Here is a 55813-nt window from a genome sequence, read left to right as displayed (position 1 = left end):
GCCACCCGTCCGGCCCCCGATCCGCTCGGCTCCGCGCCCGGATCACGCCCGCCTGCGGCCCCGTCCCACGGTGTCGTGGCGGGGGTCCAGGACACCCGCGGCGATTCCGGCCAGGACCAGTCCGGCCGCCATCAGCAGCCCCTGCGGGAGCACGATCCCCACGAGGATCCAGGCGAGCGCCACCGCCAGCAGGAACCAGCCCAGCCGCCGCCGGTACTCGCGCGGCGCGCACGGGCGCCCGGTGCGCAACCCCTCGGCGAAGCGGGGGTCGGTGCGCCGGGTCTCGGCCTCGATGTCCTCGATGGCCTTGTGTCGGTACGGCATGGTGTCCTCCTCCCGGAGCCGGGTGGGCCCTGTCCCCTCCACCGTCGCCCGCGCCCGCCCGCGGAACCATCGGGGCCGGCACCCAATCCCGGGGCGCGGAAATGGGTGCCGGCCCCGATGGCGGCGGCCCCCCGGCCCGGCGCAGGCTGGAAGCGGGACCCGGGTACCCACCACCCACGGCACGATGAGCGCGGCCGGGCACGCGCAGGACGTCACGGCGATGGCGGCGGACAGTGGAGGAAAGCCCCCGAGGAAGGCGGGACCATGTCGCTGTACTGGCGGATCTTCCTGCTGAACGGCGCGGTGCTGGTCGTCGCCACGGTGCTCCTGCTCGGCCCCGTCACGGTCTCCACCCCCGTGCTGCTGGGCGAAGCGCTGGTGCTGGGCGTGGGACTGGTCGCCATGCTCGTCGCCAACGCCCTGCTGCTCCGGGTCGGGCTCGCACCGCTGCAGCGCCTGAGCCGGGCGATGAACTCCGCCGACCTGCTCCGTCCCGGGGGCCGCCCCGCCGTCACCGGATCGGGGGAGATGGCCGCCCTGATCACGACCTTCAACACCATGCTCGACCGCCTGGAGTCCGAGCGCGCCACCACCAGCGCCCGCGTGCTGTCCGCCCAGGAGGACGAACGGCAGCGCATCGCCCAGGAACTCCACGACGAGGTCGGCCAGACCCTCACCGCCGTCGTGCTGCAACTGGGACACAGCGCCGACCTGGCCCCCGATCCCCTCAAGGACGACCTGCGGCAGGTGCAGGAGACCACCCGCGCCGGACTCGACGAGATCCGCCGCATCGCGCGCCGCCTGCGCCCCGGCGTCCTGGAGGAACTCGGTCTGCACAGTGCCCTGCGCGCCCTGGCCGGCGAGTTCACCGCCCCCGGGCTCACGGTCGTGGACCGCTTCGGCCCCGCGCTCCCCGCGTTCGACCACGAGACCGAGCTGGTGCTCTACCGGGTCGCCCAGGAGGCGGTCACCAACGCGGCCCGCCACTCCGGCGCGGACCGGGTGGAGATCCACCTGGGCGCCGTCCCCGGAGGCGGGGCCGAGCTCCTGGTCAGGGACAACGGCAAAGGCATCGGCGAGGTCCCCGAGGGCGCCGGGATGCGCGGCATGCGCGAACGCGCCCTGCTCATCGGCGCCCGCCTGGCCGTCGGTGCCGCCCCCGGCGGCGGCACCGACGTCCGCCTCGACGTACCCGCTCCGGTGGCGGACGGCCCGCGATGACCGCCCCGCCGCCCACCCGGATCCTCCTCGCCGACGACCACGCGCTGGTGCGGCGGGGCGTCCGGCTGATCCTCGACGGCGAACCCGACCTGACCGTCGTCGCCGAGGCCGGCGACGGCGCCGAGGCCGTCGCCAAGGCCCGCGGGGAGCAGGTCGACCTGGCCGTCCTGGACATCGCGATGCCCCGCATGACCGGCCTGCAGGCCGCGCGGGAACTGAGCAGGCTCCGCCCCGACCTGCGCATCCTCATCCTGACCATGTACGACAACGAGCAGTACTTCTTCGAGGCGCTCAAAGCCGGGGCCAGCGGATACGTCCTGAAGTCCGTCGCCGACCGCGACCTGGTCGAGGCCTGCAGGGCCGCCGTGCGCGACGAGCCCTTCATCTACCCCGGCGCCGTCACCACCCTGATCCGCACCTACCTCGAACGTGCCCGCCAGGGCGAGCCCCTGCCCGCCCGCGCCATCACCGAACGCGAGGAGGAGATCCTCAAGCTCGTCGCCGAGGGCCACACGTCCCAGGAGATCGCCGGCCTGCTGTTCATCAGCGTCAAGACGGTCGAGCGCCACCGCGCCAACCTCCTGCAGAAGCTCGGCCTGCGCGACCGACTGGAACTCACGCGCTACGCGATCCGGGCCGGGCTCATCGAGCCCTGACCGCGACGGCGCTCAAGAGCTCGTCGACCTCGCACAGGAAGGCGTCCAGGTCCTCCGGGACGCGGCGCCCTCGGTGAGGATATGGCCGCCTCCCCGGGAGCGGGCCCGGGAAACCTGGGCGTCCGGGGGCCGCCGTAGGCATCCACGGGCAGGACTCACTCGCCGGAGCCGGGGTAGGCGGACGGACGGAAAGCGGAAGGGGTCGGCGAGGGGGCGGGCGAAGAGGGAGCCTGCGATGAGCGAAGCGCGGACACCGCTCGGGGCCGATCAGCTCGAGGCCAGGGCACTCGGCCCCAGCGGACTCATGGACCTCCTGGGAGTCGCCGCGGTGCTGCTCGAGTCGGACGGGCGCATCGACATGTGGAGCCCGCAGGCGGAACAACTGTTCGGCTACACCGCGGGCGAGGCCGTCGGCCGGTACGCCGCGCCGCTGCTCGTCCGGCCCGAGCACCGCGGCGACGCCATGAGGCTGTTCGCGGAGGTGCTGGAGACCGGCCGCAGCTGGTCGGGAGCGTTCCCCGTGCGCCACAAGGACGGCAGCACCCGGCTGGCGGAGTTCCGCAACGTCCGCCTCACGGACAGCCGCGGCCGCGTCTACGCCCTGGGGATCGCCACCGACCGGCCCGTACTGCAGCGCCTGGAACGCGGCCTGGCCCTCTCCCTCCAGCTGGTCTCCCAGTCCCCGATCGGGCTCGCCGTGCTCGACACCGACCTGCGCTACCTCTCCGTCAACCCCGCCCTCGCCGAGATGCACGGCCTCGCCGAGGGCGACCACATCGGGCGCCCCTTCCGCGAGGTGCTCCCCGGGGCCAGGTTCCGCATGGCGGAGGACGCGATCCGGCAGGTCCTGCGGACGGGCACACCGATCGTCGACCGGTACGTCGTCGGCCGTACGCCCGCGGACCCCGCCACCGACCGCGCCTGGTCGGTTTCGTACTTCCGGCTGGAGGACGGGAACGGGCACGTCCTGGGCATCGCCACCTCCGTGGTGGACGTCACCGACCGGCACCGTTCCGCCCAGGAGGCCGACCGCGCCCGGGCGCGCCTCGCCGTGATCGCCGACAGCTCCGCACGCATCGGCACGTCCCTGGACGTGGAGGACACCGCCCGGGAACTCGCCGACGTCGTCGTCCCCGAACTCGCCGACTTCGCCGCCGTCGACGTCCTCGACTCCGCGCTGCGCGACGACGGCGGCGGGCCCGGCCACGACCGTCCCCGCTTCCGCGCCCTCTCCTCCAAGTGCACCGAGGCCAGTGAGGCGGCCGGTGCCTTCGGCCGGCCCGGCCGCCTCGTCTCCTACGGCCCCGACCACCTGGCCGCCCGGTGCCTGGACACCGGCCGCCCCGGCCTGATCACCCACGCCGACGAGCGGAGCCTGGTGCGCATCGCCCGCGACCCCGACGCCGCCACGCTGCTGGCCCGGGCGGGCGTCCACACGGCCATGGCGGTACCGCTCATCGCCCGCGGCCGGATCCTCGGCGTCCTCGGCCTGGCCCGTGCCCGCACCCCGGAGCCCTTCGACGAGGACGACCAGACCCTCGCCTGCGAACTGGCCTCCCGCGCCGCCGTGTCCATCGACAACGCCCGCCTCCACCAGCAACTGCGCAGCACCGCCGAGACCCTGCAGCGCAGCCTCCTCCCGCGACTCCCGTCGGCCCACCCCCGCCTCGAACTCGCCGCCCGCTACTGCGCGGCGCAGGCCAGCAACGAGGTGGGCGGCGACTGGTACGACGTGATCCCCTTCGACGACGGCAGGGTCGCCCTCGTCATCGGCGACGTCATGGGCAGCGGCGTCCCCGCGGCGACCACCATGGGACGCCTGCGCACCGCGACCTCCACCCTCGCGGGCCTCGACCTCGACCCCGCCCAGGTCCTCGGCCACCTCGACCGGATCACCCACGGGCTTGACCCCTACATCGCGACCTGCGTCTACGCGGTCCACGACCCCGGTCGCGGAGTCTGCCACCTCGCCAACGCCGGCCACCTGCCCCCGGTCGTCGTCCGCGCCGGCAAGCGCCCGGAACTGCTCGAACTGCCCACCGGCACCCCCCTGGGCGTCGGCGGCGTACCCTTCGAGAGCACCACCGTCGACCTCGTCCCGGGCGACCGCCTCGTCCTCTACACCGACGGTCTGGTCGAGACCCGCGACCGCGCCATCGACGAGCGCCTCGACGACCTCCTCCGCCTCCTGGACGCCCCCGACGAACCGGTCGAGCAAACCTGCGACCGCCTCCTTGCCGCGCTGCGCCACCCCGCCGACCGCGACGACGTGGCCCTCCTCATCGCGCGCCCGAAGGATGCGTGACAGGCGCCTCGGTCAGCACCTACGCCGCGGCATGAACCAGCCGGACCGCGCCGACCGTCGTGCCGATCACGCCGAAGACCGCACCCGCGGCCCTCAGCACCACGGGAGCGAGGACGGCGCCGGCCCTCGGATGACGCGCCACACAGCGGTGAAGCCGGCCCGCCGCATCGCCCACGTTGAACGCCACCAACAGCAGGGCCACCCCCAACCCGAGGTCGTAGGCCGCCCTGAACCCAGCACTCATCGCGGATCCCCTCCTCCGGTTCGGCGGACGATCGGTCGGTCGCCGTGGAGCCGCCCACCCTAGCCATGACGGTGACGCCCCCGTTTCCCGGGGACTGGTCGCAGGAGGGATGCCGTGCCCATGACCGAGCACTGTTGTGGCACCATGACCACCTTCGTGAACTGGCACTGCGACCAGCACGCCGACGCGCGGTGGCGGCGGTGACGGTGTGGTCGGCCGGTCCGGGCAAGCCCGGGCTGCTCGAACCGATGGGCGTGGACCGGGAACACCGCGGCCACGGCCACGGCAAGGCGATCACCCTCGCCGCGGCCGCCGCACTCCAGGGGCTGGGCTCGTCGAGCGCGATCGTCTGCACCCCGAGCTCCAATGTCGCCGCCGTCGCCACCTACACGTCAGCCGGCTTCCGGCAACTCCCCGAGGTCCGGGACCGGCGCCGCGACGCCAGCCACACTTCGTGATCACGAGGATCCCGCGCCGTAGGTTGCCGGACTCCGGCAATGCGGCTGGATCTTCCGTCCTTGCATGATGGTGCCTTCCGGCGGAATCGGGGGAGGGTCCAGTGGAAGCAACCACGGCCGGCAGCGTGACCCGTGCACGCGTGGGGTCGGGACTGGCGGTGACGGTCTTTCTGCTGCCCTTCGGCGGCTACGGACTGGCCCGGTCGGGGGCGGTCCCTGAAGGCACACCGATCGTGCTCGGCCTGCTGTCGGTGATCGCCGGCTCCTTGCTCCTCCCCGCACTCTGCGAGGAACGGGCTCCGTTCCGCCACTCGTCGTCCCGCCTGACCGCGCGCACCCTGACCGGCGAAAGGTCCGTCGACCTCGACAGGATCAGCACGGTCCGGCTCCTGACGAACTTTTCGTACGGCAGGACATACCGCACCCTGATCGTGCGGGACACCCATGGTGTGCGCCTGGGAATCACGACCGAGAGGAGCCGCAAGAAGCTGCGCCGAGCGATCGAGAAGGCGGACGCGAACGCCGCACGGGGTGTCCCCGGGCCCCGGGTGAGCCGTGCGGCCCGGGCGCATCTGGGCCTTTCCCCGCGGCGAGGGCTCGTCGGCCACACGGTGGTCGCCTTTCTGCTTCTGACGGTGTCCCTGAACCTGTACATGGTTGTTCTGCTCCGCCTCGGCGGGCAGTGAGCCTTCCCCTGCAGCGGTTCAACTCCCCGGCTCGATGCCGCCTGCAAGCTCTCGCGGCGCTAATCTGGCCGCCATGTCGAGTCCCGTGCGTCTGCGTCCCATGGTCGAGCGCGACCTGGACCTGCTGGAACGTCTCTTCGAGGACCCGGACGAGGCGGCCGAGTCGGCCTTCTTCGGTCACCGCAACCCGGGGGCCCTTCGGCGGCAGTGGTCGGAGAAGGGCTTCCTCTCCCAGGAGGGCGGCCGGCTCGCCGTCGTCGGGAAGGACGACTGCTTCGTGGGTGAGGTGCAGTGGCACCAGGTCATGCTCGGCCCGGCTTCACCGTGCTGGAACATCGGCATCGCGCTGCTGGCGGCGGAGCGTGGCAAGGGATACGGCACGTGCGCCCAGCGTCAGCTGGCTGAGTACCTCTTCTCGCACACCAAGGTCAACCGGGTCGAGGCGAGCACCGACGTCGCCAACGTCGCGGAGCAACGGGCCCTGGAGTCGGCCGGTTTCACGCGCGAGGGTGTGCAGCGCGGGGCCTGCTTCCGTGCCGGAAAATGGCGCGACATGGTCGTGTACTCGGTTCTGCGATCCGAGGTCGTGCTCGCGGATTGAGGTGCGGCATGACTACCGGCACCCCCTGCCGCCCACGGTGTCCCCGGGCCGGGCCGGGCCGGAGCCGGAGGGGGACACCGCGGGCGGCGTTGGGGGTCAGGTGGTGCTGAAGGTGAACCAGTTGACGTTCACGAAGTCGGCCGGCTGGCCGCTGGTGAACGTCAGGTACACGTCGTGCTTGCCGGTGATGCCCGAGACGTTCGCGGGGATCGTCGTCCAGCTCTGCCAGCCGCCGGTGTTGGCAACGGAGAAGCTGCCGATCGGGGCGTTGCTCCGGCTGTCCAGCCGGACCTCGACCAGGCCGCTGACGCCGCCCGCGGCCCCGGAGGCAACCCGGGCCTTGAACTGCCGGGCCGTGGTCGTCCCGAAGTCGACGCCCGGGTAGAGCGCCCAGTCGCCGTTCGCGAGCGACGCGAGGTTCTGGCCGCCGCCGCTGTCCGTCGTCGTCTCGACGGTGGTGCCGGACTGCTGCGTGTACGACTCGGCCTGGAGGGTGCCGTAGGCGCTGCCCGTGCCCCCGGTCGGCGGGGGAGAGGTCGGGGGTTGCGTGCTGCCGCCACCGGAGCTGTAGACGGCGACGTAGTCGACCAGCATGGGTACGCCCGAGACCGTGGAGGCCGTCGGCGTCTTGTACCCCGCCACCGGGTCGGGGAAAGCCCCGCCCATCGCGACGTTCAGCAGGATGAAGTGGCCGTGGCCCGTGGCCGCGTTCCAGGTGGACGCGTCCATCTGGCTCGCGTTCACCGAGTGGAACTGGACCCCGTCGACGTACCAGCGCAGCTGCTGGGGGCTGACGCTGCGGTCCCACTCGAAGGCGAAGGTGTGGAAGTTGCCCTGGCAGGCGCTGCCGGGGCAGGCCCGGGTGGTGCCGAGGCCGCTCGTCTCGTTGCAGGGGCCGCCCGGGTTGGTGCCGCAGTGCAGGGTGCCCCAGACCTGGTTGACGCCGTTCACGTTCTCCATCAGGTCGAACTCGCCGATGGACGGCCAGTTCCAGTAGTTGCCCCGGTACGGCGCGCCCAGCGTCCAGAAGGCCGGCCAGTAGCCCGCCGCGGCCGCGCCGGTGACGTTCGGCATCTGGATGCGGGACTCGATGCGGAGCTTGCCCCCCGACGGGGGTTCGAAGTCGCTGCGGCGGGTCTCGACGCGCCCGGAGGTCCAGTTCCCCGCGGAGTCCCGGATCGGGGTGATACGCAGGTTGCCCGAGCCGTCCTGGCGGAGGTTGGCGGTGTTGGAGGTGTAGGTCTGCACCTCGCCGGTGCCCCAGTTGGCTGCGCCGCCGGGGTAGCTGGTGCCGGTGTCGATGATCCAGTTGTCGCCGGACGGGAGGGTGTTGGCGGCCCCGCTGAAGTCGTCGCTCCAGACGGTGGTCCAGCCGGAAGGTGCCGGCGGGACGGCGGCCCTGGCCGAGCCGAGCAGGCCCAGGCAGAGCGCGGTCACGGTGGCTGCAGCGGCCACCATCAGGGTGAGCGGTCTGGCGGCGTGGCGCCTGCCGGTGGTCGTACGCGCGGTCACGGGTGATGCCTCCTCGGGATCGGTGCCGGGGAAGGGTGCGGTTCCGGGTGGAGAGCGGCTGAGAGCGCTCTCATATGGCGGGAACACCTTCCCGCCAGGGCGAACCGCGGTCAATACATGGAACAAAAGAAGTCGCGCGCGGTTTCCTGCCTTCACTCCTTGGAGTCAGTGGCGTCGGCCGCGGGCGGCCCGGCTCGCGCTTCGGGCGGGAAATGACAGCCGAGGAGCGGGTGTTGAGGGCGGTTGGTGGTGCGGTCAGGGCGTCCTGCAGACCGTGTTCGCGCTGCTGAGAGCGCTCTCACCATGAGGGCGATGGTCCCGGCGGACACCACGCCGGCCGAATCCGGCGGTCATGAAACGCGAAGACCTGGGTAGCCGATCCGTGTACGAATGGGGGTGAATGCGATGCCGGCAGGTTCACGTCGGAGACGTGGACGGCAGGCGACGCCGACGGCCGGTCCCGGCTGAGCGAGGCCCGGCGTGACCGCGCACCGCGCGGTCACCGCCCCGGGGCTCGTACCCCCGGTGCCACCGGCCCGGCACAGGGCAACGGCGACCAGGGCCGCGCAAGGGAGTACAAAATGATCATCCTCGGTATCATCCTGCTCATCATCGGATTCCTCGCCGGAATCTCCATCCTGTGGACCCTGGGAGCCATCCTCGTGGTCATCGGCCTCGTGCTCTGGGTCCTGGGTGCCATGGGACACGCCGTCGCGGGGCGCCGCCACTACTACTGACGGCCGGTGAGCCCGAGCACGTGCCGCGCCCTGTGTCCCCGAGGGCGCGGCACCCTCATGGGCACGGGTCGCCCGGATGGGCTGCCTGCAGTGGTCACCTGCGCGCGCGGGGGATTGGTTGTGATATGTCCCCCCGACGCCCAGGTGCACTGGAGTATTCGCATGGAATCCGGTTCCTCCGCGCACAACTGCCCCTTCGACTTCGCCGAAGCCCTCGAGTTCGACCCGCAGCTGAAGCAGTTCATGGAGAACGAGCAGATCTCCCGCATCAAGCTGCCGCACGGCGAGGGTGAGGCCTGGCTCGTCACGCGGTACGAGGACGTGCGGACGGTGACGACCGACCGGCGTTTCAGCCGCGCCGCCGTCGTCGGCAAGGACTTCCCCCGCATGACGCCCGAGCCGATCGTCCAGGACGAGGCCATCAACGTGATGGACCCGCCGGACAGCAGCCGGCTGCGTTCGCTGGTCTCCAAGGGCTTCACGCCCCGGAACGTCGAGCACATGCGCCCCAGCATCGAGCGGGTCGTCGCCGAACTGCTCGACGGTATGGAGGAGAGCGGCTCCCCGGCCGACCTCGTGGAGCACCTGGCGGCGCCGCTCCCGCTGGCCGCCATCTGCGAGGTGCTCGACATCCCCGACGAGGACAGCTGGGAGCTGCGCGGCCACGCCCGCACCATGATGGACTTCAGCCCCGACAACCGGGACAACGCCGTCCACTCCAAGGCCTACCTGCGGGAGTACTTCACCAAGCTCACCGCCGAACGGCGCGCCCGCCCGGGCGACGACCTGGTCAGTGTGCTGGCCACCGCCCGTGACGGGGACGAGATCCTCAACGACAAGGAACTCGCCGTCATGGCCATGGTCCTGCTCATCACGGGCCAGGACACCACGTCGAACGAGATCGGCAACATCGCCTACACCCTGCTCACCCGCCCGCGCGAGCTGGCCATGCTGCGCGAGCAGCCGGACCGCATCCCGCAGGCCATCGAGGAGATGCTGCGGTACATCCCGTTCCGCAAGGGCGTCGGCATCCCGCGGATCGCCGTCGAAGACGTGGAGATGGGCGGCGTGCTGATCCGGGCCGGCGACGTCGTCCACGTCTCGTACCTGACCGCGAACCGCGACCCGGAGAAGTTCGACCGCCCCGACGAGCTGGACCTGGACCGCACCGGCACGCCCCACATGACCTTCGGCTGGGGCGGTCACCACTGCCTCGGCGCGCCGCTGGCGACCATGGAGCTCCAGGTGGCCTTCAGGGAGCTGCTGCGCCGCTTCCCGGACCTGAGGCTGGCCAAGCCCGCCGACGAGGTGCGCTGGAGCGCCACGTCGATCTGGCGCTACCCGGTGGCCCTGCACGTCGCCTGGTGACCTGTCCGCTGCGACCTCCCGCTCCGGCCTCCGTTCCGGCCCGTTCTCCCTCGTGACGGCGGGTGCGGGCCGCTCCGACATGCGGAATCCGCCCAAGTGACGTACGTTTTCCTGGTGGACGCAAATCTGAACAGGCCGTGAATCCACTTCGACAGCAGCCGGTCCCCCCTTGTGAACCGTCTTTTGCCGGGACCTCGTGAACGTCAGGCCTTCTGTGGGCGCGCACATGAATGCGCTCGTACCCCCTACCGCATTTTCGTGACAGGTACGGGCCTGCTCCGGAAATCCCGGAGCAGCGCGCCACATGGACCATAGCCCGCCGAGGGGCAGGAAATGGAGCCACGCATGGCTGTTCTGTGCAAGCCGGTGATCTCGGTTCCCGACAACGTTATCACCTGCGAACAAACGCTTGAGCTGGCACGACGGCTGCACAAGGACCACCCGCAACTCGGCCTGACCCTCAGGCTCATTGAGAACACGGGCGTTCAGAAGCGGCACCTGATCCAGCCGATCGAAGAGGTGCTCAAACATCCGGGTTTCGACGTACGCAGCCAGATCTACGAGGCGGAGTCGAAGGCGCGGGTACCGGCCGTCATACGACAAGCTCTGGACCAGGCCGAGTTGGAGCCCGACGAGATCGACATCATCGTGTACGTCTCGTGCACCGGCTTCATGATGCCGTCGCTGACGGCGTGGCTCATCAACAAGATGGGATTCCGCCACGACACCCGCCAGCTGCCGATCGCGCAGCTCGGTTGTGCGGCGGGAGGCGCGGCCATCAACCGCGCCCACGACTTCTGCACGGCGTACCCGGAGGCCAACGCCCTCATCGTGGCATGCGAGTTCTGCTCGCTGTGCTACCAGCCCACGGACCTCAGCGTCGGAACGCTGCTGTCCAACGGGCTGTTCGGCGACGGCATCGCCGCCGCCGTCGTGCGGGGCAGCGGCGGCACCGGGATGCGGCTGGAGCGCAACGCCTCCTACCTCATCCCGAACACCGAGGAGTGGATCTCCTACGCGGTGCGCCAGACGGGCTTCCACTTCCAGCTCGACAAGCGCGTACCCGGCACCATGGAGCCCCTGGCACCGGTGCTGCGCCAGGTCGCGGAGGACCACGCGTGGAACGCCGCCAAGCTGGACTACTACATCATCCATGCCGGCGGCCCCCGCATCCTGGACGACCTCTGCCGCTTCCTCGGGGTCCCGCCGGAGTCGTTCCGCTTCAGCCGGGCCACGCTGACCGAGTACGGCAACATCGCGAGCGCCGTCGTCCTCGACGCCCTGTACCGGATGTTCGAGGAGGGCTCCGCCCTCGACGGGCACCGTGGACTGCTGGCGGGCTTCGGCCCGGGCATCACCGCGGAGATGGTCCTGGGGACCTGGGTCACCAACGGGCTCGACGCCACGATGACGCCCCAGCACTCCTACGGGGAGTACGACGTCATCACCTGAGGCCGCGGCCCCGGTGACGGCCGGGGCCGGCGGTGGCCGGGACGCCATGGCGTCCCCCCATCCGCCGACCCGGCCCCACCGTCCGGGTGAGGCCCGTTCAGCCTTGCGACGCGACGGCCGCGCGGCCGTCGCGTCGCGCCCGTTTCTCCGGGCCCGTCACGCGGAGCCTGTCACGCGGAGCCCGTCACGCGGGGACCGCCCGCTCGCGGGCGGTCACGAAGCCCACCACGGCCTCCGCGAAGCGGCCGGGCTCCTCGATGTGGCCGAAGTGCCCGCTGTTCTCCAGGACCAGCAGCTCCGATTGGGGGATCAGTTCGTGCAGTTCACCGGCCCAGCGCATCCCGCAGACCACGTCGTACCGGCCCACCACGACCAGCGCCGGCACCGTGAGGGCCCCCAACCGCCCGCGGTCGTCGACGACATCGGGGACGAGGTCCTCGCCCAGCCCCGAGATGTGCGTGCCCGACACCGCGGCGCTCAGCGGCGCGAACTCCTCCTCCCGGCCCCAGTAATCCGCGAAGTAGGCGGGCAGCAGCCCCTTGAGGACCGCCGTCATACCCGCGTCGTCGGAGATGGCGGACACCTTCTGGAAGGCTTCCAGGACCTCCGGCAGACCGGGGTGACCGGCGTGCCGGGCGGCGAACTCCTCCACCATGCGCATCGCCTCGGCGCCGTGCTCGGGGCCGGTGACCGGCGCGCTGTCGTACAGGACGATCCCGGCGACACGCGCGGGCCGGTGCAGCGCGTGGTGCTGGACGACGAAGCCGCCGTGCGAGTGCCCCAGGAGGTGCACGCGAGGGGCTCCCAGGTGGTCGACGAGCGCGTCCAGGAACCGGCTGTAGCGCTCACGGGTGTAGCCGTGCGGGTGCGAGGGGAGACGGCCCGAGCCGCCGGTGCCGACCGGCTCCGGGTAGACGACCGTCAGGTGCCGTTCGACCTCGGGCATGCGCAGGTACTCCCAGAACACGCCCGGCCCGCCGGAGTGCGCGATGCACACCGGTCCGGTGCCGTGGACGTGGTAGCGCTGGGCCACCCCGTCCACCTCGAAGGTGTGGGTGCCGGGGGACAGGGGGTCGGTCAGGGGGCTGGGCATCGGTGCTCCGTATCCGGGAGGTGTCGAGGACACCGACAGGACGCGGGGCGGCGCGGGAAGTTCGATCGCCGGCGAGTGACGGTCGTCACAACCCGGCGGCGGCCCGGCCGCGTGTGCGCGCAGGGGCCGGTCGGCCCCGTCCTGCGGCGGAAATGATCCGTGTGGCCCCTGCTGCGGCAGTGCCGGCGCGTGCGACGGTCGTCGGACAGGGAAGGGAGCACGGCCATGAGCGGCAGGGCGGTGTTCTGGCGCTGGCGCCGCAATCCGCTGCGGCGACGGTCCGATGTCCTGGAGGCCTGGACGGGCGTGGCGGCGGCCCTGCTGATCGCCGCCGGGGCCCCGGCGGCCGGGGCGGCCACGGCGGCCGCGGTGGAGCAGTCCGAACTGCGGCGGAGCCAGGGCACCCACCTGGCGACGGCCGTCCTGACCGAGGACGCCGCGAAGGCCGTGGAGAACCCGTACACCGGCTCCATCGGAAAGGTCCTCACCACCGTCCGGTGGACCGCGTCCGACGGCTCCGCCCGAACCGGTCAGGCCCGCGTCGAACCGGGCAGCCCGGCGGGTTCCACCACGTCCGTCTGGCTGGACGCGGACGGCCGGCTGCAGCAGAACCGGCTCACCCCCGCGCAGGCCGAGGCCCAGGGCGTCGTCTTCGGCTCGGTCGCCGCCGCGGGCGCCTGCGCGCTGGTCCTCGCCGGGCGCTGGGTCGTCCGCCTGCGGATCGACCGCGGGCGCGCCGCGGCCTGGGGCCGCGAGTGGGAGGAAAGCGGCCCCTCATGGGGCCACCGCAGGGCCTGATCCCCGACGGCCCCCTTGACCGGCGCCGGGGGGAAGCCGGGGACGGGCGACGGGCAGGGTGGACGAGGAGGCGCGGTGAGCGGTCTGGTGGTCGTAGGAGCGGACGGCTCGGCCTCGAGCCTTGCCGCGGTGGAGACGGCGGCCCGGGAGGCCGCATGGCGCGGCGCCGGACTGCGGGTGGTGCACGCCTTCCTGTGGCCGGCCCTGCACGTGCCGCTGGGCCCCCCGGCCCTGGGCCCGTCCGAGGGCGGCCTGCGGAACGCCGCGCAGCGCGTGGTGGCGGAGGCCGTGGAACGCGCCGGGCGCGCGGCACCGGACGTGGACGTCACCCATGCCGTGGTGACCGGGGAACCCCTCACCGTGCTGGAGGCCCAGTCGCGCGCCGCGGAACTGGTCGTCGTGGGGTCCCGCGGCATGGGCGGCTTCGTCGGCCTGATGCTGGGCTCGACGGCGGTGCACCTCGCCGCGCACGGCCAGTGCCCGGTCCTGGTGGTCCGGGAGCAGCCGGCCGCCGGCGGTCCGGTCCTGCTGGGCGTCGACGGTTCCCCGGCCGGCGCGGACGCCGTCGACTTCGCCTTCGCCGAGGCCGCGTTGCGCGGCGCCGAACTCCTCGCCCTGCACGCGTGGACCCCGTGGCACACGCCCGTACCGCCGCCTCAGGACCCGGCGATGCCCTACGCGAGCGAGCCGGGGGAACTCGCCCGCACCGAGGAACGCCTGGTGGCCGAGACGATCACGGGACGGCGGGAGCGCTACCCCGGGGTCGCGGTCCGCACGAAAACGGTGCGAGGCGCGACCCGCGAGACCCTCATCGAGGAGAGCCGGACCGCGCAGCTGCTCGTCGTCGGCGCACGCGGACGCGGCGGCTTCTCCGGGCTGGTGCTCGGCTCCGTCAGCCAGGCGGTCCTGCACCACGCGCACTGCCCGGTCGCCGTGGTGCGCGGTTCCGCCACCGGACGGTGAGGGCGGTGCGCGCGCTCCATGTTGTGGCGCCCGGGGTGCCTTTGCCGGGACGGCCTGGCCGCCCGCACCGGGCGCGCTGCCCTGCGCCCGGCCGCGTAGCGCTGCACGTGCGTTCCGCGGGCGGTGGCCGGGGTGCGCGGGCGGTCGGCGGTGAGGAACGTCCTCAGCCGACCAGGATGCGGCGTCCGGTCACGCTTGCCGGGACGACGCGGATCCACAGGTCGCGGTCGCCGCCCGCCCAGGGGCCGGCGTACTCGCGCTCCGCCAGCCGGCGCACGGCCCCCGGGTCGGTGACGGTGGAGGCGACACCGCGGACGAGCACGCTCCAGCCCTGGCTGAGGGCCTCGTCGACCTGGTCGACCTCGAAGGCGCACCTGGTGTCCGCGGCCGCGGCGGGCGTGGCCCCGGGATGGGTGCGGAAGGCGATCACGCCCTCGCTGACCGTGTAGTTGACCGGCAGGATCGCCAGCCCGTCGGGCGTGTCCAGCCCGATCCTGCCGACCCCGTGCGTGGACAGCAACGCCCAGCACTCCCCGGGGCCGAGTTCCACCAGGGACGCCCGGCCCGCCGCGCGTCCCCGGCCGGGCGGCAGCTCCGCCTCGCCGCCGCTCAGCGCGGACACGCTCGTCCCCAGCGCCGTGGCCAGCCCGTGCAGGGTGGAGCTGCCCGGCGCCGCGGTCGGCTCCTGCTCCACGTACCGCAGATAGCCCGGGGCGATGCCGGCGCGTTTCGCCGTCTCCTCCAGGGACAGGCCCAGTTCCTCGCGGCGGCTCGCGATCCGGCGCCCGATGTCCCCGGCGGCGGCCGCGTCCTGCTGCGTCATGACCGGTCACGTCCTTCCGTACGTCGCGGATGCGTCCCCTCCAGGGTCCCGCGGCCGGCGCGGCGGTGCCGCCGGGACGGCGTCCGGGCCGGACCGGCGGCACAGGTGCGGCCGCCACCCCCCGCCACCGCGCCGGTGCACGCCCCGTACGCTTGATCACAGCGGTGGCCTGCTCCCACTGTCCCGGGCGGCGCATGCCGTCGCCCATGGGCCGGTCGGCCCCCGTACGGGCCCGGCGGGCCCCTGCCGGAGGCCCGTCGCCGGCGGGAAGCTGGGGGCGAACAGCCCCCGCCCTTCGTCCCGTTCGCCAGGAGGCACGTCATGTCCCGTACGGTCACCGCCGGTCTCGACGGATCGCCCGAGAGCCGGGCCGCCGCGGACTGGGCCGCCCGCGAGGCACTGCGCCGCGGACTGCCCCTCAGGCTCGTGCACGTCCACGACTGGCAGCCGTACACCTCCGCCTACGCCCCGCTGGCCGGGGCGGTGGCCGCGGTGGACCCCGACGCCCAGCGGCAGTGGGCCGAGTCCGTGCCGCGCGACGCCGCGGACGAACTCGCCGGGCGTCACCCGGACCTGGAGATCTCCGCCGGGGTCGTGAGCGGGCAGCCCGCGGCGGCACTCGCGGCCGCCGCCGAGGAGTCGGAGCTGCTGGTGCTCGGCTCCCGGGGCCTCGGCGCGCTCGCCGGTTTCCTCGTCGGCTCCGTGGCCTCCGCGACCGTCGCGCAGGCGGTCCGCCCGGTCGTCCTCGTACGGGCCGGTGAGACGGGCGAGGACGAGCACCGCCCTGACCTCGACGGCCTGGTCTCGGAGTACACGCCCTTCCGTGACGTGGTGCTCGGCATCGACCTGGCCCGTCCCCACGACGATCTGCTGGCCTTCGCCTTCGAGGCCGCCGTGCTGCGCGGGACGGGCCTGCGCGTCGTCCACGGCTGGAACCTGCCGGGTTCCTACGGCTACAACCCCGCGGCGATCGCCCTGGACCTGGAGCACGAGCTGACCGACGCCCAGGCGAAGGCGCTCACCCAGGCGCTGGCGCCGTGGCGGGCCAAGTACCCCGCCGTCGAGGTCGTCGAGCACTCCCTGGTCGGCGGGGCGGCGCACCATCTGGTCGAGGCGGCGGCCGACGCCTCACTGGTCGTCGTCGGCCGCCGTGTCCGGCACGCGGCCGCCGGCCTGCACGTCGGCCCGGTGACCCATGCGGTGCTGCACCACGCCAAGGCGCCCGTGGCGGTCGTCCCGCACGACTGACGGTCGCCGTCGCCACGCCCAAGGCCGTGCCGGTTCAGCGGGCGGGGCGGCCCACCGCGTCGATGAGCGCCGTCTCCTCGTCCGTCAGCCGCAGCGCGCCCGCCGCCAGGTTGTCGGCCAGGTGCTCCGGATCGCCGGTTCCCGGGATGGCGAGCACATGGTCGCCCTGTGCGAGCGTCCACGCAAGCCGCACCTGCGCGGGCGAGACACCATGGGCGGCCGCGACGGCGAGCACCGCGTCGCTCTCGGCGCCGCCGGCGCCGGGCCCCTGCTCGCGGCCCCCGCCGGCGATGGAGAAGAAGGGTACGAAGGCGATGCCCTGGGCACCGCACTCCCGCAGCAGGTCGTCGCTCTCGCGCGCGTCGACACCGTAGCGGTTCTGGACGCACACCACGGGGGCGATGGCCCGTGCCTCGGCCAGGTGCTCGGGGCGGACGTTGGAGAGTCCCAGGTGGCGGACGAGCCCGGCCTCGCGCAGCTCGGCCAGGGCGCCGAAGTGCTCGGCGACGGAAGTGCCGCCCATGAAGCGGAGGTTGACCAGGTCGAGGTGGTCGCGGCCGAGCTGCCGCAGGTTCTCCTCGACCTGGCCGCGCAGCTGGTCGGGGCGGGCGGCGGTGGCCCACTCGCCGGAGGCGTCCCGTGCGGGCCCCACCTTGGTGGCGATGACCAGGTCCTCCGGGTACGGCGCCAGGGCCGAGTTGATGAGCTCGTTGGCCGAACGCAGCCGTGAGAAGTAGAAGGCGGCGGTGTCGATGTGGTCGACGCCGAGTTCGACGGCGCGGCGCAGCACGCCGATCGCGCGGTCCCGGTCGCTGGGCGTGCCGAGGTGGAAGGCGGCGCTGCCGGTCAGCCGCATCGCGCCGAAGCCGATCCGGTTCACCTTCATGTCGCCGAGGAGCCAGGTGCCGACGGCGGCCGCGGAGATCCTGCCAGTGGTCATGGGTGACTGTTTCCTTTCGCCGGCCTGGAGTATCCCCCGGCGCTTTCCGTCGCCGGTGAGCGGCCGGGATGGCCACCGCACCCTCCACTACTTGAACGATTCAGTATGTGACGGGCAGGAAGATACGCGGCGGCGGCCACCGCGACAAGGCGCCAGGCGCCGGAAGCCGCCTTCCCACTCCCGGGGGACGGCTCGTCATCGCACTATCGTCCTTTGTGCAGGCATTTGTGACGGTCTGTCGGCGGTGCGGCCCGCACAGGCCATGGTTTGGGCTGCCGCTCTTGACGGTCTCCGCGGAGTCATCCTAGGTTGCCGCTGGCTCTAAAAACGATTCATTCGCTCTCAGGCCAGTGGCCGGGCATCGGGCTGCCCGGCAACCGCGTTCCACGGCCGCATGCCGCCGGACAACCGCCGACCGGTGGTACTCCTCCGCGCCCGGAAGGAGTTCCGAGAATGTCCGCACCACCCCCGTCCCAGCCGTCCCGCCGCAACGTGCTGACCGCCGGCGTCGCCGCGGCCGCGACCCTTGCGGCTGCCACGCAGGCCGTCCAGGCGACCCCGGCCGCCGCCGCGCCGAGCGCCCCCGAGCCGACGGGCGGCGTCCGGAGCGGGCCGGTGCCCGCGGCGCGTCCGAAGCTCGACCCGCTGCCGCTGTCCGCCGTGCGCCTGCTGGACAGCCCGTTCCTCGACAACATGCGGCGCACCTGCGCCTACCTGCGCTTCGTCGACGTCGACCGGCTCCTGCACACCTTCCGCCGCAACGTCGGGCTGCCCTCGTCCGCCGAGCCCTGCGGCGGCTGGGAGGCCCCGGACGTCCAGCTGCGTGGCCACACCACCGGGCACCTGCTGTCCGCGCTCGCCCAGGCCCACGCCAACACCAAGGACGAGACGTACGCCGACAAGGCCCGCGTCCTGGTCGCCGCGCTCGCCGAGTGCCAGGCGGCCGCGCCCGCCGCCGGGTTCCACGACGGCTACCTGTCGGCCTTCCCCGAGTCGGTCTTCGACAGCCTGGAGGCGGGCGGCAAGCCCTGGGCGCCGTACTACACCCTGCACAAGATCATGGCCGGGCTGCTCGACCAGTACACCCTCAGCGGCAACCGGCAGGGCATGACCGTGCTGCTGGGGATGGCCGCCTGGGCGGACGCGCGGACCGCGCCGCTGCCGTACGAGCGCATGCAGTCCGTGCTCAAGGTCGAGTTCGGCGGGATGAACGACGTCCTGACCCGCCTCCACCTCGTCAGCGGCGACCCGGCGCACCTGCGCACCGCCCGCCGCTTCGACCACGAGGAGCTCTACGCGCCGCTCGCCGCCGGACGCGACGAACTCGCCGGCCGTCACGCGAACACCGAGATCGCCAAGGTCGTCGGCGCGCCGTTCGGCTACGAGGCCACCGGGGAGCGCCGCTACCTCGACATCGCGCGCACCTTCTGGCGCACCGTCGTGGAGCACCACACGTACGCCATCGGCGGCAACTCCAACCTTGAGTTCTTCGGGCCCCCGGACGAGATCGTCAGCCGTCTGTCGGAGAACACCTGCGAGAACTGCAACAGCTACAACATGCTCAAGCTCGGCCGGCAGCTGTTCCTGCACGAGCCGTCCCGCACCGCCTACATGGACCACTACGAGTGGACCTTGTACAACCAGATGCTGGGCGAGCAGGACCCCGACTCCGAGCACGGCTTCGTCACGTACTACACCGGGCTGTGGGCCGGTTCCCACCGGCAGCCCAAGGGCGGGCTCGGCGCGGCGCCCGGCAGCTACAGCGGCGACTACGACAACTTCTCCTGCGACCACGGCACCGGTCTGGAGACCCACACCAAGTTCGCGGACAGCATCTACTTCCAGTCCCGCGACGCGCTCCACGTCAACCTCTTCATCCCCTCCGAGGCGGACTGGCGGCCCCACGGGGCGAAGGGCGGGGTGACGATCCGTCAGCACGCGGTCTCCGAGGACACCGTGCGGATCACCGTCGCCGAGGGCGGCGGCCGCTTCGCGCTCAAGGTCCGGATACCGGGCTGGCTGGCGGACGGCCGGGGGCAGGCCCGGGTACACGTGGCCGGACACCCCTACTCCGGCCACGTCGAGCCCGGCACCTACCTCACCCTCGACCGGCGCTGGCGGGCCGGGGACACCGTCGAACTCACCCTGCCCCGCGAACCCGTGTGGCGCCCCGCGCCCGACAACCCGCAGGTGCGCTCGGTGTCGTACGGTCCGCTCGTGCTGGCCGGCGCGTACGGCCCGACGGAACTGACCACGATCCCCGAGATCCGGCCGGAGTCCCTGCGGCCCGCGCGCGGCGGCGACGGCGCGTTCACCGCCGAGGCGGCCGGCGGCGCCGTCACCCTGAAGCCGTTCCACCAGGTCCACCACGAGAACTACACGGTCTACTGGGCGGTCGCCCCCCGCGCCGGCCGCGAGCGCGACGTCGCCCGCTACCCCCTCGACGAGGGCACCGGCACCAGCGCCGCCGACGCCACCCGGACCTTCGCCCCCGCGACGCTCACCGCGGGCGCCTCCTGGACCGCGCACGGGCCGGGCGGCCGGAGCGCCGTCGCCCTCGACGGCGCCGGTGGCCACGTCGCGCTGGCCCCCGCCCTGCCCGCCGGGCTGTCCGAACTGACCGTCAGCATGTGGGTACGGGTGGACGTCCTGGTCAACTCCGCGCGCGTCTTCGACCTCGGCTACCACAAGGACACCTATCTGTTCCTCACCCCGCGCACCGGCGCGGGACGCGCCCGGGCCGCCCTGAAGATCGCCGGCATGGAGGCCGAGGACGTCATCGACGCCGCCGCACCGCTGCCCACCGGCCGCTGGACCCACGTCGCGCTCACCCTCGGCGCCGGCGTCGGCATCCTCTACGTCGACGGCGCCGAAGCCGGCCGCAACGCGGCGATGGCCGCGAGCCCGCTGCTGCTCGGCACGACCACCCACAACTACCTCGGCCGCTCGCAGAACCCCACGCACCCCTACCTCACCGGTGCGGTCGCCGGCTTCCGACTGCACAACCGCGCCCTGGCGCCCGCCGACGTCGCCGCCCTCGCGACCCCCTGACACGACCGGCGCGAGCGCCACGGCCCGCCCACCCGCCTGCACCCGCCCTCACCTCACGGAGTACCGCCATGCCTGAACTCCCCCTGTCCAGACGCCGTTTCGTGGCCGCCGCAGGGATGACCGGAGCCGCGCTGGCGTCCGGCCTGCCCCTCCCGGCGTACGCCGCGCAGCAGCACCACGGCGCGACGGGGACGACCTGGTCGCCCGCCCGCTTCGCCGACCCCGCCAAGGACAGCCGCCCGACGGTCTACTGGTACTGGAACGGCCCCGTCACCCCGGAACTCGTCGACGCCCAGATGGCGGACCTGCGGGACAAGGGGATGTACGAGGTCGTCCTCTTCCCGTTCGACAACGCGGAGATGCAGCCGGTCTTCTTCACCGAGGAATGGTTCGCGATCGTCGGCCACGTCCTGCGGACCGCCGAGAAGACCGGCATGCGGGTGTGGATCTTCAACGACGACCACTTCCCCAGCGGCCGATCCGGCGAGTACATCGTCAAGGGCGGCCAGGTCGGCTCGCGCACCTACAAGCCCCGCCCCGACCTGCGGCTGAAGGCCCTGTGGCGGTCCAGCACCGTCGTCTCCGGACCCGCCACCGTCGACCTGCGCGCCACCACCGGCGTCGGCGTGGACACCACCTCGCTGGTCGCCGACGCCGCGGTCCTGGGCGGCGCGGCCGTGCTGCGCGGGGGAGAGGAGTGGCGCGACCACACCGTCACCGGCAGCGCCCGGGCCGACCAGGTGTCCGCCGGGCTCGTCGTACGCGCCGCCGCCGACGGCACCGCGGGCTACGCCGTCGAGTTCGACCAGACCGGCGTGGTCACCGTCTCCCTCCTCGCGAAGGACCGGGAACCCGTCGAGCTCGCCCGCTCCACCCGCACCGACGGGTTCAACAAGACCAAGTTCCACACCCTCGCCGTGACCGTCAGCGGCTCCACCCTGACCGTGACCCTCGACGGCAAGGCCAAGGGCACCGTCACCGACGCCACCCACCCCGCCGGCGGCGTCGGCGTCCGTGCCACCGGGACGCAGCGCGCCCTGTGGGCGAGCCTGGTCGTGACCGCTGCCGACGGCACCGCCCTCTACACCCGGACCGCCTTCGGCGACCCTGCCGCCGCGGGCGACTTCCCCGCCAGGATCCCGCCCGCCGGCGCCGCGACCCCCGCCGCGGCCGCCGCCCGCCCGGTCGGCGCCACCTCCAGCGACCAGGTCGTCGAACTCACCGGGGAACTCGGCGAAGGCCGCACCTGGCGCGTCCCCGAGGGCGACTGGCTGATCGACGTGTTCGGCGGCACCCCGCTGGTCGACGACTCCCAGGGCTACAGCCGCAGCTACGTCGACCTCCTCGACGACGAGCCGGTGGAGCTGTTCCTCGACATCGTGCCCGGCGAGTACCACCGCAGGTTCTCCCGCTACTTCGGCAACGTCATCCCCGGCTTCTGGGACGACGAGCCGTTCTTCGCCTCCGCCGAGGCGCACTTCAAGCGCCTCCCGTGGTCGCCCACCCTGGCCGCGGCCCTGCGGAAGACCGGCACCGAGCCCGGCACCGCCTACGCGACGGCCTTCGACGACCTCGGCCGTACCGGCCGCATCACCCGGGGCCGCTACTGGCAGGCCGTCTCGGACCGCTTCGCCGGCTACTTCCGCAAGCAGTCCCAGTGGTACGCCGAGCGCGGCGTCGCACTCATCACCAACCCGCTGTACGACGAGACCTCGCCCTCCAAGCGGATCGTCTCCACCGGCGACCTGCACAAGGTCCACCAGTGGGCGCAGGTGCCCGGCGGCGACATCATCACCGCCGAGTACGTGGCGGGACAGCCCACCATGATCCCCCGCAACCCGGTCAGCGTCGCCCACCAGATGGGCCGCGACCGGGCCCTGCTGGAGTGCTTCGGCAACATGGGCTGGCAGGTCGCGCCCGACTTCGTGCGGGCCCTGGTCGGCGCGAACGCCGCCCGCGGCGTCAACCTCACCGTGCTGCACGCCCTGTGGACCGACGAGCAACGCGTCTTCTTCCCGCCGCCGTTCGGGCCGCGCGCACCCTGGTGGTGGGCGATGGAGCCGATCGCCGACTGGATCGGCCGCGTCATGGAGGTCGCCCGCGGCACCTCCGGCGCCCGCACCGCCCTGATCCAGCCGCAACGCGCCGCCGAGCAGTGGCGCGGCACCACCCGCCAGGGCGAAGTCGACGGCGCCTTCACCGACGCCGCGTACGCACTGGAGAGCGCCCAGGTCGACTTCGACCTCGTCCACGAGGGCGCCCTCTCCGGCGACCCGGAGCTGCTCGCCCACGCCCGCGTCCACCAGGGACGACTCGTCGTCGGCGAGGCCGGCTACGACCTGGCTGTCCTCCCCGTCACCCCGACCCTCGACGCCGCCGCCGTCACCCGCCTCGAAGCCTTCGTCCGGCAGGGCGGCACCGTCGTCGCCGTCGGCGCCCTGCCCCAGGAGGACGCCGGCGGGCGCGACCGCACCCTGGAGCGCGCGCTGAACGGCCTCTTCGGCGACACCGTCCCCGCCGGCCGGCGCGTCGGCGCGGGAACCGCCGTCCGCGTCGCGGACACCGCCGCCCTCGGGGACGCCGCACGGGAGGCGGGAGTCGCCGCGGCCGTCCTCGAACCGCAGGCACCGGCCGTACGCGTGCTGCGCACCACCCGCGGCAAGGACGTCGCCTTCCTCCTCAACAACGAGAGCGCCGCGCAGGTCGACACCGTCGCCGTGCTCCCCGCCACCGGCGCCCCCGAACTCTGGGACCCCGTCACCGGCACCGTGCGTCCCGCGCCCGTCCACCGGGAGCAGAAGCACGGCGGCATCCGCCTGCCGCTGCGGCTCGCCCCGTACGAGACCCTCGCCGTCGTCGTGCGCGCCGGCGCGAAGGAAGCCCCGCACCTCACCGACAGCACCCTGCCCGCCGCGTCCATCACCTCCGTCAAGGCCGCCGGCCAGACCCTGCGCGTCACCGCCGTCCTCGACGCGCCCGGCGACCACGTCCTCACCGGCAGCGACGGCGGCCGCACCTACCGGGGCACGGTACGCGTCACCGACCCGCTCGCCCCGCTCCCCGTGGACGGCGACTGGACGCTCACCCTGCAGCGCGCCGGAGCCACGCCGGTCACCGGCCCGCTCGGCAGCTGGACGACCGTGGAACCGCTGTTCTCCGGCAGCGGCACCTACACCACCGAACTCGTCCTCGACGCCGGGACCCTCGACGGCCGGGGCTTCCGCCTCGACCTCGGCCAGGTCAGGGAGGTCGCCTCGGTCACCGTCAACGGCACCGAACTGCCCCCGCTGCCGTGGGCCCCGTACACCACCGACGTGACGCAGCTGCTGCGCGCGGGCCGGAACACCCTCACCGTGCGGGTGTCCAACACCCTGTCGAACGAGCGCAACAAGCCCCTGCCGTCCGGACTCCTCGGCCCGGTGACCCTGCGGCCGTACCGCGAGGTCACCACCACCCTGGGCCGGATCTGACGTGCCGTCCCCCAAAGCGACGAACCCGCAGCCCCCGCCCACCGCACCGCCGTCAAGGAGCACCCGCATGCCCCGACCCCCGCGCGCAGGCACCCGGCGTACCCCGGCCCTCGCCGTCGCGACCGGTCTCACCGCGCTCGTCACGATCCTGCCCACCGCCGTCACCGCGGAGGCCGGCGCCCCCGCGTCGCTGACGGCGACCACCCTGCGCACCCAGAAGCTCACCCAGGCCCTCGGCATCGACGACACCACCCCCGAACTGAGCTGGGCCCTCACCGGCCGCTCCCCGGGGCTCGTCCAGACCGCCTACCGGGTCCAGGCCGCCACCTCGCCCACCCGGCTCCGGCAGGGCCGTCCCGACCTGTGGGACTCCGGCAAGGTCGCCTCCGCCGTCCCGCAGACCGTCTACGCCGGCAAGCAGCTCGGCTCCCGCACCCGGGTCTACTGGCGCGTCATGCTCTGGTCCGCCGGGGGCTCCCACGGCGCGGACCACGCCGCCGACTGGAGCACGCCCGCGTCCTTCGAGACGGGCCTGACCAAGAGCAGCGACTGGCAGGCCGACTGGATCACCAGCGCCGACTGGCAGCTCGGCAAGCGCGAGGTCACCCCCGTGGTCGTCAAGCTGCCTCGCACCACCGCCCGTTACCTCCGCCTCGACGTCACCCGCCTCGGCCTGCCCCTGCAGGAGGACTTCCCGGGCCGCACCTGGCGCCTGCAGCTCGGCGAGATCGACGTCCGCGACTCCGCCGCCGGCACCACGGGTCTCGCCAAGGGCGCCGCCGTCACCGCCTCCGAGTCCAACACCCTCCGCAAGACCTGGGAACCGGCCCTCGCCGTGGACGGCCTGCCCAACAGCGGCCTCCAGACCGCCGCCGGCTACTCCAGCGCGGCGCACACCGGACCCGACGTCTCCCAGCAGCCCGTCACGCTCACCCTCGACCTGAAGTCCGCGAAGACCTTCGACGAGGTCGCCCTCTACCCCCGTGCCGACGTCGTGACCGACGACGGCCGCGTCCCCGGCTTCCCCACCGACTACACCCTCGCCACCGGCGACACCCCCACCGGGCCCTTCACCCAGGCCGCGGCCGTCACCGGCCAGCAGCCGCCGAAGCCCTGGCTGCCGTCCGGACTGCCGCTGTTCACCAAGGACTTCGCCCTCCCGAAGCACGTGCGCAGCGCCCGCCTGTACGTCTCGGGCCTCGGCATCTACGACGCCACCATCAACGGCAGGCAGGTCGGCGACGCCGTCCTCGAACCCGCCAACACCACCTTCACCAAGCGCGTCCAGTACGCCACCTACGACGTCACCGACCTGCTGCGCACCGGCGGCAACACCGTCGGCGTCTCCCTCGGCAACGGCATCTCCAACGTCGTCAGCACCGCGGACCGCTACCGCAAGCTCTACGGCAACATCAGCGACCCCAAGCTGATCGCCCAGCTGGAGGTCACCCTCGCCGACGGCACCGTCCGCCGCATCAGCAGCGGCGACGACTGGCGCACCACGCTCGGCCCCACCACCTCCTCCAACTGGTACGGCGGCGAGGACTACGACGCACGCCGCGCGCTCCCGCACTGGGACGAACCCCGCGGCAGCCGCGCCGGCTGGGACGAGGCCGTGACCGTCGCCGGTCCCGGCTCCGCGGACGCGCCCGCCCTGCTCAGCGCCCGCGAGACCGAGCCGATCCGGGTCGTCGAGACCCTCACCGGCAAGGAGGTGCCCGGCGCCGAGGGCAGCCGGGTCTTCGACCTGGGCCGTAACATCGCCGGCTGGCCCGAGATCACGGTGCGGGCACCCGCCGGCACCACCGTCCGCATCGTGCCCGCCGAGAGCCTCAAGGACGGTCACGCCTTCCAGTCCATCAGCAACGTCGGCGGGCCCCTATGGGACAGCTACACCACCAGCGGCTCCGGCGCCGAGACCTGGCACCCCGAGTACGGCTACCACGGCTTCCGCTACCTGGAGCTGAAGGGACTGCCCGCCGGGGCCACGGTGACCGTCCGCGGCAAGGTGCTGCACACCGACAACACTTCGGCCGGTGACTTCACCAGCTCCAACGACCTGGTCAACGGCATCCACTCCATCATCCGCCGCTCCATCGAGGGCAACATGATGAGCGTCCTCACCGACTGCCCGAGCCGTGAGAAGCTCGGCTGGCTGGAGCAGGACCAGCTCGTCTTCCCCACCCTCGCCGCGAACTACGACATGGAGTCCCAGCTCCGCAAGATCGTCCGTGACATGGCCGACGGCCAGACCCCCGAGGGCCTGATCACCTCCACCACCCCGGAGTACACGGCCCTGCCCGGCGGCTACCGCAACGACTCCAACTGGGGTGGTGCCTTCGTCCTCGTGCCGTGGCAGCTCTACACCACCTACGGCGACCAGGAGACCCTCGCCACGTACTACCCGCAGATGCGGAAGTACGTGACCTTCCTGGAGGAGAAGGTCTCCGGCGGCATCCTCGACTACGGCCTCGGCGACTGGTTCACCCCGGACACCACCTTCCCCCGCGCGGTGGCCGGCACCTACGGCTACTGGCGCGTCGTCGACGCCATGAGCCGCATCGCCGCGCTCCTCGGCGACCAGGACGCCGCGGCCGGATACCGGGCCAAGGCCGACGCGAGTGCCAAGGCACTCGCGGACAAGTACTACGACCCCGCGAAGGGCACCTTCGGCGGCGGCGGACACGGCGCGGAGGCGCTCGCCCTCGACATGGGAGCCGTCCCGGCCGACCAGCGCGACCGGCTGCTCGGCCACTTCGTCGCGAGCGTCGAGGCGGCGGACTTCCACCTGAACCTGGGGGAGATCTCGCTGCCCGCCGCCTTCCGGGTGCTCTCGGAGTCCGGGCACGACGACGTCGTCGGCCGGATCGCCACCCAGACCACCAGCCCCAGCTACGGCTACCAGGTGCTGCACGGCAACACCACGCTCGGCGAGAGCTGGGACGGCGGCCCCGGCCAGTCCCAGAACCACTTCATGCTGGGCGCCATCGACGCCTGGTTCACCGCCCGCCTCGCCGGCATCCAGCAGGCACCCGGCTCCATCGGCTACCGCGAACTGCTCGTCGACCCGGCCCTCGTCGCCGGCCTCACCTCCGCCTCCGGCTCGTACCGCACCCCGTACGGCACCGCCGGCACCTCCTGGCGCCTGGACGGGGACGCGTACCGGCTGCGGCTCACCGTGCCCGCGGGCACCACGGCCGAGGTGCACGTGCCGGTGACCTCCGGTGAGGTGGCCGCGCCCAAGGGCGCCCGCTTCGTCCGCTCCGCCGACGGGGAGCGGATCTACGAAGTCGGTTCCGGCGACTGGACGTTCACCTCGACCTACCGCGCCGGCGCCTGACCCCGGCCGGGGCGGCGGCGTTCAGCAGGGGTCCTCGACGTCCCCGAGCCGGTGGGCCGGTCGGCGAGGCCTATGCCCTCGCGGGCCGGGGCAGCAGCGACGCCGGGAGCAGGCCGAGCGCGGCGAGCCCGGCGAGGAGGACGAGGGTGGTGCCCATCGTCGCGCCCGGTGGCCCGGCCGTGCCCGTGGTGCCGGCCGCGACCGCGATGCCGAGGGCCGGGCCGACGTTCATCGCCGTCTGCTTCAGGCCCCCGACGACCCCGGCGTACCCGGGCGGCGCGTCGCCGACGACGGAGGCGGTGGCGGTCACCATGACGGTGGCGAAGCCCGCACCGAGCACGGCGAACGCGGCGGCCATGGCGGCCCACGCGCTGCCCGCCCCGGACCGCGAGAGCAGCGTGATGCCCAGGACGACCAGGAGCGTGCCGCACAGGGCGGTACGGCGCGGGCCGTAGCGGCGCAGCGCGGCACTCGCGACGGGTGCGCCGAGCACCATGAGCGCCGTCAGCGGGAGCACCCTCAGGCCGGTGGCCAGCGGGTCGAGACGCAGCACGTCCTGCAGGTGGAACGTGGCCCGGAACAATGTGCCGAACAGCCCCGCGGTCGTCACCAGCAGGATGGCGACGGACGCCGTCACGGGTACCGAACGGGCCACCGCGCGGGGCACGTTGGGATGTTTCGCATGCCGCTCGTACGCGACGAGCAGCGCGAGGGCGCCCGCCACGGCGAGGAGCTCGAGCACCGTACCGGTACCCGTCCACCCGCGCTCGGGTATGCCCGCCAGCGCGTGGACGAGGGCCGCGAGCGCCAGCGCGAGCAGGGCCGCCCCGGCCGTGCCGACCCTCCCTCCGCCGTCGTCCGGCCGCTGCGGCACGGGCACCCGGACGGCGAGCGTGAGCACGGCGATCGCGAGCGCGAGGGGGACGTTGATCCAGAACACCGCGCGCCATCCCAGGTGCGCCACGACGAGCCCGCCGAGGACGGGACCGGCCCCCGCGGCCACCGCGAGCGCGCTGGTCCGGACGGCGATCGGCCGTCCCAGCCGGTCCTCGGGGTAGGCCAGCCGCAGCAGCGCCAGCGTCGCGGGTTGCAGGAGCGCGCCGAACACGCCCTGGGCCACGCGCAGGGCGATGACCCACCCGACGCCGCCCGCGACGGCGATCCCGGCCGACGCCGCCCCGAAACCCAGCACCCCCGCGCAGAGCAGGCGCCGGTGCCCGTAGCGGTCCCCGAGCCGGCCCGCGAGCACGAGCAGTGACGCCACCGCCACCAGGTAGCCCGTGCTGGTCCACTGGACCTCGGCGACGCTCGCACCGAGATCCCGCTGCAGGCTGGGCTGCGCCACCAGCAGGACGCCACCGTCGAGGGCGACGATCGCGGCCCCTGCGACGCTCGCCGCCAGCGCGAGCCGCTGCCGCGCGGGGGAGATCACGCGGGCACCGGCCCGAGGTGGGCGTCGAGGACGGCCGTGAGGAGTTGCTCCTGGCGCAGCGACTCCTCGCCCGGGTCGTCGGCGCCCAGGACGACCTGGAGGCTGCCCCAGGTCCACAACTGGACGAGCCCGTGCAGGTTCGACCAGAGGGCGGCGGCCGTCACCGGGGCGGGCGGCACGGTGGCCACCACGGCGGCGTCCTGCTCGGCCCGGCACCTGGTGACAAGCTCGACGAGGGCCCCGAAGAGGGGCAGTGACGTCTCCCGCAGCCGCGGACCGCCGTCCCCCTGTGGCGCGCCGTCCAGCAGGTCGTGGCGGAACATCAGCTCGAACATGCCGCGGTGGTCCAGCGCGTACCCGACGTACGCCCGTGCGGCGGCCGCCAGTTGGGCACGCGGTGCTGCCGCGTCCGCGGTGGCGGTCGCGGTCGCGAAGCGCGCGTGCAGGTCCTCGAAACCGCGCCGGGCGATCGCCGACAGCAGGGAATCGTGCGTGGGGAAGTGGCGCCGCGGCGCGCCGTGCGACACCCCCGCCCGCCGTGCGATCTCGCGCAGCCCCACCGACGCGGTGCCCCCGGCCAGCACGAGGTCCACGCCGGCATCGACAAGTCGCTCCCGCAGGGAGCCGCCATCGGTCATGGGGAGTGTCTACCAGCAGCTCGTAGACACTGTCTACGGCAATGACCGCGAGCCGTGCCGACGCCGGGCCCCTTTCGCGGTCTTGTCGGTGGCGGCGGGCAGACTGTGATGCATGACCTCGGCGACCGCACATGACCATGCCTGGATACGTTCCTCTCCGTTGTTCGGCTACGCGCTGGAGTGTGGGTACACCCTGACCCTGGCGAGGGGTGTCACCCCGGGGGAGGTCCTGCGAGTGATGGGGGCGGAGCCCCAGGGCACATGTACGGGAGCCGACGCGCTGATCGAGCGGCAGGACGAACTGCGCGACCCGATGGACTACTGGGACGACTCCTTCGTCGCGGGCGCGTTCACCGTCCCGGGTGAAGGCGGCGACTGGACGCTCGTCCTGCACGTCGGAGAGGGGGGCACGGGGATGCAGCCGCGCTTCCTGGAGGCCCTGTCGGCGGGCGGGCGCGCCGTGGTGCACTCCAGCAACGGAGGCAAGCCCATGGACTTCTTCCACTGGTATGAGGACGGGGAACTCCGGACCACGTTCGAGCGGCCCACAGTCAGGGCAGGCAGCACCCCCGATGCCCTCAACTCGTCGATCCTCGAGGTCGGATGGGCACTGTCGGACGACGAATACGGGACAGGCGGGGGCGTCGACACCAAGGCCGCGGCCTTTGCCCTCGCCGAGCGGCTGACCGGGGTCCGGGTGACGGAGGAACTGCTCCGGGAGGCCGAATACCAGCTCGGGCATGTACCCGAGGAGCCCGCCGAGGAGTGGACCGGCATCGTCATCGACATCACCGACGCCCATGGGGAACGCTTTTACATGGAAGTCACCCGTGACGAGGTCGAGAGCGCCACGGCTCGCGCCCGCGCCGAGGCCGCAGCACCGATGGTCATCCGCGGGCCTTCGTCACCTGCTCCGTGACCCGCAGCGCGACGTGCCTGGACCCGTGAGCTCGGGCTGGGTGACGAGCTGTCGATCCGACGCGATCGCCGCGTGATCGCTCACCGACCGCCCTCCGCCCCCTCCCGTGCGCCGCGGAACTCGGCGCGAACGGCGTCCGTGTGCTCGCCCAGCGCCGGCACCGGACCCATCAGGGCCTCGCGGCCGCGTACCGTCACCGGCGGCAGCAGCCCGCGCAGCGGGCCGGACGGCGTGCCGAACTCCCGCCAGCGGTCGCGGGCCTCGAGCTGCGGATGGGCCGCGAACTCCGCGACCGACCGCAGCCGGGCGTTCGCGATCCCGGCGCCGTCCAGGCGCTCCAGGACCTCGTCGGCGGTGAAGGCGGCGAAGTGCTCCTCGAGGATCGCGGTGAGCCCGTCGTCGTGGGCGTGGCGCAGCGGATTGTCCGCGAACCGCGGATCACGGACCAGCCCGGGCCGCTCCAGCACCTTCTCGCACAGGGCGACCCAGTCGCGGTCGCTCTGCACGCTGACGAAGACCTCCCCGCCGTCGCCCACCCGGTAGTGGCCGTACGGCGAGATCGACGGGTGCCGGGCGCCGCTGCGGGTCAGCGGCGCGCTCCCGTACAGGCCGTGGAAGAGGGGCTGCCCCAGCCACTCGCCGAGCGCGTCGAGCATCGCCACGTCGAAGGCGCTGCCCTCGCCGGTGCGTTCACGCTCGTACAGCGCGGTGAGGACGCCGGTGTACGCGTACATCCCGGCCGCGATGTCGGCGATGGAGATCCCCGCCCGCGCGGGGCTGTCCGGCGTGCCCGTGAGTGACACCAGCCCCGACTCGCACTGCACCAGCAGGTCGAACGCCTTCTTCGCCGCGTAGGGCCCGTCGTCGCCGTAGCCCGAGACACCGCACCAGATCAGCCGCGGATGCCGCGCGCGCAGCACCTCCGCGCCCAGGCCGAGCCGTTGGGCGGCACCGGGGGCGAGGTTCTGCACGAAGACGTCCGCCTCCGCCAGGATCCGGTCGAGCAGCGCGCGGTCGCCCTCCTCCTTGAGGTCCAGGACCACGCTCTCCTTGCCGCGGTTGCACCAGACGAAGTACGCGGACTCACCCTTGGCGGCCTTGTCGTACTCCCGCGCGAAGTCGCCGCCCGGCCGCTCGACCTTGATCACCCGTGCGCCGAGGTCCGCCAGCTGACGGGTCGCGAACGGCGCGGCGACGGCCTGCTCCAGGGAGACGACGGTGACGCCGTCCAGTGGCTGCCGCTGTGCCCGGTGCTGCGACGCTTGCTGTGGCGGCTGCTGTGACTGCTGCTGTGACTGCTGCAAGGCTCGCGCTCCTGGTCTGTGCGGTAGGGAACGGTCACATGGCCACGGTCGTGCCCAGTCCCTCCGCACGCGCGACGGCGTGGACGACATGGGCGGCGGCCACGTCCAGGGCCGCGTGCCCGGTGGACTTGAAGACGGTCAGCCCGCCGGCCTCGCCGCGTCCGGGGTGGTCACCGGCGAGCACGGAGCCGAGCAGGACGACCTCGCGGCCGGGGGAGAGACCCTGCAGTTCGTGGGCCCCGGCCGGGGGAGGGGAGCCGGCGGCGCCGGGCCACTCGGCGAACAGCGCGGCGTCCCGAACGGTCTCCGCGTCGACTTCGGGGCCGTGGGAACCGCCGACCGAGCTCACGTGCGTGCCCGGGGCGAGCCACGAGCGGCGTACGACCGGACGCGTCGCCCCGGTGCAGCAGAAGACGACGTCGGCCCCGCGCACCGCCTCCTCGATGCCCTCCGCCACGCGCGCCCCGGGATGGCGGGCCGCGGCCTCACGGGCGCCCCGGGGATCACGGCCGGCGACCACGACCTCCGCGGCCGGGTGGAGTTCCGCCAGCAGGTCGATCTGGGCGCGGGCCTGGGCCCCGGTGCCCACCACCGTGTGACGCAGTGCCCCGGGGCGGGCCAGCGCCCGCGCCCCGAGCGTGGCCGCGGCAGCGGTGCGCACCGCCGTCAGCGACTCGGCGTCCATCAGGGCCAGCGGGCGCCCGTCGTGCTCGTCGAACAACGCGACCATGCCCCGGTGCGCACTGCGCCCGGGCAGCGCCGGATCGCCGAACACCGACACCAGCTTCGCCGCCAGGCCCAGCCCCGGCACATGGCCCGGCATCGCGCCCAGCAACCCGGCCGGGGTGCGCGCCGCGATCCGCGGCGGCGCCGACACCTCGCCGCGGCTGATCGCGACGAGGGCCGTGGCCACGGCGTCGACGACGCGGCGCGTGTCGAGCGCGGCCCGGGTCTGCGCCCGGTCCAGGACGAGGAGACCGCTCATGCCGTGCCTCCGTGAGGATCGGTCAGAATGCGCCGGAGCCCGTCGGTGGCGTCACGCAGCGCCCGCTCCAGGGCGGGCAGCCGGGCCTGACCGAACTCCGCGTCCGGCCCGACGACGGTGAGCGCGCAGACGGGGGCGCCCGGGCCCGGCGTCACGGCGCGGCTGATCGAGGCGACCAGCTTCTCGTTGCGTCCGCGCTCCACGGCCACCCCCGTCCGCTCCGTACGCGCGATGTCGGCCAGCAGCCCGTCGTCCCCGTCGAGCGGGTGCCCTTCGGCCTTGGCGGGACGCAAGTAGGGCGCGCGGGCCGCCGGGTCGAGTGCCGCGACCAGCGCCAGCGGCCCGGCGAACCGGTGCACCGGCAGCGCCTCGCCCAGCAAGTGGCTGATCATGGCCAGGCGTTCCGGGCGGACGACGTCGATCACCCGGGCCCGGTCGGCCTCCAGCACCTGCAGGTTGACCATCATCCCCGTGACGTCGGACAGCTCCTGCAACACCGGGCGGGCCAGGGCGTTCAGCGAGTTCCCTGCCGCGGCCGCCGACATCCGCAGCACCGCGGTGCCGGGCAGATAACGGTCACCCGCCCGCAGCACCCAGCCCCTGCGCACCAGGTCCAGCAGGATCCGGTAGGCCGTCGCGCGGTGCAGGCCGACCTCGCCGGCCAGATCCGTCAGGCGGACGGGACGCGGCGCACGGGTGACGGCCTCGACGAGGTCGAGCGCCTTGTCCACCGCGGTACGCGGGGCCTCGGGCATCGCGGCCACTCCTTCTCGTTCTCCGGCGGCTGCAGTACAGTACCGAGCGTTTCCCCAGACGATACAGATGTTACGCAGGATGCAACAGTCGAGGTGAGCATGGCCGACCAGTCCCAGGGCGCCCCCACCCCCTACGCAGCGCCCGCCGCGGGCACGACCGCGGTCTACCGCGGCGCGACCCTCTTCGACGGCACCGGCCGCCCGCTCCGGCCCGCGACCACGATCGTCACCGACGGGCAGACGGTCACCGCGGTCGCGCCCGACGCCGACCTCGCCTCCCGGCTCCCCGACGGCGCCCGGGTGTTCGACCTCGACGGACGCTTCGTCATCCCCGGGCTGATCGACACCCACCAGCACCTCGCCACCCCGCCCGACCGTCCCGCGGCCGAGGCGGCGTTGCGCCGTCACGTCTACAGCGGCATCACCGCCGTCCGGGACATGGCCGACGACCTGCGGCAGATCGGCGACCTCGCCCGTGCCACCCTCGTCGGCGAGATCCCCGGCCCCGACATCCGCTACGCCGCCCTGATGGCGGGCCCCGGGTTCTTCGACGACCCGCGCACCCACCAGGTCTCCCAGGGCGCCGTGCCCGGCGAAGTGCCCTGGATGCAGGCCGTCACCGCCGCCACCGACCTGCCCCTCGCGGTCGCCATGGCCCGTGGTACGTACGCCGCGGCCATCAAGGTCTACGCGGACCTCGACGCGGACCTGGTCGCCGCCGTCACCGCCGAGGCCCACCGCCAGGGCATCCCCGTCTGGGCGCACGCCACCGTCTTCCCCGCGACGCCCGGCCAGGTCGTCGCCGCCGGTGTCGACACCGTCTCCCACGTCACCCTGCTCGCCTTCGAGGGCACCCCCGACGGGCTCACCAGCTACAAGAGCAAACCCCCCGTCGACCACGCACGGTTCGCCGCAGGGGACGACCCGCACCTGGACCGGCTCTTCGCCCTCATGCGCCGGCACGGCACCGTCCTGGACGCCACCGCCTGCATGTGGGAGAGCGAGGAACTGGCCGGCGAGGGACCCGAGGACACCGCCCGGGCCCGTGCGAACACCGCGCTCGCCGCCGCCGTCACCGCCCAGGCCCACCGGGCGGGCGTGGCCATCTCCACCGGCACCGACCACGAGACCGCCCCCGGGGCCGCCTTCCCCGCCCTCCACGACGAACTGGCCTTCCTCGTCGAACGCTGCGGCATCCCCACCGCGGACGTCCTGCGCTCGGCCACGCTCATCGGCGCCCGTGCCGCCGGCACCGAGGACTCCATGGGCAGCGTCGAGCCCGGCAAGCTGGCCAACTTCGTCGTCCTGGACGAGGATCCCTTGCGCGACATCGCCAACCTGCGCAGCGTCACCCTGACCGTCAAGCGCGGACACCGCTTCGACCGCGCCGAGTTCGAGGAGCGCCGGTGAACCCCACCCCCGTGATCGTCAACGCGCTGGGGCAGCTCGACAACCCCAACGCCCCCGCGTCCGCCGAGGCCGCGGCCCACCTCAACCCCTCCAGCGACCAGCTCACCATCGACGCCCGCGCCCTCGCCGACGCCCACGCCTCCGGCCTCACCGCCGTCAACATCACCCTCGGCTACACGATGGGCGACCTGCCCCCGTACGAGCACACCCTGCGCGAGATCGACGTCTGGGACGCCATCATCGGCGACCACCCGGCCGACCTCACCAAGGTCCGCACCGTCGCCGACGTCCACCGCGCCCACGCCGACGGCAGGATCGGCGTCATCTACGGCTTCCAGAACGCCGTGGCCGTCGGCGAGGACCCCGGACGCGTCGCCACCTTCGCCGAGGCGGGCGTCCGCGTCATCCAGCTGACGTACAACCAGGCCAACCACATCGGCGACGGATCGATGGCCCCCGCCAACCGAGGGCTGACCCCCTTCGGCCACGAGGTCGTCGAGGCGCTCAACGACCAGCACGTGATGGTCGACCTCTCCCACAGCGGCGAACGCACCTGCCTGGAGGCCGCCAAGACCTCCCGGCAGCCCGTCTCCGTCAACCACACCGGCTGCCGCGCCCTCACCGACCTGCCACGCAACAAGACCGACGAGGAACTCCGCCTCGTCGCCTCCCGCGGCGGCTTCGTGGGCATCTACTTCATGCCCTTCCTCAACCCGTCCGGCCACGCCCGCGCCGCCGACGTCGTGGAGCACATCGACCACGCGGTCAACGTCTGCGGCGAGGACCACGTCGGCATCGGCACGGACGGCACCATCACCCCCGTCGACGACCTCGACGCCTACCGCACCGCCCTCGCCGAGCACGTCGGCCGGCGCCGCGAGGCGGGCGTCGGTGCCGCGGGCGAGCGCGCCGACACCTACCCCTTCGTCGTCGACCTCCGTGGCGTCGACCAGTTCCGGGAACTCGTCCGCCTCCTGGAACGCCGCGGCTACCGCTCCGAGCGCATCGAGAAGATCCTCGGCCGCAACTTCCTGGACTACGCGTCCCGCGTCTGGGCGTAGCCGGCCCTGGCCCCGGCACACCCCTCCCACCCCCCGGAGAGCGTGCGTGACCTCTCAGCAGCCCCTCACCTACGAAGCGTTCGTCGAACTCGCGACCGCGGACCCGGCTGTCGTCGGACTCGTCCTCAAGGGCTCACGGGCCCACGAGGGCATGACCACCGAACACTCCGACCACGACCTGTACGTCGTGGTCGCCGACGGCGCGACGACGGCCCTCACGCGCTTCGCGGGGTACCGCACACCGGAACTGGACCTCGTCATCGTCTCCCTCGAGGAGTTCCGCGCCGCCGGAATGCCGGGGTTCGAGCGGTACGCCCTCGCGCGCGCCCGGACCGTGCTCGACCGGCTCCGGGGCGGGATCGCCCGGATCGTGGCCGCCAAGGCGCGGCTCGACGCCGGCGAGGCGTCCCGGGACGCGGGCCGGTGGCTCGACGCCTACGCCAACTCCCTCTACCGCTCGCTCAAGAACGACCGCGACGGACACGTGCTCGCGGCGCGGCTCGACGCCGCCGACAGCATCGGGTTCCTGCTGGAACTGCTCTTCGCCCTCGACCGGCGCCCCCGCCCGTACAACAAGTACCTGGAGTGGGAACTCGCCCGGTTCCCCCTGCCCGGCTGGGACGCCCGCATGCTGCTCGACGCCGCGGACACCGTCTCGGCGACCGGAGACGTGTCCGCGCAGCGGGAGCTCTTCGCGCGCGTCGAGACGGCGGCCCGCCGCGCCGGGCACGGCGCCGTGCTGGACGCGTGGGGCGAGGACCTGGCACTGATGCGACCGCAGGAGGCCTGACAACGGCGGCGCACGGAGCAGGGCGCCGGGACGGTCGGGGCCATGCCGATGCGGTCCCGCGGGCGGTACCGCCGCTAGGCCGTGTCGTCAAAGTCCCGCCTGCCCAGCGGCGCCTGGCACGGCACCTCGCTGCGTTGTCGAATCGTCCGAGTAGCCCACTACGAGGACGACTCTCCGCCTTACGATGCACCGCACCAGACGCCGCTGGGCCCGCCCTCCGGGCGGCCGGCGCTCCTTTGACGACACGGCCTAGGTGTATTGATCACGAGCGTTGTTGACACCTGCTGGGTCTTGATCACGGCGAAGACCTCCGGTGTGGTGGAGCTGTCTAGGACTGCACCGCACCGGAGGTCTTCGTGTCCCACCGTAATGCCCGCCTGACCGTGCACGGCAGGCGGCTGCTGGTCGAGCGTGTGTGCGCGGGTCGCCCGGTCGCTCATGTCGCGGCGGAGATGGGCATCTCGCGCGCCACGGCGCACAAGTGGGTCCGCCGCTGGCGGGCCGAGGGCGACGCCGGCCTGCACGACCGTGTGAGCAGGCCGCACACCGTCCCTCACCGCACACCGGCCGCCATGGAGGCCCGGGTCTGTCACCTGCGGACCACTCGTAAGCTCGGCCCGGCACGGATCGGGCCGATCCTCGGGATGCCGGCCTCGACAGTTCACCGGATCCTGACCCGGCACGGCCTGCACCGGCTGGCCTGGATCGACCGACCCACCGGCGAGCCGATCCGCCGCTATGAACGGGCCCGGCCGGGCGAGCTGGTCCATGTCGACATCAAGAAACTGGGCAACATCCCGGACGGAGGCGGCTGGCGCACCGTGGGCAGGGCCGCGGGAGACCGAAACCGGCAAGCCACCACCACCCAGCGGCAGAACTGCACGCCGGTGATCGGCTACAGCTACATCCATTCCGCCATCGACGACCACTCCCGCCTGGCCTACAGCGAGGTCCTGCCCGACGAGCGCAAGGACACCGCCATCGCCTTCTGGCAACGGGCGCAAGTCTTCTTCACCGCCCACGGGATCACCGTCGAGCGTGTCCTGACCGACAACGGCTCCTGCTACAAATCCAAGGCCTGGCGAGACACCCTCGTCGCGGCCGGAATCACCCACAAACGCACCCGGCCCTACCGGCCACAGACGAACGGCAAGGTCGAACGCTTCAACCGCACCCTGCTCGAAGAATGGGCCTACCTACGGCCCTACACCTCAAACGCAGAGCGCACCAAAGCCCTGGCAGACTTCCTCCACACCTACAACCACCATCGCTGCCACACCGCACTCGGAGGCAAGCCCCCAATCAGCCGCGTCAACAACGCTGCGGGTCAATACACCTAGGCCAAGAAGCTGCACGCAACGGCCAGGCCGCCCCGTGTCGGCCGGCGCGTCGAGCGCCCGCGCGGCTGAACGGATCGCTCCGGCGACCCCCAGGGGGTCAACCGCCGCACACGGCGGCGGGCTCGCGCACCATGAACACGTCGACCGGATCCTCGGTGTCGACGGTGAACCCGTGCCGCTCGTACAGCCGCCGGGCCGCACTGCCCCGCAGCACGTTCAGCCTGACCGGGACGCCGTCCCGGTCGCACCGCTCCAGCAGCTCCCGAAGTACGGCCGTGCCGATGCCGCCGCCCTGCAGACGCGGGTCCAGGTAGAAGTGCTCCAGCCAGTGGGCGTCCCCGGCAGGCCGCAGGGCGACGCAGCCGGCGAGAGCGCCGCCCACGTCGATGACCCAGGTGTGCTCCGGCGCGAAGGCGTCCCGCAGGCGCTGCCGCACGCGGTGCTCGTCGTACCGCCCGAGCCGCTCCAGGTCGGCCCGCATCGCCACGGCGCGCAGCTCCGCCACCGCCTCGACGTCCGTGGCCGCAGCCGGCCGTATGTTCCAGTCCGCCATGATCGAAAGGCTATCGCGTCACGCGCGGGGGGCCCTACGCTGCGGTGATGGTGGATCACGTGCCCGAGGAACTGCTGAGCGTGGCCGCGGCCCTGCTGCCGGGACGCGACCTGCGCGGCGCGACCCTCGCGGTCGGTGGCTCGCACCATGTGGTGCTGCTTCCGGGCGTCGCGGTCGTGCGCGTCGCCAGGAACCCCACCGCGGTCGCGGCGCTGTCCCGGCGGGTGGAGCTGCTGCGCCGCCTGGGCGCCCTGGACCTGCCCTTCGCCGTGCCGCGCCCGCTGTCCGACGTGGTCCGGGTGGCGGGGCACACCGCTGTCGCGCTGTCCTGGCTGGGAGGAACGCCCGCACCCCGGGGCGGGGGTGGGGAGCCGGAACACCTCGCGGGGCTGCTGCGGGCGCTGAAGGGCGTGGACTGCGGCGGCCTCCAGGGCCTGCTGGGCGCCGCGCACGAATACGCGGGCGGTGACCGGTGGGCCGAGATGATGGAGCGCGACGTCGTCCCCCGGCTGCCGCGCACGTGGCGGTCCGAGGCGCGCCGCCGTGTGGGCGCCGCCCTGGACCTTCCCCCGGTCGAACCGTCTCTGGTCCACGGCGACCTGGCCGGCGGCAACCTGCACTGGAGCGAGGACGGCCGCGTGGTCGGCGTCCTGGACTGGGACCTCGCCCAGCCGTTCGACCCGGCCGTCGACGCCGCCTGCCTGGCCTGGCACGGCTGGGACAAGGTGGCGGCGGCCATCGACCGGCCGACCCTGCACCGCGCGTGGACGTGGTACCTCACCTTCGGCCTGGAGCAGGTGGCCTTCGCCCTCCTCAACGGGGCACCGGAGGACGTCGTCGAGCGGCACAGCTCGGTCACGGCCGCCTGGCTGGAGCGCACGGCACGGATGACGCGACCCGACGGATGACGCAGTGCAGCGCCTGACGCCGTCTCAGGGGACGATGGCGTCCACGCAGCCCCCGTCGACGCGCACGGCGCCGCCGGTGGTGGCCGAGGCGAGGTCGGAGCTGAGGTACACCACCATGTTGGCGATCTCCGCCGGCTCGATGAGGCGTTGCAGCAGCGACTGCGGGCGGTGCTCGCGCATGAAGGTGCGCTGCGCCTCCTCCCAGGGCAACTCGCTGCCGACGAGCCCCCGGACGAACTCCTCCACGCCCGAGGTGCGGGTCGGGCCGACCAGGACCGAGTTCACCGTGACGCCCGAACCCGCGGCCTTCTTCGCGAAGCCGCGCCCGAGGGCGAGCATCGCCGTCTTCGTCATGCCGTACTGGATCATCTCGACGGGGATCGCCACGCCGGACTCGCTGGAGATGTACTGGATGCGGCCCCAGTCCCGCTCCAGCATCCGCGGCATGTACATCCGGGTCAGGCGGACGGCGGACAGGACGTTGACGTCGAAGTACCGGCGCCACTCGGCGTCGTCGATCTCGAGTGCGTCCCTGGCGCCGTAGACGCCGAGGTTGTTGATGAGGATGTCGACGTCCGGCACGGCCTCGCGGGCCCGTTCGGCGCCCTCGTCGGTGGCCACGTCGGCTCCGACGGCGACGAACTCGCCGTCCGGCACCTCGTCACGCAGTTGCTTGAGGGCCTGGTCCACCCGGTCCGGGTCGCGGCCGTTGACGCCCACGCGGGCTCCCGCCCGTGCGAGCCCGGCCGCGATGGCCGCTCCGATGCCCTGCGTCGATGCCGTCACCAAGGCGGTCCGTCCGGTGAGGTCGATGCGCATGTCCGCTCCCTGGGGCGACCCGGTCGACGATCACGGCGGCACGACCGTGCTCCTCCCAGTCTCCGCCAGGCGGCATCCCGCCGCTCGGCGAGCGACTGCCGTCGTCACCGGGCCCTGACGGCACGCCGCTCGGCGAGGAAACGGTGGACGGCCCAGGCCGCGCCGGCCGCCGCGGCCGTCCAGACCAGGGCCTCGGCGACGGCGATCGCCGGGGTCACCGTCACATGCGGCCGGGGCGGCAGGACGACCATCTGGACCGCGGCGCCGACCGGCACCGTCAACGCGGCCAGGAGGCCGGTCAGGCCGGGCCGCCGGATGGCCGCGCCCGTCATGCCGAGGAACGGTCCGAAGAACACCGCGACCACCGCCCAGACGAGGACGTCGCTGCCCGCGTTCACGAGGAGGTGGTCCATCGCGGAGTACGTCGCCGTGGCGGCGACCAGCGCCAACGGTCCGGCCGGCATGCCGCGGGCGGGGGTCCCGGCGAGCAGGCCCGCGGCCACCGCGAGGGCGGCCCAGGACCAGCCCGCGTCCAGCAGCAGGCTCAGCACCTTGGCCGCGCCGCCCCAGAGGGTGCCGGTGATCGGGGCCCCGAGTCCGGAGTACGGCGACGACAGCGCGTTGACGAGCGAGGTGACCGTCCCGAAGACGGCTCCCACCGCCACACCCCCCATGATCTTCATGGCGGGAGGCTACCGAAAGCGCCCTGCGCGCACGGCAGTTCGGCGATCGTCGCTGCGTGGCTCAGGCGCCCCGCCGCTCAGCCGGCGGCGGCCTTCCGGAGGGCGGCGAAGACCGCGCGGGCCTCGGTGCCGTCCGGCTGCTGCCAGCGGGCGTCGACGTGACCGAGCGCGCCGTCCGCGGTGCTGTCGACGGCGCCGGGGCGCAGTGCGCGCGTCACGCGGAGGACCAGGCGCCCGGCCGGGCCCGCGTCGACGGTGACGTCGGTCGTGGCCTCCGGGCCGTCGGTCACGGATCCGGCGCCGGACACGGCGGCGTCCACCGGTCCGGCGTAGTGGCGGGCGACGGTCGGGTCGGGCGTATCGCTGAGGCTCTGGGCCTGCGCCTCGGCCTCACCTCGTACCAGGGCGGTCAACTGGGCCACCACGACCGGGTCGTGCGCGCCGTCGTAGACCCAGCGCTTGCCCAGCACCCCGTGCTCCGTGGTGCCGATGAGCGCGTCCTCGGCGCCGGCCAGCGGCGTGCCGCGGTAGCCCATGGGCACGTGGTAGGCGGCGCCGTCCTGGTCGGTGACCACCATGAACTCCACCCCGACCTCGCCCAGGGGGTCGTCCAGGCGGAAACCGCCTGCCTTCACGAGTTCCGGCGCCCGTCCCGTGCCCGCGTACCAGGGCTGCCGGGGGAGCCACTGCGTGAGCAGTTCCAGCTTGGTCGGCGTCAGCGTCGTGCGGTGGATGAGCGACATGGCCGGTGCAGCCTTCCCCTGAGTCCGTTACTGCGGGGGACATCGTCCCATCCGGGTCCGACACGCGGTCGTCCGGTCGGGTGACGATCGTCCCCCGTGCGGCCATACATCGGTATGGTGACGGTATGGCGAAGCAGAAGGTCACCATCACCCTCGACGAGGACACCGTAGCCGCGGTCGACAAGCTGGCCGGCGGCCCCGGCGGCAACCGGTCCGCCTTCATCGAGGCGGCCGTCACCGAACGGCTCCAGCGCACCGAACGCGCCCTGCGCGCCGTCGACTGGCTCGCCGCACGGGCCCGCCAGGACCACCCCGGCGAGTGGGAGGCCGCCCTCGAGGCCGTCGCCTCCGCCGACGCGCGGCGCGGCTTCGAGACCGCTCCGCCCGCAGACCCGGGTCAGGCGGCGTGAGCGGCGGGTACATCCTCGACCACACCGCCGTCCGGGCCCTCGCCCTGGGGCGGCCGTACATGGTCGCCCGGGTCATCCGCTCGGCGCAGACCGCCGTGCCGCTGTACGTCCCGGCGGTGCCTTTCGCGCAGGGCCTGACCGAGTCGGTCCTCGGTGAGGTGTACGAACGCCTCCAGGACGCGCTGGCGGCGCCGTGCTTCGTCTTCCGGGCGCTCGGCGAGGCCACCTGCTGGTCCGTCGCGCAGATCGCCCACGAGCGCGCGACGGACATCGCCACCGCCCACGCCGCGCACCTGGCGCTGTCCACCGGTCTTCCGGTGCTCACCCAGCAGCCCGACGCCTACAAGCGCGTGGACGTCCGGATCGACACCGAGCAGATCGTCTGACCCGCCCCGTCGCACGCTCCTGGACCCCGTGACCAGGGTGTTCCGGGCCGCTCGTACCGTCCCGCGCGAATCTCCACGTCTCGACCGCCGCATCGTGGGTAAGTGTGGGGTGAAACGTCCGAAATGAGTGGGGATGGTTTAGATGGCCTCTACGCGACCGAGTATCGAGCAGCACCCCGACCTGCTGGCGCTGCGCGCGGAGTACGAACGGACGACCGCCACCAACCGGGGCCAGGCGATCGAGGCCATGGGCCTGGTGACCGGCACCTACCTGGCGGCGTCCCCCTGGATCGTGGGCTTCAACGGCCTGTCGACGATAGCCGTCGGCAACCTGATAGCCGGCATCGCGTACGCCATGCTCATGGGCGGCGTGGGCAGGGCGTTCGAGCGCACGCACTCCATGGCGTGGGCCGCCGCCATCATCGGCCTGTGGACGATCATCTCGCCGTGGTGCATCGCGGGGAACGTCAGCACGACGCGCACGATCGTCAACAACGTGGTGGTCGGCGTCATCGCTCTGGCGCTCGCGCTGGCGGCGTCCTCGATGCGACCGGGCACGGGCCGGGGGAAGTCCTCGGACATGAGGGGCCCCACCGGAGGCTCACGCATCTGACCGGCTCCCGCCGAATCCGCCCCGCCGGGCGAGCCCTCTGCACGGCTCGCCCGGCGGTACGTGTGCGGACACGGCCGGTGCCCCGGTCCGGGCGCCCCGGCCTCAGCCGTCGGCGGAACCGAAGGTGACGGGCAGCCGCGAGGGGCCGCGCAGCACCCGCGGCCGCCAGAGCAGCTCCTCGGGCGGAACGGCCAGAGCGAGACCGGGCAGACGGCGCAGGGCGGTGCCGATGGCGATCCTGCCCTCCAGCCGGGCCAGCGGCGCCCCCAGGCAGTAGTGGATGCCGTGCCCGAAGGCGAGGTGGGCGTTGTCCTCCCGGGTGATGTCCAGGCGGTCCGGGTCGCCGAACCGCGCCGGGTCGCGGTCGGCGATGGCGGAGGCGACCACCACCGTCGCGCCGCGCGGGATCGCCACCCCCGCGATGGTCAGGTCCTCGCGGGCGAAGCGCGCGATGCCGGGGTTGACCGGCCCGTCGTACCGCAGGAACTCCTCGATCGCGCCGGGCAGCAACTCCGGGTCCTCGCGCAGCATGCGCAGCTGGTCCGGGTGGGTGAGCAGCGCCGCGATGCCGTTGCCGATGAGGTTGACGGTGGTGATGTACCCGGCGACCAGGAGCAGGAAGGACATCGAGATCAGTTCGTGCCGGTCCAGCCGCTGCTCGTCGTCGTGGGTGGCGATCAGCGCGCTGAGCAGGTCGTCCCCCGGGTGCGCCCGCTTGGCGTCCAGCAGGGCGGTGAGGTACCCGTGCATCTGCTTCCAGGCCGCCTCGATCTTGGCCGGGTCCGGCGGCTGGGGGCCCTGGAGGACCATGTCGTCGGTCCACCGCTGGAAGTCGTAGCGGTCGGAGACGGGCACGCCGAGCAGTTCGCTGATGACCGTGACCGGCAGCGGCAGCGCGAAGTCCTCGACCAGGTCGGCGCGCCCGGCCGGGACGATCGCGTCGAGGAGCTCGTCGGTGACGGCCTGGACACGCGGCTCCAGCTCGGCCACGCGGCGGGCGGTGAACGCCTTGGAGACCAGCCGGCGCAGCCGGGTGTGGTCGGGCGGGTCGGCGCGCAGCATCGTGCGGATCATCGACTCGCGCTCGGTGGTGGGCAGTCGCGCCATGAGCCGCGGGTCCGCGGCGTCGCGGACGTCGCTGCTCAGCCGTGGATCGGTCAGGGCCGCCAGGCCGTCCTCGTACCGGGTGACCAGCCAGGCCTCCAGCTCGCCCTGGATGACCGCGCGGCGCACCGGGCCCTCCTGGCGTAGCTCCTGGTAGAGGGGGAAGGGATCGGCGACGAAGGCCGGATCGGTGAAGGGCAGGGTGACCGGCTGCTGGCTCATCAGGCCTCCGGGAGTGCGTGGCACCTCATGACGGCATCAATGTGCACCGTTCAAGGATAATATGTCCCGTTATATCGGGGCGGGACGAGGATGACGGCGGAGGGCGGGCTGCGATGGAACGGACCACCTGCTGCGTGGTGGGCGGCGGCCCGGCGGGCATGGTGCTCGCCCTGCTGCTGGCCAGGGCGGGGGTGGAGGTCACCGTCCTGGAGAAGCACGGCGACTTCCTGCGCGACTTCCGCGGCGACACCGTGCACCCCTCGACCCTCGCGCTGCTGGACGAACTCGGCCTCGCCGAGCGCTTCGCCGCCCTGCCGCAACGCCGTGTCACCACCGTCCAGTTGCCGATCGGCCCCGGGCGGTCCTTGGTCACCGTCTCGGACGTCGGCACACTGCGGGGCCCGTACAACTACGTGGCGATGGTGCCCCAGTGGGACCTGCTCGCCCTCCTGGCGGACGAGGCCCGCCGCGAGCCGACGTTCACCCTGCGCATGGGCACCGAGGCGACCTCCTTCCTGGAGGAGCGCGGCCGGATCACCGGCGTGCGCTACCGCACCGCGGACGGCGGCGGCGAACTGCGGGCCACCCTGACCGTGGCCTGCGACGGCCGCGGGTCACTGGCACGGTCGCGGCCGGAACTCGGCCTGCGGGAATTCGGCTGTCCGATGGACGCGTGGTGGTTCCGGGTGCCCCGGCACCCGGGCGACCCGCAGGGGCTGGTGGCCGGAGTCGGCGACCGCTTCCTCACCGCGATGATCGACCGGGGGGAGTACTGGCAGTGCGCCGCGCTGATCCCCAAGGGCAGCGACGCCGACCGCCGGGCCGCGGGCCTGGACCGGTTCCTCGCCGCGTACTCGGCCGCGGTGCCGTGGCTGGGCGACCGCGTGCGCGCGGTGCGCTCCTGGGACGAGGTGAAGCTCCTCGACGTGCGCTGCGACCGGCTGGAGCGCTGGCACCGCCCGGGGCTGCTGTGCATCGGCGACGCCGCCCACGCGATGTCGCCCGTGTTCGGGATCGGCATCAACCTCGCCGTCGAGGACGCCGTCGCCACCGCGCGCCACCTCGTCGAGCCGCTGCGCCGCGGCAGCGTCGGGTTGCGGGACGTACGCGCCGTACAGCTCCGCCGGTGGCCGACCACGGCCGCCACGCAGGCCCTGCAGCGCCTGGCCCACCGCCGCTTCGTCGCCCCGGTGCTGGCCGGACGCTCCCCGCTCGGCGACGCCGACCGCGCGGGGCGGCTCGCCGGCCTGCTCAACTCCACACCCTGGCTCAAGCGGGTGCCGGCGTACTTCATCGGCTACGGCGCCCTGCGCGAGCGTCCGCCGGCGGCGTCGGTGCGCTAGCTGCGGTAGGTGGCGGCGTCCGGGCCGGCTCCGGCAGGCCGGCCCGGCGCCATGCATGACCGCTCCGGGTGTCCGGGCTCGGGCGGTGGCTCAGGCGGTGGCCCTGGCGGCGTTGCGGGCGATCGCGTCGACGACCGCCGGCCACACCTGCTCGGGCAGGTCGTGGCCCATGCCCGGGATCAGCAGCAGCTCGCTGCCGGGGACCGCGGCCGCTGTCGCCCGGCCGCCGCTGTGGTCGATCAGGGGGTCCTGCTCGCCGTGCACGACCACCGTCGGTACCGCCACCGACCGCAGGCCCGGCGTGCGGTCCGGAGAGGCGAGGATCGCCGCGTACTGGCGCACGTAGCCCTCCGGGCGGTACGCGCGGTCGTAGGCGGCGGTCACGCGCTCGCGCAGCTCCTGCGGAGCCGGCGGGTAGGCGGGGGAGCCGATCACGGCCGACCTGCGGACCCCCTCGTCGATGACGGCCTCGCGCGTCAGGGGGACGCCGTTCGAGCCGGGCATCGCCGCGATGGCCTCCGCCGAGGCGCGGCCGACCGACCGGTCGCCTGTGGTGGACATGATCGAGCACAGCGACAGCACCCGCTCGGGGTGGTCGATCGTCAGCTGCTGGGCGATCATGCCGCCCATCGAGGCGCCGACGACGTGCGCGGCCGGGATGTCCAGCGCGTCCAGCAGCCCCACGGCGTCGTCCGCCATGTCGGCCAGCAGATAGGGGACGCTGGAGGGGTCGCCCGACAGCACGGCGCCGATGTCCGGGACGGGGTGCTCGTCGAGACCGGTCGACAGGCCCGCGTCGCGGTTGTCGTAGCGCACGACGAAGAAACCGCGGTCCGCGAGCGCGGAGCAGAACTCCGCCCGCCACAGGGTCATTTGCGCACCGAGGCCCATGACGAGCAGCAGCGCCGGATCGCCGGTGCTGCCGAAGGTGTCGTACTCGAGCTCTATACCGTTGGACTTCGCGCGCGGCATGCGGGGCTCCTTGGGGGCTCGCGGGGGATCGGCTCATACCGTCCAGTCGGTACGATAGCTGTGCCGCCCGCGCTCGGCACCCCCACCGGCGCGGCGTCCGCGCCCCCGCGAGAGTCGTCCGCGTGGTGAAGTGAGGGGCCGTTACATTACGCTTATGTAATGTAACGCCCGCAATCGATGGCATGGGGCCGTGTCCGGGCACAGAGAGGACCGCGGATGAGCGGCGACGACCGTACCGGAAGCGCCAAGGACGACAAGGGGGCCGACCGCGGCGCCGGCTCGCGGGCCGGTGGCCGGCCGCGGGACCCGGCGATCGAGGAGGCGATCATCCGGGCGACGCGCAAGCGGCTGGTCGCCGACGGATACGCGCAGATGACCATCGGGGACATCGTCGCCGACGCCGGGGTCACGCGGCCCACGCTGTACCGGCGTTGGGCGAACAAGTACGACCTGGTCGTCGACGCCCTCCAGTACGGACTGCGCGCCCAGCGCGAGGCGTACCCGGACGTCGACATGGACGCGCTGACCGCGGTCGAGGCGTTCCGTGAGGCCGTGCGCCGCCTCGATCCGCGGTACCACAACAAGGGCGCGATGGCCCTGCACGGCAACTTCATGGCGGAGGTCGAACGCGCGCCGGGCCTGCTGGAGCAGCTGCGCGAGCACGGGGTCGGGCCGCGGTGCGAGGAGTTGGCGCAGACCCTGCGGCGGCTCCGCGAGCGCGGCGAGGTCCGTGAGGACGTCGACCTCGACACCGTCGTGACCCTCTGCTTCGGCAGCTACTTCGCGGACTACCTGCGCACCGGCGGATCCGGTGCGGACATCCCGGACCGCCTCGTCGACACCGTCTGGCCCGCCATCGCGGTGCGTCCCGACGGCTCCGGCTGATCCGGCCGGGCGCGGCGCGGGCCGGGGCGGTCCAGGGCGCGGGCCGGCGACATCCGTTCGCGTTACAGTAAATAGCTGTAACGTAACTGTCGCTCGCGCCCTGGGAGTTGACCGGTGGACGTCTACGAAGCTCTCTACACGACCCGGATCATGCGCCGCATGAAGCCGGATGCCATCCCGATGGAGAGCCAGTGCCGGATCCTGGACGCCGCGATCCGGGCGCCCAACGGCGGCAACACGCAACGCTGGCACTTCCTCGCCGTCGACGACCCCGGGCTCAAGGCGCGGCTCGCCGAGCTCTACGCGTCCTGCCGGCAACGGGAGTACGCCGACATCGAGGCCGGCCGGCTCGGTACGGCACCGCACGAGGACCCCGCACGGCGGGCGCAGTCCCTGGGGCGCATCAAGAGCTCCGGGGACCACTTCGTCGAGCACTTCGCCGAGATCCCCCTGCTGGTCTTCGTCTTCGCGGTGGACGACCACGGCGGCGCGAACATCTACCCGGCCATCTGGAGTTCGCTGCTGGCCGCGCGAGCCGAGGGCATCGGCGGCGTGCTGACCACGGTCCTGCGCTACGAGGCCGACACCGTCTGCGACCTGCTGGGCGTGCCCACCGCGGACGGCCGGCGGATGATCGCGATGCCGGCGTTCGGGTATCCGCTGGGCCGCTGGCGGGTCGCCGCCAACCGGCGTCCGGTCCACGAGGTCTCGTCGCGCAACCGGTGGGGCGCGTCGTTCGGGGCCCGGGTGCCCGAGCCCCTGTGGCCGCCGGACGCTGACGGTGCCCGCATCGAGCTGGACGGCCCGGCTTCCTGAGCGGGGCGGCGCGGCCATGCGTCAGCCCGCGGGCGGGCACTGCACGGCCACCAGCGCCACGTCGTCGTTGAGCCGCCCGTCCGTGTGGCGGAGCAGGTCCGCCAGGACTTCCTGGAGCAGGGATTCCGGGTCGCACGCGGCCGTGTCCCGGGGGATCCCGAGGTCGGCCACGGAGTAGAAGGCGCCCGAGCGGTCCCGGGCCTCGGCGAGGCCGTCGGTGTAGAGCAGGAGCAGGTCGCCCGGGGCGAGCCGGAAGCGGTCCACGTGGTAAGCGGCGGGGTCGAGGCCGGCCAGGCCGAGCGGCGGCGCGGGCGCCGGGCCCGCGAGGGCGGCGATGCGGCCGTCGCGCAGCAGCAGCGGAAACGGGTGCCCGCAGCTCACCGTGCGCACGAGGCCCCCGCCGGCCGGGAACTCCACCAGCAGTGCGGTGATGAACCGCTCCGGCGCGTCGGCGTCGGCCTCGGACGCCTCGGCCACATGCCGGCGCACGCTGCCCTCCAGCGCCGCGGCCAGGCAGGGCAGGGTGGGGTGCTGGTGCACCGCCTCGCGGAAGGCGCCGAGCAGCGCCGCCGTGTCGTCGAGCGCCTGCAGGCCCTTGCCCTTGACGTCACCGATGAGGAGCCGGGTGCCGTACGGCGTCCGAGCCGCGGCGTACAGGTCGCCTCCGACCTCGGCCATCGTCTCGGCCGCCCGGTACGCCGAGGCGACCCGCAGGCCCTCGATCCGTCGGGGAAGGGGCCGCAGGACGACCTGCTGCGCCGCCTCGGAGATCGCCCGCAGTTGCCTCGCCTCCCGGCGGTTGCGGTCGCGGGTGTTGCAGAACGCGATGAGGAAGACGGAGACCACCAGCAGGGCCGCGACGTGCGTCGGCAGGACGGGGGAGCGGAGCAGCCCGTCATGGACGTCGCAGGTCACCGCGGCCACCAGTGACAGCGCGGCCACCGCGGTGGTGGCGCGCGCCGTCGAGATCGCCGCCATCAGGGCGGGCGCGGCGATGAGCAGGGACGCCAGGTGCACGTCGGAGGGCGCGAGGAAACCGATCGTCGTGATGATCAGTACGAGTGCGACGGGGGTGCCGACCTCGGACAGCCGCCAGGCCCGCCATGCCCGCCAGGACCTGGACCGCTTCCGCCCGCGGAGCGCCGTACGGCCATGGGTGTGATGGCTCCCCGCACGCTTGATGGGTTCGTGCACGGGCCTCGCCTCCTCGACCGGCCCGCCGCCCCACGACGGGGGATACGGGCACAGCGGAAAATTCATTACAGATAGGGACTGTAACGCTGATCGCTGTCCGGGGGATTCCGTCCGAATGTTTCATTACAGCCATTGACGATAACGAAACCGGCTGCCACGCTGGCACCGACGGGGTGCGACGGCCACCCCGGGCGCCGAGGAGGACGGACGATGGATCACCGACGCGAGCTCATCGAGCGCAGCATCCCGTTCCTGGACGCGGTCAGGAACCGCACCGCGGGCGAGGAACTCGAGGGCTGGCTGAACGACACCCACGGTCCGCACAGCGAGCTGTACGGGCACCTCTCGCGCCTGATCAAGCTCGGCGTCGAGGAGGGCTGGGCCGCGAACGCCGAGGTCGACGGCCCGGACTACCGGCGCAGCCTCATCGCACCGCCCTCGGCGGAGACGCAGTACTTCAGCATCACCGCGGTGTACATGAACAGCCGGGCCCGCTACCGGGGCCAGTACCACGCCCACCCCTACGGCGAGATCAACCTCGTGGCGCCCGTCGACCGTGACGCGCAGCTCGCCGGCCCCAGCGGCTGGCAGGGGCCGGGCTGGACCGCCCCCGCCCCCGGCAGCCACCACTACCCCGAGGTCCGCGGCGGCGCCCTCATCGCGCTCTTCTACCTGCCCGCCGGGCGTATCTCGTACGACATCACCGCGCCGCGCGGCCACTAAGGTGCGGGTGTGGATCCGGGAGAACTGCGACGACGTCAGGCCACCGCCGGGCACGTACGGCGGCAGGCCGCGCCCGATGGTCCGGTGACGGTCCCGGCGCGTCCGGTCGGCGCGGCCGAACTGCCCGGCGCGGCCGCGGTGGCGGGCGGCCACGCGCTGCTGCGGCATCCCGGCGGCGTGCACCACGCGCTGCTGCACCAGGACGACGCCATCGTGCTGGTCGATTTGGAGGCCGCGTTCGCCGGCCGGCCCGCCGTGCTCGCCTCCTTCGCGGACCCCTGGCCCGGGTGGCGGAACAGCGCGTGCGCGGCGCGTGCCGGCGGCGGCCTCGTCGTGCTCTCCGGGCAACGATCGGTGCTGGCCGTGGACTCCGGCGGCCTCACCCGATGGGAGTACCGGCACGGTTGCTGGGGCGACGGGCCCCATCGGCACGACGGCCCCGAGCCGTGCCCGGGTCACTTCAGTGGATCCGTGCAGGTCGGCGCGGACGGCCGGCTCGTCTGGGCGCACGTCCTGCCGGACATCGACCACGGAGACCCGGAGGCCGACTCGTACGAGCAGTGGGTCGTCCTGGACGCCGCCGACGGCACCGTCCTCGGCCACGCACGGGTCGAGGGCGGCTCGCAGGGCTCGCACCAGCTCCCGCCCCCCGACGGCTCCCGGATGATCCTCGCGACAGGCCAGGGCCAGGACGGCTCCCCGGCCTACGCCGGCCACTGGGACGGCTCGGCGCTCACCGTCGGGGAGGTCGGTGACGGCTTCCGCATCCCCGTCGCCGTGCACCCCGGCGGCCGGGCGTTCCTGAGCACACCGCACGGCCACGAACCGCTCCAGCTGCACCGCTTCCCGGACGGCCGTGTCCTCATGGACCGGGACGCCGCGGACCTCGCGGGCGGCGACGGGAACACCGGCGACGACGGTCCCGAACCGGCCTGGGACTTCGTCGCCGGCTTCGTCGACGGACACACCGTGATCGCCGGTGCCTACGACGCCCGCCACCACCGGGAAGCATCCCGGCACTGGCTGCTGGACGCGCTGACCCTGCGCCCGCTCGGCGCGGTCGCCTACCCGGACCAGGATCCGGACCAGGGCGATCACCCCGTCGCGCTCGGCGACGGCACCTGGCTCACCCTGGCCGCGGGCGGCACCACCCTCAACCGCTGGGCCCTGCACCGCCCGTGACCAGCGGGGCCGGTCCGACCCCGCCGGGTCCGCGCAGGTCGGCGGCCCTACCATGTGCGTCATGCACACAAGTGGGCGAGCGGTGAGCGCCCGGCCGTACGCACCCTGGCGGTGAACCCATGCAGCAGAACGTCCCGGACCCGGCCGAGGCGGCCACGTCGTTCACGGAACTGCTGACCCTGGAACGGCTGGAGGAGAACCTCTACCGCGGCTTCTGCCACGCCGGGATGCCGCTCCGGGCCTTCGGCGGCCAGGTCGCGGCGCAGTCGCTGATCGCGGCGGGCTCGACCCTGGCCGCCCCCGACCTGCTGGTCCACTCCCTGCACGGCTACTTCATCCGCGCGGGCCGTACCGACCGGCCCATCGTCTACGAGGTCGACCGGACCCGGGACGGACGCTCCTTCGCCACCCGGCGGGTGGTCGCGATCCAGGACGGCGAAGCCATCTTCAGCCTCTCCGCCTCCTTCCACCGCCCGGAGGACAGCGACGAGCACCAGGCGGACGCGCCCGAGGCGCCCGGGCCCGAGGGACTGCCCGAGCTGTGGGAGCTCGGGCGTGCGCGCCGGGGAGCGTCCGTCTTCGAGGCCGTCCTGGAGTCCCGCTGCGTGGGCGACCCCGACAAGGGACTGCCCAGCATCGGGCAGGGACCGCGTCAGCAGTTGTGGGTCCGCACCCGCGACGCCCTGCCCGGAGGGCCGTTGCTGCACGCCTGCGCCCTGACCTACTTCTCCGACATCCGGCTGCTCGCGACGGCCGGCCTGCCCTACGCCGACCACCCCGGCGTGCGGCAGGCCGCATCGCTCGACCACGCCGTGTGGTTCCACCGGCCGTTCCGCGCCGACGAGTGGCTGCTGTTCGCCATGGAGAGCCCGACGTACGCGTCGTCCCGGGGCCTGGCCCGGGGTCAGTTCTTCACCCGGGACGGCCGCCTGGTCGCCTCCGTCGTGCAGGAGGGGCTGTACCGGCGGCGCCCGCCCCGCTGAACGGCCGCCCTCCGAGGAAGGAACGACACGATGCAGCAACTGCCCGACCGCCCGACCGCCGAGGCCTGGGAGGCCCTCGGCGGCGCCCCCGAGCGGGCGGAACACGTGGCGTACCGGGAGGTGGCCGGAGTGCTGCCCGCCCGGCTGCCGGTACGCCGGATGGCCCGGGCCACGGTCGGGGTCTGCTCCCTCGCCGCGGCCGAACTGCTCGCGCTGCGCTCCGGCGGGCCGCCGCCTGCGGTGCTGGTCGACGAGGGGGCGGTGGCCACCGCGTTCGTGAGCGAGCGGCACCTGCGGATCGACGGCCGGGCGGCCACGTCCTTCGCTGCGCTGTCCGGCTTCTGGCGCACCGCGGACGGCTGGGTGCGCACCCATGCCAACTACCCGCACCACCGCGCCCGGTTGACCGCCGCCCTCGGTCTTCCCGACGGTGGCGACGGCGGCGACGAGGACGCCCTGGCCCGACGGCTGGCGGAGGAGCTGGCCGGGCGCAAGGCCGCGGAGGTCGAGGAGACCGTCTACGCGGCGGGCGGACTGGCCGTCGCCGTACGGGACTCGGGCCCGGGGACGCCGACGCAGCCGCTCGTGGAGACCGAGCGCACCGACGACGCTGCGGTGCGCCCCCTGCCTCCGGCGGGGCTGCCCGCGGCGGGTGTCCGCGTGCTCGACCTGACGCGGGTCATCGCCGGACCGGTCGCGACGCGCACGCTGGCACTGCTGGGCGCGGACGTGCTGCGGGTGGACAGCCCCCGTCTGCCGGAGGACGAGTCGGCCCACGCCGACACCGGCTTCGGGAAGCGGTCGGCGCGGCTCGACCTCTCCGGTCCCGACCGGACGGTCCTCGAAGGCCTCCTCGCCTCCGCCGACGTGGTCGTGACCGGCTACCGCCCCGGCGCACTGGACCGCTTCGGCCTCTCGCCGGAGGCGCTGCGCGAGCGGCGGCCGGGGCTGGTCGTCGCCCAGCTCCGCGCCTGGGAGCGGTCCGGTCGCTGGGCGGGGCGGCGCGGCTTCGACAGCCTGGTGCAGGCGCGCTGCGGCATCGCCTCGATCGAGGCCGGACCGGACGGCCGCCCGGGCGTCCTCCCCGCGCAGGCCCTGGACCACGGCACCGGCTACCTGCTGGCCGCGGCGGTCCTGCGCGCTCTGGCCGACGCCCGCCGCCACGGCGGCGGAAGGCTGCTGCGGCTGTCGCTGACGGCCACGGCCTCCTGGCTGACGCACGGCATCGGCCCGGGCGACGCGCAGACCGGAACCGGTGGGGACCACGACCCCACGCGCCGGCTTGCCGTCGCCGACTCCGCCTACGGACGCCTGGTCCACACCCTCCCGCCCCTGGGCTACCACGGCGCCCCGGCCGACTGGACCCGCCCCCCGGGGCGCTGGGGCACGGATCTGCCGGTCTGGCGGTGAACCACACGGGCCCCGGGTGAACCCTTCGCCCGGGAGCGGGCGGTGGCCCCCGGGCGCGCGGAGCATCCGCACCGCCACTACGATGCCCCGCCTCGAGATGATCAAGGGGAGGGGCGGCATGGAGACAGGCCGGGGAAGACCGTGCCCGCAGTGCGGGCAGCGGCTGACGGAGGACGACCGGTTCGTCGCCTGGTGCGCGGCGTGCGACTGGAACGTGCGGGGCGGAAACGAGGACGACGAGGAGCACGACGGCCCCGTCGACGCGTTGCGACGGCGCCTGTCGCGGGCGTACGGCGAGGAACTGTTCGCCAGGATGACGTCGGAACGGCCGCCGAGGCCCGGCCGCGGCGCGGCGTACGTCGGCGCCTACGCGATCGCCGGCCTCGTGCACCTGCTGACGCTGGCCGTGGCAGGCGCAGGTGTGTGGCTCCTGGTGACGGGCTGGCGGGCGATCATCCCCGCCGTGCTGGGCGTCCTGTTGCTGGGCCTGGCATGGCTGATGCGTCCGCGGCTGGGGCGGATGCCGCGGCACGGGGACGGGCTGCACCGGGCGGACGCGCCCGCCCTCTACGCGCTGCTGGACGAGGTGGCCGACGCCCTCGGAGCACCACGGGCGGACGTCGTCGTGGTGGACGCCCAGGTCAACGCCTCTGTCCACGCGGTCGGCCTGCGCCGTCGCAAGGTGCTGACGATCGGACTCGGGCTGTGGGAGGTGCTGACCCCGCAGCAGCGGGTCGGTCTGCTCGGCCACGAGTTCGGTCACTTCGTCAACGGCGACACCGGCCAGACGCTCGTCATAGGCTCCGCTCACCGCACGCTCGTCGAGTGGTACGTGCTGCTGCGTCCGCAGCAGGACACCAGCGGCCTGGGAATGATCGAGACCGCCGCACGACTGCTCATGTTCCTACCCGCTTCCGCCGTGCTGCTGCTCCTGCACGTCCTGGCACACCTGACCCTGCGCGCCAGTCAGCAGGCCGAGTACCTCGCGGACGATCTCGAAGCGCGGATCGGCTCGACGGAGGCGGCCATCGGGGAGCTCGACGTCCTGCTGCTCGCCGACGCCATCTCCTTCTGGCTCGACCAGCAGTACGTCACCGCCGGAACCGTGCACCGCGCCACACGCGGCGCCGACAGGGAACCCGACGAGGCGGTCTGGGAACGGCTCAAGGAGTACGTGGCGTCGATTCCCGCGCACGAGCTGGAGCGGCGGCGCCGGTTGTCCGCCCTGACCGCCCACGTCGAGGACCAGACGCACCCGCCGACCCACCTGCGCCGCGCCGCCGTCGAGCGCCGGGAGCACCATCCGGCCGCCATCGTGCTGGACGTCGCGCGGAACAAGGAGGTCGACGCCGCGCTGGACCCGGCCCGCCGCCGGCTCGGCCGGGAGGTCCTGCGCGGCTGAGCGACCCCGGGTTCAGGCCCGGCCGCCCCGCTCCAGGGGGATCCTCTCGCCCGCCTCGACGGCGAACGGCAGCCGGTTGCCGGCGGGCGGGAGGGGGCAAGTGGCGAGGTCGGTGTACGCGCAGGGCAGGTTGGCCGCCCGGTTGAAGTCCAGGCTCACCCTGCCCCCGGCGTCCGGCGGGTCGATCTGCAGGGAGCGGTTCGCCGCGTAGGTGGTCACCCCGGACGTCGCGTCCGTGAACAGCGCCATCAGCGCGCCCGGCCGCGAGCCGTTGAAGACGGTGAGCCGGTACGTCGTGCCGGCCACGTCGAACTCCACGTGGCCGGGGGAGTCGTAGACGTGCTCCAGGCCCTCGACCGTCGCGCCCACGGTCACCGGGCGCGGGACGTCGTAGGGCACGAACCGGCCCTCGCGGACCCAGCGGGGATCGGGCGCGTAGGCGGGCGTCCCGGTGAAGCCGGTGCGCAGCGGGTTGTCGGGGTGGCGTGGGCGCAGGATGTCGTGCCCGCCGCGCTTGGCGACCTCGACGACGGCGTCG

General features: G+C 73.4%; 50 protein-coding genes and 1 pseudogene (1 of these 51 running past the window's edge). 32 read left to right on the top strand and 19 right to left on the bottom strand.

The annotated features are described in order from the left end of the window. Positions 1 to 42: 42 nt before the first annotated feature. Positions 43 to 324, bottom strand: a complete 282-nt coding sequence (locus tag AC1VWI_RS02345) for a DUF3040 domain-containing protein (protein WP_499509202.1) — start codon at positions 322 to 324, stop codon at positions 43 to 45. A 264-nt stretch (positions 325 to 588) separates the two neighbouring features. Between AC1VWI_RS02345 and AC1VWI_RS02340 the strand changes: the two genes are divergently transcribed. The 3 genes from AC1VWI_RS02340 to AC1VWI_RS02330 all read left to right on the top strand — a co-directional run bounded on the left by AC1VWI_RS02340 (position 589) and on the right by AC1VWI_RS02330 (position 4506). Then, complete coding sequence (locus AC1VWI_RS02340; RefSeq protein ID WP_499509201.1) at positions 589 to 1545, top strand: HAMP domain-containing sensor histidine kinase; 957 nt, start codon at positions 589 to 591, stop codon at positions 1543 to 1545. Next, positions 1542 to 2201 carry a response regulator gene (locus AC1VWI_RS02335; RefSeq protein WP_499509200.1) on the top strand — a complete coding sequence of 220 codons (660 nt, stop codon included), beginning with the start codon at positions 1542 to 1544 and terminating at the stop codon, positions 2199 to 2201. Before AC1VWI_RS02340 ends, AC1VWI_RS02335 begins: the two co-directional genes overlap by 4 nt. A gap of 235 nt (positions 2202 to 2436) precedes the next feature. Continuing rightward, positions 2437 to 4506 carry a SpoIIE family protein phosphatase gene (locus AC1VWI_RS02330; protein WP_499509199.1) on the top strand — a complete coding sequence of 690 codons (2070 nt, stop codon included), beginning with the start codon at positions 2437 to 2439 and terminating at the stop codon, positions 4504 to 4506. A 19-nt stretch (positions 4507 to 4525) separates the two neighbouring features. On the opposite strand, the gene AC1VWI_RS02325 is transcribed toward AC1VWI_RS02330, so the two are convergent. Then, positions 4526 to 4750 (bottom strand): hypothetical protein, encoded by a 225-nt coding sequence (locus AC1VWI_RS02325; RefSeq protein ID WP_499509198.1) that lies wholly within the window; start codon positions 4748 to 4750, stop codon positions 4526 to 4528. A gap of 65 nt (positions 4751 to 4815) precedes the next feature. On the opposite strand from AC1VWI_RS02325, the pseudogene AC1VWI_RS02320 reads away from it, so the two are divergent. The 3 genes and pseudogenes from AC1VWI_RS02320 to AC1VWI_RS02310 all read left to right on the top strand — a co-directional run. Next, positions 4816 to 5208, top strand: a pseudogene (locus AC1VWI_RS02320) (GNAT family N-acetyltransferase); the annotation flags it as partial. Positions 5209 to 5309: 101 nt separating this feature from the next. Continuing rightward, a complete protein-coding gene (locus AC1VWI_RS02315; protein WP_499509197.1) occupies positions 5310 to 5894 on the top strand; it encodes a hypothetical protein in 585 nt (194 codons plus the stop codon). Between the two features lie 73 nt (positions 5895 to 5967). Then, positions 5968 to 6495: a GNAT family N-acetyltransferase gene (locus tag AC1VWI_RS02310; protein WP_499509196.1), complete on the top strand. Its 528-nt coding sequence runs from the start codon at positions 5968 to 5970 to the stop codon at positions 6493 to 6495. Positions 6496 to 6591: 96 nt separating this feature from the next. Here the strand turns inward: AC1VWI_RS02310 and AC1VWI_RS02305 are convergent, their stop codons facing one another. Next, on the bottom strand, positions 6592 to 7953 hold the full coding sequence (locus AC1VWI_RS02305) for a glycoside hydrolase family 16 protein (RefSeq protein WP_499516697.1): 1362 nt from the start codon (positions 7951 to 7953) through the stop codon (positions 6592 to 6594). 635 nt (positions 7954 to 8588) lie between these two features. Between AC1VWI_RS02305 and AC1VWI_RS02300 the strand changes: the two genes are divergently transcribed. The 3 genes from AC1VWI_RS02300 to AC1VWI_RS02290 all read left to right on the top strand — a co-directional run bounded on the left by AC1VWI_RS02300 (position 8589) and on the right by AC1VWI_RS02290 (position 11564). Next, positions 8589 to 8744, top strand: coding sequence for a DUF6131 family protein (locus AC1VWI_RS02300; RefSeq protein WP_499509195.1), 156 nt, complete (start codon positions 8589 to 8591; stop codon positions 8742 to 8744). 162 nt (positions 8745 to 8906) lie between these two features. Then, positions 8907 to 10112: a cytochrome P450 gene (locus AC1VWI_RS02295; protein WP_499509194.1), complete on the top strand. Its 1206-nt coding sequence runs from the start codon at positions 8907 to 8909 to the stop codon at positions 10110 to 10112. A gap of 345 nt (positions 10113 to 10457) precedes the next feature. After that, entirely contained in the window at positions 10458 to 11564 is a 1107-nt protein-coding gene (locus tag AC1VWI_RS02290; RefSeq protein ID WP_499509193.1) for a type III polyketide synthase, read from the top strand. A gap of 184 nt (positions 11565 to 11748) precedes the next feature. Here the strand turns inward: AC1VWI_RS02290 and AC1VWI_RS02285 are convergent, their stop codons facing one another. After that, the gene (locus AC1VWI_RS02285) at positions 11749 to 12657 is read right to left on the bottom strand and encodes an alpha/beta fold hydrolase (RefSeq protein WP_499509192.1); all 909 of its coding nucleotides are present in this window, start codon (positions 12655 to 12657) and stop codon (positions 11749 to 11751) included. A gap of 225 nt (positions 12658 to 12882) precedes the next feature. On the opposite strand from AC1VWI_RS02285, the gene AC1VWI_RS02280 reads away from it, so the two are divergent. Further along, entirely contained in the window at positions 12883 to 13455 is a 573-nt protein-coding gene (locus tag AC1VWI_RS02280) for an Rv1733c family protein (RefSeq protein WP_499509191.1), read from the top strand. A 75-nt stretch (positions 13456 to 13530) separates the two neighbouring features. Continuing rightward, positions 13531 to 14418, top strand: coding sequence for a universal stress protein (locus AC1VWI_RS02275; protein ID WP_499509190.1), 888 nt, complete (start codon positions 13531 to 13533; stop codon positions 14416 to 14418). Positions 14419 to 14581: 163 nt separating this feature from the next. Here AC1VWI_RS02275 and AC1VWI_RS02270 read toward each other — a convergent pair whose 3' ends face one another. Next, a complete protein-coding gene (locus AC1VWI_RS02270) occupies positions 14582 to 15241 on the bottom strand; it encodes a helix-turn-helix domain-containing protein (protein WP_499509189.1) in 660 nt (219 codons plus the stop codon). A 321-nt stretch (positions 15242 to 15562) separates the two neighbouring features. On the opposite strand from AC1VWI_RS02270, the gene AC1VWI_RS02265 reads away from it, so the two are divergent. Continuing rightward, on the top strand, positions 15563 to 16489 hold the full coding sequence (locus AC1VWI_RS02265; RefSeq protein WP_499509188.1) for a universal stress protein: 927 nt from the start codon (positions 15563 to 15565) through the stop codon (positions 16487 to 16489). A gap of 34 nt (positions 16490 to 16523) precedes the next feature. On the opposite strand, the gene AC1VWI_RS02260 is transcribed toward AC1VWI_RS02265, so the two are convergent. After that, complete coding sequence (locus AC1VWI_RS02260) at positions 16524 to 17429, bottom strand: oxidoreductase (protein ID WP_499509187.1); 906 nt, start codon at positions 17427 to 17429, stop codon at positions 16524 to 16526. A gap of 453 nt (positions 17430 to 17882) precedes the next feature. On the opposite strand from AC1VWI_RS02260, the gene AC1VWI_RS02255 reads away from it, so the two are divergent. The 3 genes from AC1VWI_RS02255 to AC1VWI_RS02245 all read left to right on the top strand — a co-directional run bounded on the left by AC1VWI_RS02255 (position 17883) and on the right by AC1VWI_RS02245 (position 27290). Next, positions 17883 to 20480, top strand: coding sequence for a glycoside hydrolase family 127 protein (locus tag AC1VWI_RS02255; protein WP_499509186.1), 2598 nt, complete (start codon positions 17883 to 17885; stop codon positions 20478 to 20480). A gap of 68 nt (positions 20481 to 20548) precedes the next feature. After that, a complete protein-coding gene (locus AC1VWI_RS02250) occupies positions 20549 to 23950 on the top strand; it encodes a glycosylhydrolase-like jelly roll fold domain-containing protein (protein WP_499509185.1) in 3402 nt (1133 codons plus the stop codon). A gap of 67 nt (positions 23951 to 24017) precedes the next feature. Then, the gene (locus AC1VWI_RS02245) at positions 24018 to 27290 is read left to right on the top strand and encodes a family 78 glycoside hydrolase catalytic domain (RefSeq protein ID WP_499509184.1); all 3273 of its coding nucleotides are present in this window, start codon (positions 24018 to 24020) and stop codon (positions 27288 to 27290) included. Positions 27291 to 27360: 70 nt separating this feature from the next. Here the strand turns inward: AC1VWI_RS02245 and AC1VWI_RS02240 are convergent, their stop codons facing one another. Both AC1VWI_RS02240 and AC1VWI_RS02235 read right to left on the bottom strand, forming a co-directional pair. Then, complete coding sequence (locus AC1VWI_RS02240; protein ID WP_499509183.1) at positions 27361 to 28722, bottom strand: MFS transporter; 1362 nt, start codon at positions 28720 to 28722, stop codon at positions 27361 to 27363. Continuing rightward, complete coding sequence (locus tag AC1VWI_RS02235; RefSeq protein WP_499509182.1) at positions 28719 to 29360, bottom strand: TetR/AcrR family transcriptional regulator; 642 nt, start codon at positions 29358 to 29360, stop codon at positions 28719 to 28721. The genes AC1VWI_RS02240 and AC1VWI_RS02235 overlap by 4 nt, the downstream gene beginning before the upstream one ends. 112 nt (positions 29361 to 29472) lie before the next feature. Here AC1VWI_RS02235 and AC1VWI_RS02230 point away from each other — a divergent pair, with 112 nt between their 5' ends. Continuing rightward, entirely contained in the window at positions 29473 to 30279 is an 807-nt protein-coding gene (locus tag AC1VWI_RS02230) for a DUF6461 domain-containing protein (protein WP_499509181.1), read from the top strand. Between the two features lie 80 nt (positions 30280 to 30359). Here AC1VWI_RS02230 and AC1VWI_RS02225 read toward each other — a convergent pair whose 3' ends face one another. From AC1VWI_RS02225 to AC1VWI_RS02215, 3 genes are all read right to left on the bottom strand, one after another. After that, positions 30360 to 31511: a CaiB/BaiF CoA transferase family protein gene (locus tag AC1VWI_RS02225; protein ID WP_499516696.1), complete on the bottom strand. Its 1152-nt coding sequence runs from the start codon at positions 31509 to 31511 to the stop codon at positions 30360 to 30362. Between the two features lie 106 nt (positions 31512 to 31617). Continuing rightward, positions 31618 to 32568, bottom strand: coding sequence for an ornithine cyclodeaminase family protein (locus AC1VWI_RS02220; RefSeq protein ID WP_499509180.1), 951 nt, complete (start codon positions 32566 to 32568; stop codon positions 31618 to 31620). Continuing rightward, complete coding sequence (locus AC1VWI_RS02215; RefSeq protein WP_499509179.1) at positions 32565 to 33323, bottom strand: IclR family transcriptional regulator; 759 nt, start codon at positions 33321 to 33323, stop codon at positions 32565 to 32567. The genes AC1VWI_RS02220 and AC1VWI_RS02215 overlap by 4 nt, the downstream gene beginning before the upstream one ends. A 99-nt stretch (positions 33324 to 33422) precedes the next feature. Here AC1VWI_RS02215 and AC1VWI_RS02210 point away from each other — a divergent pair, with 99 nt between their 5' ends. From AC1VWI_RS02210 to AC1VWI_RS02195, 4 genes are all read left to right on the top strand, one after another. Then, positions 33423 to 34733 carry an amidohydrolase family protein gene (locus AC1VWI_RS02210; RefSeq protein ID WP_499509178.1) on the top strand — a complete coding sequence of 437 codons (1311 nt, stop codon included), beginning with the start codon at positions 33423 to 33425 and terminating at the stop codon, positions 34731 to 34733. Then, entirely contained in the window at positions 34730 to 35794 is a 1065-nt protein-coding gene (locus AC1VWI_RS02205; protein ID WP_499509177.1) for a dipeptidase, read from the top strand. Before AC1VWI_RS02210 ends, AC1VWI_RS02205 begins: the two co-directional genes overlap by 4 nt. 46 nt (positions 35795 to 35840) lie before the next feature. Beyond that, positions 35841 to 36584 carry a hypothetical protein gene (locus tag AC1VWI_RS02200; protein WP_499509176.1) on the top strand — a complete coding sequence of 248 codons (744 nt, stop codon included), beginning with the start codon at positions 35841 to 35843 and terminating at the stop codon, positions 36582 to 36584. Positions 36585 to 36940: 356 nt separating this feature from the next. Beyond that, positions 36941 to 37924 (top strand): IS481 family transposase, encoded by a 984-nt coding sequence (locus tag AC1VWI_RS02195; protein WP_499509175.1) that lies wholly within the window; start codon positions 36941 to 36943, stop codon positions 37922 to 37924. A 97-nt stretch (positions 37925 to 38021) separates the two neighbouring features. Here the strand turns inward: AC1VWI_RS02195 and AC1VWI_RS02190 are convergent, their stop codons facing one another. Next, positions 38022 to 38477 (bottom strand): GNAT family N-acetyltransferase, encoded by a 456-nt coding sequence (locus AC1VWI_RS02190; RefSeq protein WP_499509174.1) that lies wholly within the window; start codon positions 38475 to 38477, stop codon positions 38022 to 38024. A 47-nt stretch (positions 38478 to 38524) separates the two neighbouring features. Here AC1VWI_RS02190 and AC1VWI_RS02185 point away from each other — a divergent pair, with 47 nt between their 5' ends. Then, positions 38525 to 39385, top strand: a complete 861-nt coding sequence (locus AC1VWI_RS02185) for a phosphotransferase (RefSeq protein WP_499509173.1) — start codon at positions 38525 to 38527, stop codon at positions 39383 to 39385. Positions 39386 to 39409: 24 nt separating this feature from the next. Here the strand turns inward: AC1VWI_RS02185 and AC1VWI_RS02180 are convergent, their stop codons facing one another. The 3 genes from AC1VWI_RS02180 to AC1VWI_RS02170 form a co-directional block, all read right to left on the bottom strand. Continuing rightward, on the bottom strand, positions 39410 to 40204 hold the full coding sequence (locus tag AC1VWI_RS02180) for an SDR family NAD(P)-dependent oxidoreductase (protein WP_499509172.1): 795 nt from the start codon (positions 40202 to 40204) through the stop codon (positions 39410 to 39412). Between the two features lie 104 nt (positions 40205 to 40308). Next, a complete protein-coding gene (locus tag AC1VWI_RS02175) occupies positions 40309 to 40887 on the bottom strand; it encodes a hypothetical protein (protein WP_499509171.1) in 579 nt (192 codons plus the stop codon). Between the two features lie 77 nt (positions 40888 to 40964). After that, positions 40965 to 41630, bottom strand: a complete 666-nt coding sequence (locus tag AC1VWI_RS02170; protein WP_499509170.1) for a maltokinase N-terminal cap-like domain-containing protein — start codon at positions 41628 to 41630, stop codon at positions 40965 to 40967. 125 nt (positions 41631 to 41755) lie between these two features. Between AC1VWI_RS02170 and AC1VWI_RS02165 the strand changes: the two genes are divergently transcribed. The 3 genes from AC1VWI_RS02165 (at position 41756) to AC1VWI_RS02155 (ending at position 43039) form a co-directional block, all read left to right on the top strand. Then, positions 41756 to 42040 (top strand): ribbon-helix-helix domain-containing protein, encoded by a 285-nt coding sequence (locus AC1VWI_RS02165; protein WP_499509169.1) that lies wholly within the window; start codon positions 41756 to 41758, stop codon positions 42038 to 42040. After that, positions 42037 to 42426 carry a hypothetical protein gene (locus tag AC1VWI_RS02160; protein ID WP_499509168.1) on the top strand — a complete coding sequence of 130 codons (390 nt, stop codon included), beginning with the start codon at positions 42037 to 42039 and terminating at the stop codon, positions 42424 to 42426. Before AC1VWI_RS02165 ends, AC1VWI_RS02160 begins: the two co-directional genes overlap by 4 nt. A gap of 142 nt (positions 42427 to 42568) precedes the next feature. Next, on the top strand, positions 42569 to 43039 hold the full coding sequence (locus tag AC1VWI_RS02155) for an SPW repeat protein (RefSeq protein ID WP_499509167.1): 471 nt from the start codon (positions 42569 to 42571) through the stop codon (positions 43037 to 43039). A gap of 102 nt (positions 43040 to 43141) precedes the next feature. Here AC1VWI_RS02155 and AC1VWI_RS02150 read toward each other — a convergent pair whose 3' ends face one another. Next, positions 43142 to 44365, bottom strand: a complete 1224-nt coding sequence (locus AC1VWI_RS02150) for a cytochrome P450 family protein (protein ID WP_499509166.1) — start codon at positions 44363 to 44365, stop codon at positions 43142 to 43144. 113 nt (positions 44366 to 44478) lie between these two features. Between AC1VWI_RS02150 and AC1VWI_RS02145 the strand changes: the two genes are divergently transcribed. Next, positions 44479 to 45708, top strand: coding sequence for an FAD-dependent oxidoreductase (locus AC1VWI_RS02145; RefSeq protein WP_499509165.1), 1230 nt, complete (start codon positions 44479 to 44481; stop codon positions 45706 to 45708). 90 nt (positions 45709 to 45798) lie between these two features. Here the strand turns inward: AC1VWI_RS02145 and AC1VWI_RS02140 are convergent, their stop codons facing one another. Further along, the gene (locus tag AC1VWI_RS02140) at positions 45799 to 46680 is read right to left on the bottom strand and encodes an alpha/beta fold hydrolase (protein ID WP_499509164.1); all 882 of its coding nucleotides are present in this window, start codon (positions 46678 to 46680) and stop codon (positions 45799 to 45801) included. Positions 46681 to 46896: 216 nt separating this feature from the next. On the opposite strand from AC1VWI_RS02140, the gene AC1VWI_RS02135 reads away from it, so the two are divergent. After that, on the top strand, positions 46897 to 47565 hold the full coding sequence (locus AC1VWI_RS02135) for a TetR/AcrR family transcriptional regulator (protein WP_499509163.1): 669 nt from the start codon (positions 46897 to 46899) through the stop codon (positions 47563 to 47565). 114 nt (positions 47566 to 47679) lie between these two features. Next, positions 47680 to 48381: a nitroreductase family protein gene (locus AC1VWI_RS02130; RefSeq protein WP_499509162.1), complete on the top strand. Its 702-nt coding sequence runs from the start codon at positions 47680 to 47682 to the stop codon at positions 48379 to 48381. 21 nt (positions 48382 to 48402) lie between these two features. On the opposite strand, the gene AC1VWI_RS02125 is transcribed toward AC1VWI_RS02130, so the two are convergent. After that, complete coding sequence (locus AC1VWI_RS02125; RefSeq protein ID WP_499509161.1) at positions 48403 to 49575, bottom strand: PP2C family protein-serine/threonine phosphatase; 1173 nt, start codon at positions 49573 to 49575, stop codon at positions 48403 to 48405. A gap of 210 nt (positions 49576 to 49785) precedes the next feature. Between AC1VWI_RS02125 and AC1VWI_RS02120 the strand changes: the two genes are divergently transcribed. The 5 genes from AC1VWI_RS02120 to AC1VWI_RS02100 all read left to right on the top strand — a co-directional run bounded on the left by AC1VWI_RS02120 (position 49786) and on the right by AC1VWI_RS02100 (position 55275). Further along, positions 49786 to 50298 carry a 4-hydroxylaminobenzoate lyase gene (locus AC1VWI_RS02120; protein WP_499509160.1) on the top strand — a complete coding sequence of 171 codons (513 nt, stop codon included), beginning with the start codon at positions 49786 to 49788 and terminating at the stop codon, positions 50296 to 50298. A gap of 9 nt (positions 50299 to 50307) precedes the next feature. Continuing rightward, a complete protein-coding gene (locus AC1VWI_RS02115; protein WP_499509159.1) occupies positions 50308 to 51480 on the top strand; it encodes a hypothetical protein in 1173 nt (390 codons plus the stop codon). A 119-nt stretch (positions 51481 to 51599) separates the two neighbouring features. Then, complete coding sequence (locus AC1VWI_RS02110) at positions 51600 to 52463, top strand: acyl-CoA thioesterase (protein WP_499509158.1); 864 nt, start codon at positions 51600 to 51602, stop codon at positions 52461 to 52463. Between the two features lie 30 nt (positions 52464 to 52493). Further along, positions 52494 to 53873 (top strand): CoA transferase, encoded by a 1380-nt coding sequence (locus AC1VWI_RS02105; protein WP_499509157.1) that lies wholly within the window; start codon positions 52494 to 52496, stop codon positions 53871 to 53873. Positions 53874 to 53991: 118 nt separating this feature from the next. Further along, positions 53992 to 55275, top strand: a complete 1284-nt coding sequence (locus AC1VWI_RS02100; RefSeq protein WP_499509156.1) for a M48 family metallopeptidase — start codon at positions 53992 to 53994, stop codon at positions 55273 to 55275. A 12-nt stretch (positions 55276 to 55287) separates the two neighbouring features. Here the strand turns inward: AC1VWI_RS02100 and AC1VWI_RS02095 are convergent, their stop codons facing one another. Next, a protein-coding gene (locus AC1VWI_RS02095) for a DUF1684 domain-containing protein (RefSeq protein WP_499509155.1) crosses the window boundary here: on the bottom strand, positions 55288 to 55813 show its 3' portion. 296 nt of this gene lie beyond the right edge of the window; 526 of the gene's 822 nt are visible here — the last part of the coding sequence; its start codon lies beyond the right edge, outside the window; it ends in the stop codon at positions 55288 to 55290.

The organism is Streptomyces sp. TOM-9 (assembly GCF_056858595.1).
Note: the sequence above shows the minus strand (reverse complement) of the source record. Positions and strands in the feature narration are given on the sequence as shown.

What these genes read in the sequence shown, in the direction of transcription:
- AC1VWI_RS02345 (WP_499509202.1), bottom strand. Translation starts at nt 324, where the DNA reads ATGCCGTACCGACACAAGGCCATCGAGGACATCGAGGCCGAGACCCGG.
- AC1VWI_RS02340 (WP_499509201.1), top strand. Translation starts at nt 589, where the DNA reads ATGTCGCTGTACTGGCGGATCTTCCTGCTGAACGGCGCGGTGCTGGTC.
- AC1VWI_RS02335 (WP_499509200.1), top strand. Translation starts at nt 1,542, where the DNA reads ATGACCGCCCCGCCGCCCACCCGGATCCTCCTCGCCGACGACCACGCG.
- AC1VWI_RS02330 (WP_499509199.1), top strand. Translation starts at nt 2,437, where the DNA reads ATGAGCGAAGCGCGGACACCGCTCGGGGCCGATCAGCTCGAGGCCAGG.
- AC1VWI_RS02325 (WP_499509198.1), bottom strand. Translation starts at nt 4,750, where the DNA reads ATGAGTGCTGGGTTCAGGGCGGCCTACGACCTCGGGTTGGGGGTGGCC.
- AC1VWI_RS02310 (WP_499509196.1), top strand. Translation starts at nt 5,968, where the DNA reads ATGTCGAGTCCCGTGCGTCTGCGTCCCATGGTCGAGCGCGACCTGGAC.
- AC1VWI_RS02305 (WP_499516697.1), bottom strand. Translation starts at nt 7,953, where the DNA reads ATGGTGGCCGCTGCAGCCACCGTGACCGCGCTCTGCCTGGGCCTGCTC.
- AC1VWI_RS02300 (WP_499509195.1), top strand. Translation starts at nt 8,589, where the DNA reads ATGATCATCCTCGGTATCATCCTGCTCATCATCGGATTCCTCGCCGGA.
- AC1VWI_RS02295 (WP_499509194.1), top strand. Translation starts at nt 8,907, where the DNA reads ATGGAATCCGGTTCCTCCGCGCACAACTGCCCCTTCGACTTCGCCGAA.
- AC1VWI_RS02290 (WP_499509193.1), top strand. Translation starts at nt 10,458, where the DNA reads ATGGCTGTTCTGTGCAAGCCGGTGATCTCGGTTCCCGACAACGTTATC.
- AC1VWI_RS02285 (WP_499509192.1), bottom strand. Translation starts at nt 12,657, where the DNA reads ATGCCCAGCCCCCTGACCGACCCCCTGTCCCCCGGCACCCACACCTTC.
- AC1VWI_RS02280 (WP_499509191.1), top strand. Translation starts at nt 12,883, where the DNA reads ATGAGCGGCAGGGCGGTGTTCTGGCGCTGGCGCCGCAATCCGCTGCGG.
- AC1VWI_RS02270 (WP_499509189.1), bottom strand. Translation starts at nt 15,241, where the DNA reads ATGACGCAGCAGGACGCGGCCGCCGCCGGGGACATCGGGCGCCGGATC.
- AC1VWI_RS02265 (WP_499509188.1), top strand. Translation starts at nt 15,563, where the DNA reads ATGTCCCGTACGGTCACCGCCGGTCTCGACGGATCGCCCGAGAGCCGG.
- AC1VWI_RS02260 (WP_499509187.1), bottom strand. Translation starts at nt 17,429, where the DNA reads ATGACCACTGGCAGGATCTCCGCGGCCGCCGTCGGCACCTGGCTCCTC.
- AC1VWI_RS02255 (WP_499509186.1), top strand. Translation starts at nt 17,883, where the DNA reads ATGTCCGCACCACCCCCGTCCCAGCCGTCCCGCCGCAACGTGCTGACC.
- AC1VWI_RS02250 (WP_499509185.1), top strand. Translation starts at nt 20,549, where the DNA reads ATGCCTGAACTCCCCCTGTCCAGACGCCGTTTCGTGGCCGCCGCAGGG.
- AC1VWI_RS02245 (WP_499509184.1), top strand. Translation starts at nt 24,018, where the DNA reads ATGCCCCGACCCCCGCGCGCAGGCACCCGGCGTACCCCGGCCCTCGCC.
- AC1VWI_RS02235 (WP_499509182.1), bottom strand. Translation starts at nt 29,360, where the DNA reads ATGACCGATGGCGGCTCCCTGCGGGAGCGACTTGTCGATGCCGGCGTG.
- AC1VWI_RS02230 (WP_499509181.1), top strand. Translation starts at nt 29,473, where the DNA reads ATGACCTCGGCGACCGCACATGACCATGCCTGGATACGTTCCTCTCCG.
- AC1VWI_RS02220 (WP_499509180.1), bottom strand. Translation starts at nt 32,568, where the DNA reads ATGAGCGGTCTCCTCGTCCTGGACCGGGCGCAGACCCGGGCCGCGCTC.
- AC1VWI_RS02215 (WP_499509179.1), bottom strand. Translation starts at nt 33,323, where the DNA reads ATGCCCGAGGCCCCGCGTACCGCGGTGGACAAGGCGCTCGACCTCGTC.
- AC1VWI_RS02210 (WP_499509178.1), top strand. Translation starts at nt 33,423, where the DNA reads ATGGCCGACCAGTCCCAGGGCGCCCCCACCCCCTACGCAGCGCCCGCC.
- AC1VWI_RS02190 (WP_499509174.1), bottom strand. Translation starts at nt 38,477, where the DNA reads ATGGCGGACTGGAACATACGGCCGGCTGCGGCCACGGACGTCGAGGCG.
- AC1VWI_RS02185 (WP_499509173.1), top strand. Translation starts at nt 38,525, where the DNA reads ATGGTGGATCACGTGCCCGAGGAACTGCTGAGCGTGGCCGCGGCCCTG.
- AC1VWI_RS02180 (WP_499509172.1), bottom strand. Translation starts at nt 40,204, where the DNA reads ATGCGCATCGACCTCACCGGACGGACCGCCTTGGTGACGGCATCGACG.
- AC1VWI_RS02175 (WP_499509171.1), bottom strand. Translation starts at nt 40,887, where the DNA reads ATGAAGATCATGGGGGGTGTGGCGGTGGGAGCCGTCTTCGGGACGGTC.
- AC1VWI_RS02170 (WP_499509170.1), bottom strand. Translation starts at nt 41,630, where the DNA reads ATGTCGCTCATCCACCGCACGACGCTGACGCCGACCAAGCTGGAACTG.
- AC1VWI_RS02165 (WP_499509169.1), top strand. Translation starts at nt 41,756, where the DNA reads ATGGCGAAGCAGAAGGTCACCATCACCCTCGACGAGGACACCGTAGCC.
- AC1VWI_RS02155 (WP_499509167.1), top strand. Translation starts at nt 42,569, where the DNA reads ATGGCCTCTACGCGACCGAGTATCGAGCAGCACCCCGACCTGCTGGCG.
- AC1VWI_RS02150 (WP_499509166.1), bottom strand. Translation starts at nt 44,365, where the DNA reads ATGAGCCAGCAGCCGGTCACCCTGCCCTTCACCGATCCGGCCTTCGTC.
- AC1VWI_RS02145 (WP_499509165.1), top strand. Translation starts at nt 44,479, where the DNA reads ATGGAACGGACCACCTGCTGCGTGGTGGGCGGCGGCCCGGCGGGCATG.
- AC1VWI_RS02140 (WP_499509164.1), bottom strand. Translation starts at nt 46,680, where the DNA reads ATGCCGCGCGCGAAGTCCAACGGTATAGAGCTCGAGTACGACACCTTC.
- AC1VWI_RS02135 (WP_499509163.1), top strand. Translation starts at nt 46,897, where the DNA reads ATGAGCGGCGACGACCGTACCGGAAGCGCCAAGGACGACAAGGGGGCC.
- AC1VWI_RS02120 (WP_499509160.1), top strand. Translation starts at nt 49,786, where the DNA reads ATGGATCACCGACGCGAGCTCATCGAGCGCAGCATCCCGTTCCTGGAC.
- AC1VWI_RS02110 (WP_499509158.1), top strand. Translation starts at nt 51,600, where the DNA reads ATGCAGCAGAACGTCCCGGACCCGGCCGAGGCGGCCACGTCGTTCACG.
- AC1VWI_RS02105 (WP_499509157.1), top strand. Translation starts at nt 52,494, where the DNA reads ATGCAGCAACTGCCCGACCGCCCGACCGCCGAGGCCTGGGAGGCCCTC.
- AC1VWI_RS02100 (WP_499509156.1), top strand. Translation starts at nt 53,992, where the DNA reads ATGGAGACAGGCCGGGGAAGACCGTGCCCGCAGTGCGGGCAGCGGCTG.